Origin of the sequence: Pseudomonas proteolytica (assembly GCF_007858275.1) — a bacterium.
GTDB lineage: Bacteria > Pseudomonadota > Gammaproteobacteria > Pseudomonadales > Pseudomonadaceae > Aquipseudomonas > Aquipseudomonas proteolytica.
The window spans coordinates 1-55,868 of sequence record NZ_VFEV01000031.1; the positions used below are offsets into that span (position 1 = coordinate 1).

General features: G+C 60.5%; 52 protein-coding genes (1 of these 52 running past the window's edge). 23 read left to right on the top strand and 29 right to left on the bottom strand.

The genetic code is table 11. The features are described from left to right. Nucleotides 1–208: 208 nt before the first annotated feature. Both FIV38_RS20640 and FIV38_RS20645 read right to left on the bottom strand, forming a co-directional pair. On the bottom strand, nucleotides 209–1,822 hold the full coding sequence (locus FIV38_RS20640) for an NAD(P)/FAD-dependent oxidoreductase (RefSeq protein ID WP_029297133.1): 1,614 nt from the start codon (nucleotides 1,820–1,822) through the stop codon (nucleotides 209–211). Nucleotides 1,823–1,928: 106 nt separating this feature from the next. Continuing rightward, complete coding sequence (locus FIV38_RS20645; protein ID WP_092234073.1) at nucleotides 1,929–2,600, bottom strand: COG3650 family protein; 672 nt, start codon at nucleotides 2,598–2,600, stop codon at nucleotides 1,929–1,931. Nucleotides 2,601–2,772: 172 nt separating this feature from the next. Here FIV38_RS20645 and FIV38_RS20650 point away from each other — a divergent pair, with 172 nt between their 5' ends. Next, nucleotides 2,773–3,129, top strand: a complete 357-nt coding sequence (locus FIV38_RS20650; protein ID WP_092234076.1) for a hypothetical protein — start codon at nucleotides 2,773–2,775, stop codon at nucleotides 3,127–3,129. A gap of 5 nt (nucleotides 3,130–3,134) precedes the next feature. Here FIV38_RS20650 and FIV38_RS20655 read toward each other — a convergent pair whose 3' ends face one another. Continuing rightward, nucleotides 3,135–3,734, bottom strand: a complete 600-nt coding sequence (locus FIV38_RS20655; RefSeq protein WP_092234079.1) for a short chain dehydrogenase — start codon at nucleotides 3,732–3,734, stop codon at nucleotides 3,135–3,137. A 105-nt stretch (nucleotides 3,735–3,839) separates the two neighbouring features. Here FIV38_RS20655 and FIV38_RS20660 point away from each other — a divergent pair, with 105 nt between their 5' ends. Then, complete coding sequence (locus tag FIV38_RS20660; protein WP_070995768.1) at nucleotides 3,840–4,748, top strand: LysR family transcriptional regulator; 909 nt, start codon at nucleotides 3,840–3,842, stop codon at nucleotides 4,746–4,748. Here the strand turns inward: FIV38_RS20660 and FIV38_RS20665 are convergent. The 9 genes from FIV38_RS20665 to FIV38_RS20705 form a co-directional block, all read right to left on the bottom strand. Then, nucleotides 4,745–5,230 carry a DoxX family protein gene (locus tag FIV38_RS20665; protein WP_092234084.1) on the bottom strand — a complete coding sequence of 162 codons (486 nt, stop codon included), beginning with the start codon at nucleotides 5,228–5,230 and terminating at the stop codon, nucleotides 4,745–4,747. The two genes, FIV38_RS20660 and FIV38_RS20665, sit on opposite strands and share 4 nt — an antisense overlap. After that, nucleotides 5,227–5,991, bottom strand: a complete 765-nt coding sequence (locus tag FIV38_RS20670) for an HvfC/BufC N-terminal domain-containing protein (RefSeq protein ID WP_092234087.1) — start codon at nucleotides 5,989–5,991, stop codon at nucleotides 5,227–5,229. The genes FIV38_RS20665 and FIV38_RS20670 overlap by 4 nt, the downstream gene beginning before the upstream one ends. Further along, complete coding sequence (gene bufB / locus FIV38_RS20675; protein ID WP_092234090.1) at nucleotides 5,988–6,869, bottom strand: MNIO family bufferin maturase; 882 nt, start codon at nucleotides 6,867–6,869, stop codon at nucleotides 5,988–5,990. The genes FIV38_RS20670 and bufB overlap by 4 nt, the downstream gene beginning before the upstream one ends. Nucleotides 6,870–6,891: 22 nt before the next feature. Then, nucleotides 6,892–7,200, bottom strand: a complete 309-nt coding sequence (locus tag FIV38_RS20680) for a BufA1 family periplasmic bufferin-type metallophore (protein ID WP_092234093.1) — start codon at nucleotides 7,198–7,200, stop codon at nucleotides 6,892–6,894. 243 nt (nucleotides 7,201–7,443) lie between these two features. Beyond that, nucleotides 7,444–8,145, bottom strand: a complete 702-nt coding sequence (locus tag FIV38_RS20685; protein WP_029297115.1) for an ABC transporter ATP-binding protein — start codon at nucleotides 8,143–8,145, stop codon at nucleotides 7,444–7,446. Further along, complete coding sequence (gene livG / locus FIV38_RS20690; protein ID WP_038446527.1) at nucleotides 8,146–8,913, bottom strand: high-affinity branched-chain amino acid ABC transporter ATP-binding protein LivG; 768 nt, start codon at nucleotides 8,911–8,913, stop codon at nucleotides 8,146–8,148. After that, a complete protein-coding gene (locus FIV38_RS20695; protein WP_029297111.1) occupies nucleotides 8,910–10,163 on the bottom strand; it encodes a high-affinity branched-chain amino acid ABC transporter permease LivM in 1,254 nt (417 codons plus the stop codon). Before FIV38_RS20695 ends, livG begins: the two co-directional genes overlap by 4 nt. Then, the gene (gene livH, locus FIV38_RS20700) at nucleotides 10,160–11,083 is read right to left on the bottom strand and encodes a high-affinity branched-chain amino acid ABC transporter permease LivH (protein WP_029297109.1); all 924 of its coding nucleotides are present in this window, start codon (nucleotides 11,081–11,083) and stop codon (nucleotides 10,160–10,162) included. Before livH ends, FIV38_RS20695 begins: the two co-directional genes overlap by 4 nt. A 228-nt stretch (nucleotides 11,084–11,311) precedes the next feature. Continuing rightward, complete coding sequence (locus FIV38_RS20705; protein WP_092234096.1) at nucleotides 11,312–12,439, bottom strand: branched-chain amino acid ABC transporter substrate-binding protein; 1,128 nt, start codon at nucleotides 12,437–12,439, stop codon at nucleotides 11,312–11,314. Nucleotides 12,440–12,780: 341 nt separating this feature from the next. On the opposite strand from FIV38_RS20705, the gene FIV38_RS20710 reads away from it, so the two are divergent. Continuing rightward, nucleotides 12,781–13,086, top strand: a complete 306-nt coding sequence (locus FIV38_RS20710) for a DUF2288 domain-containing protein (protein ID WP_029297105.1) — start codon at nucleotides 12,781–12,783, stop codon at nucleotides 13,084–13,086. Nucleotides 13,087–13,388: 302 nt separating this feature from the next. Here FIV38_RS20710 and FIV38_RS20715 read toward each other — a convergent pair whose 3' ends face one another. From FIV38_RS20715 to FIV38_RS20725, 3 genes are all read right to left on the bottom strand, one after another. After that, entirely contained in the window at nucleotides 13,389–15,569 is a 2,181-nt protein-coding gene (locus FIV38_RS20715; RefSeq protein ID WP_092234099.1) for a hypothetical protein, read from the bottom strand. A 209-nt stretch (nucleotides 15,570–15,778) separates the two neighbouring features. After that, on the bottom strand, nucleotides 15,779–18,004 hold the full coding sequence (locus FIV38_RS20720; protein WP_092234102.1) for a putative bifunctional diguanylate cyclase/phosphodiesterase: 2,226 nt from the start codon (nucleotides 18,002–18,004) through the stop codon (nucleotides 15,779–15,781). A 141-nt stretch (nucleotides 18,005–18,145) separates the two neighbouring features. After that, nucleotides 18,146–18,514 carry a YkgJ family cysteine cluster protein gene (locus tag FIV38_RS20725; protein ID WP_029297096.1) on the bottom strand — a complete coding sequence of 123 codons (369 nt, stop codon included), beginning with the start codon at nucleotides 18,512–18,514 and terminating at the stop codon, nucleotides 18,146–18,148. A gap of 247 nt (nucleotides 18,515–18,761) precedes the next feature. On the opposite strand from FIV38_RS20725, the gene FIV38_RS20735 reads away from it, so the two are divergent. Further along, nucleotides 18,762–20,108: a spinster family MFS transporter gene (locus FIV38_RS20735; protein ID WP_029297094.1), complete on the top strand. Its 1,347-nt coding sequence runs from the start codon at nucleotides 18,762–18,764 to the stop codon at nucleotides 20,106–20,108. Nucleotides 20,109–20,276: 168 nt separating this feature from the next. Here FIV38_RS20735 and rapA read toward each other — a convergent pair whose 3' ends face one another. After that, on the bottom strand, nucleotides 20,277–23,123 hold the full coding sequence (gene rapA / locus FIV38_RS20740) for an RNA polymerase-associated protein RapA (protein ID WP_092234105.1): 2,847 nt from the start codon (nucleotides 23,121–23,123) through the stop codon (nucleotides 20,277–20,279). Nucleotides 23,124–23,341: 218 nt separating this feature from the next. Between rapA and FIV38_RS20745 the strand changes: the two genes are divergently transcribed. The 4 genes from FIV38_RS20745 to FIV38_RS30730 all read left to right on the top strand — a co-directional run bounded on the left by FIV38_RS20745 (nucleotide 23,342) and on the right by FIV38_RS30730 (nucleotide 24,403). Beyond that, nucleotides 23,342–23,683, top strand: a complete 342-nt coding sequence (locus tag FIV38_RS20745; protein WP_029297088.1) for a hypothetical protein — start codon at nucleotides 23,342–23,344, stop codon at nucleotides 23,681–23,683. Nucleotides 23,684–23,708: 25 nt separating this feature from the next. Further along, on the top strand, nucleotides 23,709–23,900 hold the full coding sequence (locus FIV38_RS30000) for a hypothetical protein (RefSeq protein WP_170228389.1): 192 nt from the start codon (nucleotides 23,709–23,711) through the stop codon (nucleotides 23,898–23,900). A gap of 143 nt (nucleotides 23,901–24,043) precedes the next feature. Continuing rightward, nucleotides 24,044–24,160 (top strand): cytochrome c oxidase subunit CcoM, encoded by a 117-nt coding sequence (gene ccoM / locus FIV38_RS30725; RefSeq protein ID WP_029297086.1) that lies wholly within the window; start codon nucleotides 24,044–24,046, stop codon nucleotides 24,158–24,160. 15 nt (nucleotides 24,161–24,175) lie between these two features. After that, nucleotides 24,176–24,403, top strand: a complete 228-nt coding sequence (locus tag FIV38_RS30730; protein ID WP_139273558.1) for a hypothetical protein — start codon at nucleotides 24,176–24,178, stop codon at nucleotides 24,401–24,403. Here the strand turns inward: FIV38_RS30730 and FIV38_RS20755 are convergent. Next, complete coding sequence (locus FIV38_RS20755; RefSeq protein ID WP_029297084.1) at nucleotides 24,400–25,875, bottom strand: inorganic phosphate transporter; 1,476 nt, start codon at nucleotides 25,873–25,875, stop codon at nucleotides 24,400–24,402. The two genes, FIV38_RS30730 and FIV38_RS20755, sit on opposite strands and share 4 nt — an antisense overlap. A gap of 330 nt (nucleotides 25,876–26,205) precedes the next feature. Further along, nucleotides 26,206–26,406 (bottom strand): hypothetical protein, encoded by a 201-nt coding sequence (locus FIV38_RS20760; protein WP_029297082.1) that lies wholly within the window; start codon nucleotides 26,404–26,406, stop codon nucleotides 26,206–26,208. 537 nt (nucleotides 26,407–26,943) lie between these two features. Between FIV38_RS20760 and pcaR the strand changes: the two genes are divergently transcribed. From pcaR to pcaC, 11 genes are all read left to right on the top strand, one after another. After that, nucleotides 26,944–27,786: a pca regulon transcriptional regulator PcaR gene (gene pcaR / locus FIV38_RS20765; RefSeq protein WP_092234112.1), complete on the top strand. Its 843-nt coding sequence runs from the start codon at nucleotides 26,944–26,946 to the stop codon at nucleotides 27,784–27,786. Between the two features lie 174 nt (nucleotides 27,787–27,960). Further along, nucleotides 27,961–29,307 (top strand): 4-hydroxybenzoate transporter PcaK, encoded by a 1,347-nt coding sequence (gene pcaK, locus FIV38_RS20770; RefSeq protein ID WP_029297078.1) that lies wholly within the window; start codon nucleotides 27,961–27,963, stop codon nucleotides 29,305–29,307. 296 nt (nucleotides 29,308–29,603) lie between these two features. Further along, the gene (locus FIV38_RS20775) at nucleotides 29,604–30,461 is read left to right on the top strand and encodes a CoA transferase subunit A (protein ID WP_029297076.1); all 858 of its coding nucleotides are present in this window, start codon (nucleotides 29,604–29,606) and stop codon (nucleotides 30,459–30,461) included. Next, entirely contained in the window at nucleotides 30,461–31,240 is a 780-nt protein-coding gene (locus FIV38_RS20780; protein ID WP_029297074.1) for a CoA-transferase subunit beta, read from the top strand. Before FIV38_RS20775 ends, FIV38_RS20780 begins: the two co-directional genes overlap by 1 nt. Continuing rightward, nucleotides 31,237–32,442 (top strand): 3-oxoadipyl-CoA thiolase, encoded by a 1,206-nt coding sequence (pcaF, locus tag FIV38_RS20785; RefSeq protein WP_169852022.1) that lies wholly within the window; start codon nucleotides 31,237–31,239, stop codon nucleotides 32,440–32,442. Before FIV38_RS20780 ends, pcaF begins: the two co-directional genes overlap by 4 nt. A gap of 28 nt (nucleotides 32,443–32,470) precedes the next feature. Continuing rightward, the gene (pcaH, locus tag FIV38_RS20790) at nucleotides 32,471–33,175 is read left to right on the top strand and encodes a protocatechuate 3,4-dioxygenase subunit beta (protein WP_070995774.1); all 705 of its coding nucleotides are present in this window, start codon (nucleotides 32,471–32,473) and stop codon (nucleotides 33,173–33,175) included. 1 nt (nucleotide 33,176) lies between these two features. Next, nucleotides 33,177–33,743: a protocatechuate 3,4-dioxygenase subunit alpha gene (gene pcaG / locus FIV38_RS20795; RefSeq protein ID WP_092234115.1), complete on the top strand. Its 567-nt coding sequence runs from the start codon at nucleotides 33,177–33,179 to the stop codon at nucleotides 33,741–33,743. A 182-nt stretch (nucleotides 33,744–33,925) separates the two neighbouring features. Further along, entirely contained in the window at nucleotides 33,926–35,221 is a 1,296-nt protein-coding gene (locus FIV38_RS20800) for an MFS family transporter (protein WP_029297066.1), read from the top strand. A gap of 10 nt (nucleotides 35,222–35,231) precedes the next feature. Continuing rightward, nucleotides 35,232–36,596, top strand: coding sequence for a 3-carboxy-cis,cis-muconate cycloisomerase (locus FIV38_RS20805; protein WP_092234118.1), 1,365 nt, complete (start codon nucleotides 35,232–35,234; stop codon nucleotides 36,594–36,596). Nucleotides 36,597–36,606: 10 nt separating this feature from the next. Continuing rightward, on the top strand, nucleotides 36,607–37,398 hold the full coding sequence (gene pcaD / locus FIV38_RS20810; RefSeq protein ID WP_092234121.1) for a 3-oxoadipate enol-lactonase: 792 nt from the start codon (nucleotides 36,607–36,609) through the stop codon (nucleotides 37,396–37,398). 227 nt (nucleotides 37,399–37,625) lie between these two features. Beyond that, complete coding sequence (gene pcaC, locus FIV38_RS20815; protein ID WP_029297061.1) at nucleotides 37,626–38,018, top strand: 4-carboxymuconolactone decarboxylase; 393 nt, start codon at nucleotides 37,626–37,628, stop codon at nucleotides 38,016–38,018. Nucleotides 38,019–38,065: 47 nt separating this feature from the next. Here pcaC and FIV38_RS20820 read toward each other — a convergent pair whose 3' ends face one another. The 6 genes from FIV38_RS20820 to FIV38_RS20845 form a co-directional block, all read right to left on the bottom strand. After that, nucleotides 38,066–39,646 (bottom strand): M91 family zinc metallopeptidase, encoded by a 1,581-nt coding sequence (locus FIV38_RS20820; RefSeq protein ID WP_092234123.1) that lies wholly within the window; start codon nucleotides 39,644–39,646, stop codon nucleotides 38,066–38,068. A gap of 167 nt (nucleotides 39,647–39,813) precedes the next feature. Continuing rightward, nucleotides 39,814–40,713 carry a polysaccharide deacetylase family protein gene (locus FIV38_RS20825; RefSeq protein ID WP_092234126.1) on the bottom strand — a complete coding sequence of 300 codons (900 nt, stop codon included), beginning with the start codon at nucleotides 40,711–40,713 and terminating at the stop codon, nucleotides 39,814–39,816. 84 nt (nucleotides 40,714–40,797) lie between these two features. Then, nucleotides 40,798–42,048: an OprD family porin gene (locus FIV38_RS20830; RefSeq protein ID WP_092234129.1), complete on the bottom strand. Its 1,251-nt coding sequence runs from the start codon at nucleotides 42,046–42,048 to the stop codon at nucleotides 40,798–40,800. Nucleotides 42,049–42,214: 166 nt separating this feature from the next. Beyond that, the gene (gene adeC / locus FIV38_RS20835) at nucleotides 42,215–43,672 is read right to left on the bottom strand and encodes an AdeC/AdeK/OprM family multidrug efflux complex outer membrane factor (protein WP_029297052.1); all 1,458 of its coding nucleotides are present in this window, start codon (nucleotides 43,670–43,672) and stop codon (nucleotides 42,215–42,217) included. Beyond that, entirely contained in the window at nucleotides 43,672–46,839 is a 3,168-nt protein-coding gene (locus FIV38_RS20840) for an efflux RND transporter permease subunit (RefSeq protein ID WP_029297050.1), read from the bottom strand. The genes adeC and FIV38_RS20840 overlap by 1 nt, the downstream gene beginning before the upstream one ends. A 3-nt stretch (nucleotides 46,840–46,842) precedes the next feature. Further along, nucleotides 46,843–47,982 carry an efflux RND transporter periplasmic adaptor subunit gene (locus FIV38_RS20845; protein WP_029297047.1) on the bottom strand — a complete coding sequence of 380 codons (1,140 nt, stop codon included), beginning with the start codon at nucleotides 47,980–47,982 and terminating at the stop codon, nucleotides 46,843–46,845. Between the two features lie 265 nt (nucleotides 47,983–48,247). On the opposite strand from FIV38_RS20845, the gene FIV38_RS20850 reads away from it, so the two are divergent. After that, on the top strand, nucleotides 48,248–48,880 hold the full coding sequence (locus tag FIV38_RS20850; RefSeq protein WP_029297045.1) for a TetR family transcriptional regulator: 633 nt from the start codon (nucleotides 48,248–48,250) through the stop codon (nucleotides 48,878–48,880). Between the two features lie 334 nt (nucleotides 48,881–49,214). On the opposite strand, the gene FIV38_RS20860 is transcribed toward FIV38_RS20850, so the two are convergent. Genes FIV38_RS20860 through FIV38_RS20870 form a run of 3 tightly spaced genes read right to left on the bottom strand, consistent with a single transcriptional unit; the run spans nucleotide 49,215 to nucleotide 51,789 of the window. Next, the gene (locus FIV38_RS20860; protein WP_092234132.1) at nucleotides 49,215–50,270 is read right to left on the bottom strand and encodes an alkene reductase; all 1,056 of its coding nucleotides are present in this window, start codon (nucleotides 50,268–50,270) and stop codon (nucleotides 49,215–49,217) included. A gap of 26 nt (nucleotides 50,271–50,296) precedes the next feature. After that, nucleotides 50,297–51,463: an MFS transporter gene (locus FIV38_RS20865; RefSeq protein ID WP_032858023.1), complete on the bottom strand. Its 1,167-nt coding sequence runs from the start codon at nucleotides 51,461–51,463 to the stop codon at nucleotides 50,297–50,299. An 11-nt stretch (nucleotides 51,464–51,474) separates the two neighbouring features. Continuing rightward, entirely contained in the window at nucleotides 51,475–51,789 is a 315-nt protein-coding gene (locus FIV38_RS20870; RefSeq protein ID WP_029297039.1) for an ArsR/SmtB family transcription factor, read from the bottom strand. A 154-nt stretch (nucleotides 51,790–51,943) separates the two neighbouring features. Here FIV38_RS20870 and FIV38_RS20875 point away from each other — a divergent pair, with 154 nt between their 5' ends. Then, on the top strand, nucleotides 51,944–52,528 hold the full coding sequence (locus FIV38_RS20875) for an acyl carrier protein phosphodiesterase (protein ID WP_092234135.1): 585 nt from the start codon (nucleotides 51,944–51,946) through the stop codon (nucleotides 52,526–52,528). Between the two features lie 108 nt (nucleotides 52,529–52,636). On the opposite strand, the gene FIV38_RS20880 is transcribed toward FIV38_RS20875, so the two are convergent. Further along, nucleotides 52,637–53,428 carry a lysophospholipid acyltransferase family protein gene (locus FIV38_RS20880; RefSeq protein ID WP_092234138.1) on the bottom strand — a complete coding sequence of 264 codons (792 nt, stop codon included), beginning with the start codon at nucleotides 53,426–53,428 and terminating at the stop codon, nucleotides 52,637–52,639. Continuing rightward, complete coding sequence (olsB, locus tag FIV38_RS20885) at nucleotides 53,428–54,183, bottom strand: L-ornithine N(alpha)-acyltransferase (RefSeq protein ID WP_029297033.1); 756 nt, start codon at nucleotides 54,181–54,183, stop codon at nucleotides 53,428–53,430. Before olsB ends, FIV38_RS20880 begins: the two co-directional genes overlap by 1 nt. Before the next feature lie 130 nt (nucleotides 54,184–54,313). On the opposite strand from olsB, the gene FIV38_RS20890 reads away from it, so the two are divergent. Together FIV38_RS20890 and FIV38_RS20895 are read left to right on the top strand one after the other, a co-directional pair. Continuing rightward, nucleotides 54,314–55,189: an acyl-CoA dehydrogenase middle domain-containing protein gene (locus FIV38_RS20890; protein WP_092234140.1), complete on the top strand. Its 876-nt coding sequence runs from the start codon at nucleotides 54,314–54,316 to the stop codon at nucleotides 55,187–55,189. Between the two features lie 137 nt (nucleotides 55,190–55,326). Next, on the top strand, nucleotides 55,327–55,868 hold the 5' portion of the coding sequence (locus tag FIV38_RS20895) for a serine hydrolase domain-containing protein (RefSeq protein WP_092234143.1). 541 nt of this gene lie beyond the right edge of the window; only the first 542 of its 1,083 coding nucleotides appear in the window; it begins with the start codon at nucleotides 55,327–55,329; the stop codon falls past the right edge of the window.

Sequence of the window (55,868 nt, forward strand, 5' to 3'; positions counted from 1 at the left end):
GGCTGCGAAGCAGCCCCAAAAAGCCCTCCGCGTTTCTTCAGATAAACCTCTGATGGCCGGGTTTAGGGCTGCTTCGCAGCCCAGCGCGGGGCAAGCCCGCTCGCCACAGGAAAGTTCGTCAGTTTCTGAAAGTTGTGTAGATACCTATGGTGGCCATCTCGGGCAAGTCCGGCTCCCACGATAGAGAGGGGCGTTTGCGGGTGAGCTGTCAGGCCTCGATGCCGAGGATATCCCGGGCCACGGCTTCGGCAATCCGAATCCCGTCAACGCCTGCCGACAAGATCCCACCGGCATAACCGGCGCCTTCGCCGGCCGGGAACAGGCCTTTGACATTCAAGCTCTGCATCGACGCATCGCGAGTGATCCGCAGCGGCGACGAAGTGCGGGTCTCGATCCCGGTCAGTACCGCGTCGTGCAGCGAGTAGCCCTTGATCTGCTTCTCAAAGGCCGGCAACGCTTCGCGGATGGCCTCGATGGCGAAGTCTGGCAAGGCCAGGGCCAAGTCACCGAGGGCTACACCTGGCTTGTAGGACGGTTCCACAGTTCCAATGGCGGTGGACGGCTTGCCGGCGATGAAATCACCGACCAGTTGCGCCGGCGCTTCGTAGTTGCTGCCGCCGAGGATGAACGCGTGGGACTCCAGACGCTCCTGCAATTCGATCCCGGCCAGAGGGCCACCCGGGTAGTCCACTTCCGGGGTGATGCCGACCACGATCCCGGAGTTGGCATTGCGCTCGTTACGCGAGTACTGGCTCATGCCATTGGTCACGACCCGATTTGGCTCGGAAGTGGCCGCAACCACCGTACCGCCCGGGCACATGCAGAAGCTGTATACCGAACGGCCATTCTTGGCGTGGTGCACCAGCTTGTAGTCGGCCGCGCCCAGTTTCGGGTGCCCGGCATACTTGCCCAGGCGTGCGGCGTCGATCAGCGATTGCGGGTGTTCGATGCGAAAGCCCACCGAAAACGGCTTGGCTTCCATGTACACACCACGGCCGTGGAGCATACGGAAGGTGTCGCGGGCGCTGTGGCCGAGGGCAAGAATCACGTGCTTGGAGAGGATCTGTTCGCCCCCAGCGACCACCACGCCATTCAACTGGCCGTCTTCGATCAGCACGTCGGTGACCCGTTGTTCAAAACGCACCTCACCGCCCAGGGCGATGATCTGCTGGCGCATGTTTTCCACCACACCGGTCAGACGAAAGGTGCCGATGTGCGGCTTGCTGACATAGAGGATCTCATCCGGCGCGCCGGCCTTGACGAACTCATGCAAGACCTTGCGCCCGTGGAACTTCGGGTCCTTGATCTGGCTGTAGAGCTTGCCGTCGGAAAAGGTCCCGGCGCCGCCTTCGCCGAACTGCACGTTGGACTCGGGGTTGAGTACGCTTTTGCGCCACAGGCCCCAGGTGTCCTTGGTACGTTGGCGCACTTCGCGGCCGCGTTCGAGGATGATCGGCTTGAAACCCATCTGCGCCAGCAACAACCCGGCAAAGATCCCGCAAGGGCCGAAGCCGACAACGATGGGACGCTCGCTCAGGTCTGCCGGCGCCTGGCCCACGACCTTGTAGCTGACATCGGGCGCGGCATTGATATTGCGGTCGTCGGCGAACTTGAGCAGCAGGGCAGCTTCACCCTTGACCTCAAGGTCGACGGTGTAGATAAAGCACAGCTCCGACGATTTCTTGCGCGCATCGTAGCTGCGTTTGAACAGGGTGAAATCGAGCAGATCATCACTGGCGATGCCCAGGCGCTGCACGATGGCAGGCCGCAGGTCTTCTTCGGGATGGTCGATGGGCAGCTTGAGTTCGGTGATTCGTAGCATGACAGGATCCGATATGCGGCGTTTGGTAGGGCCGGCGGTTTTGCAAACCGGCGATTATAAGCCCCAACGACGCATTCCCGTCATGCTAAAACCGCCCAGGGGCGAATCAGTCGTCTCGCGAGCCGCCAAATGCCGCGCAGCCACGCTGCACTTGACCGTTGATCCGAAGTTCGGCACTCATGTGTTGCAGGCTGCCGCTGACGCTATCGATGCAGTGCTGGGGCGCGACCCACAGTTCAATCTGCTGGCCGTTGGCTTCGGTGGTGAGGTTGAAACGGCCGTCACCCAGTTGCTCTTCCACATAAGGTACCGGCAACGGTGGCTGGCCTTCGCGTTGCAGGACCATGCCCTTGTTGGTCACATTCAGTGCCCAGGCTGGCTTGTGCCCGTTGGCGCGCAGGATCATGCGCTTGAAGTCCGGGTCGTCACAGGCTGAGGTCGAGCGTTCGACGCGGTACAGCTGTTGCAGCTCCACCTGGCCCTGGGTGCCGCTGGCGACCCCGGAAAATTTGCCGCGCAAGTCGGCAAACAACGCCCCTTGCTGGCCGGCCAGGGACGCCGCTTCCTGGAGGATGCTGGTACCGCCGGTATCGTTGACCACGTAGTTACGCTGGTCATGGCAGGGCTGGAACAGCAATTTGTCGCCGATGGCCGTCAATTCGCCTTGCATGCGAGTCAGGCCCGCAGTGGAGGGCGTCGCCGGATCGCGTTCAAACACCTGGCAGGCAGCGAACAAGGGCAGCAGGGCAAACAGAGCAAGGGTACGGGCGGCAAGCATTATCGGGTCTCCTGACAAGTGCCGCCACGTTACGCAGGCTGGCGCTGCATCACAAGCCGAGGATGGCGGGCGATTAGGTTTCAGCATTTTAATGGCGCGCGGATTTAAGCCTTTTCCTCTGTTTGCTGTGCCAACCTTGTGCAACGTTCAAGCTTTTCAAAGGAGCACATGTATGAACCTTCGATGGGCCTTTTTCGCCCTGGTCTGGATGACGCCCCTGGCCTGGGCCCAGGCTCCGGCCAAGCTGTTCTACAGCTCACAGACCGACTTTACCGAGATCACGGTGAGCCTGAAAAAAACCTCGGCGCTCCAGCCTGAGTCTATTCGAGTCGACGTGACGCTGACGCCCGAGGCCAGAGCGCGTTCCAGAGCCCTGAGCCTGCTGGCCATGCACAAACGGATAACGCTGTATCTCAATGGCCGGCAGCTCAGTACCGCGACGGTTCAGAGTATCCTCGACGGTCCAGGCCTGACGTTTTCCATTCCCCGCGACCAGTTGCTGGAGATGATGCCATCGCTGCTCGAGTGATGCTTTCAGCCTACGATGTAAGTCTGCCCGGTCTGTAAGCCTTCAACACTTTTGGCGTATGCCAATGCTACGTCCGCCGCAGGAGCCGGCTTGAAGCCTCTGAAATAGGGCGCATAGCTGCCCATGGCCTCCACCAGCACGGTCGGGCTGACCGAATTGATGCGCAAGCCCCGTGGCAATTCAATCGCCGCCGCTTTGACGAAGGCATCGATGGCGCCATTGACCAGTGCGGCCGAAGCGCCGGTGCGGATCGGGTCGCGATTGAGGATGCCGCTGGTGAAGGTGAACGACGCACCGTCGTTGGCGAATTCACGGCCGATCAGCAGCAGGTTGACCTGGCCCATCAGTTTGTCTTGCAGGCCGAGGTCGAAGTGGCTGGCGTCCATCTCTCCCAAAGGTACGAAGTTCACACTGCCGGCGGCGCATACCAGGGCATCGAACTTGCCGGTTTGCGCAAACAACTGGCGGATTGAAGCGCTGTCGCTGATATCAACGTGAAAGTCGCCGCTCTTGCGACCGATGCTGATCACTTCGTGGCGCTGGGACAGCTCAGCCTTGACTGCCGAGCCCACCGTGCCGCTGGCGCCAATCAACAGGATTTTCATGGTGTGATTCCTCAAAGGGTTCAAGTGAGCCTTCAGTCTAGAGTGGTTTTTTCTGTAGATAAGCGCACTAATAGGCAACCTTTGGTTTTCAAATGGAAACAATCCATGAGCGAGATGGACGACCTGGCGGCGTTTGCGGTGTTGATCGAAGCCGGCAGTTTTACCCTGGCCGCCCAGCAACTGGGCTGCAGCAAGGGGCAGTTGTCCAAGCGTATCAGCCAGTTGGAGGCACAGTTCTCGGTGGTGTTGCTGCACCGCACCACCCGCCGACTGAATCTGACCGCTGCCGGCGCGGCCCTGCTGCCACAAGCCCAGGCGTTGGTTATCCAGGTGGACCGCGCACGTCAGGCCTTGGCCCGGCTGAAAGACGATGTGGCCGGGCCGGTGCGTATGACGGTTCCGGTGTCCCTGGGCGAAACCTTCTTTGATGGCCTGTTATTGGAGTTTTCCCGCCAGTACCCGCAAGTGCAGGTCGAAGTGGATCTGAGCAATAATTATCGCGACTTGGCCAGGGACGGCTTTGATCTGGCGGTACGCTCAGAGGTTGCCAACGATGAGCGCCTGGTCGCCAAGCCGTTGTTGGCCTGGCATGAAATGACCTGTGCCAGCCCGGCCTATCTGCAACAGTACGGTGAGCCGCTGACACCCGCGGATCTGGTTGGGCACCGCTGTTTACTCAACAGCCATTACAGTGGGCGTGAAGAGTGGTTGTATCACCAGCAGCACGAACTGTTGCGAGTGCGGGTGGATGGCACTTTTGCCTCCAACCACTACAACCTGCTGAAAAAGGCCGCGCTGGTGGGGGCCGGTATCGCACGGTTGCCGTCCTATCTGTTGCAAGAGGAATTGGCTGACGGCCGGCTTCGTTGGCTCTTGCGTGATTATCAGACCCGCAGCATGCCGATGTACCTGGTCCACCCATATCAGGGCGGGCTACCGCGTCGCACCCAAGTGCTGGCTGATTACCTGGTGGGCTGGTTCAAGCGCAACGGCGAGGCGCTGGACCGGCTCTAGCGCCAGCGCCGGGCGATCCAGTGATCAATCGATAGCCGTCCTGGCCCCTTGGCCATCAATACCAGGAGCAACGCGATCCAGGTGCCGTGGGTCGGGTAGGCATCCGGATAGACAAACAGCTGAATCACCAGGGTCATGCCCAGTAACGCCAGCGCTGAAAAACGCGTGGCGAGGCCCAGCAGAATCAGGACCGGGAAAAAGTGCTCGGCGAACGTCGCCAGGTAGGCGGCCACTTCTGCTGGCACAAACGGTAGCCGGTATTCACTTCGAAACAACGGCACGGTGGAGCTGGCCAGGTGGGGCATGCCCAGTTCGAAGGTGCCATCTATCAGGTCGACGGCAAACCCCTGGACCTTGGTCTGGCCGGACTTCCAGAACACCGCCGCAATGGAAAAGCGTGCGACAAGGGCGATCAGGCTGTAGGGGATTTTTTCGAGGGTTTGAGTGATGCGTGCACTCAGGCACGGGGCGGCAGTATTCATGGGTGTACCTTGATTTGGGTGATGGCGCGGTGGTTGATCAGCAGTCCCAGGCATTGGTGCAGGTCGAATTCGCTGGCCGCGTCGAGGGCGTATGCCATCGCCATTTCCAGGGGCCAATCGTTGTTCAGGCTGTTGATGAAGGTCACGCAGCCGCTGTCGATGCAAAACACTTCGACCTCCAGGCCGTTGCGCAGGACCAGCGCACTTTGCCCATGCCAGGGGTCGAGTCGGGCGACGGGGTCGGTGGTTTGGTGCGCAGCCCATAGAGCCACCACGGCGTAGTCCGAGCGCAAGGTGGCAACGCAGGGATGCAATTGCAGGCGCACGTTGCCCAGACTTGATAACTGCTGCAGTTGGTTCACCACGGCGTGTGGATTGGCCACGGGGGTGTCGATGGCGTGATATGCACTGATGCGCAAGCGTTCCAGTCGAGCCACGTCGGCCACGTACGGCACATCGGCAGCGGGGGCGAAGCCCTTGATAAAGTCCGCCAGGTCACTGCCGTAGTCGTGGAGCAGCGGGCTGATAGGCGGATACGCCTGGATATACAACCCCGCCATCGCCCGGAAAAAATGCTCGCCCACCAGTTGTTGGGTCACCGGGTAACTGTCGGCCAGGGCGTTGATCAATGAGCCGTGGACGTTATTGCGATACACCGCAAAACGGCTGGCAGGATCGGCGCCATTGCGGCTGAATAATCCATCCGGGCATGGCAGGCCCGGCGTAAGCAGGGCCTGGGCGAACTGTTCGTGCCGGTTCATGGGTGCACCGCCGCAGCCAGCAGATGCTGGTCCGCTTGCCGGGCTTCGGCGTGCAATACGCTAAAGGCCGGTACATCGTTGTCGCGCTCGATCAGCGTAGCCACCGGGCCGGTGCGTTGCAGTGCCTGTTGATACAACTGCCAGACGGCGTTGTCGACCGGCGCTCCGTGGTCATCGATCAGCAGGCGATCACCCAGGCTGTCGGCATCTTCGGCAAAACCCGCCAGATGAATCTCGCCCACGCTGTGCAAAGGCAAGGCATTGAGGTAGGCCAACGGATCCTGCTGATGATTGATGCAGGACACATACACATTGTTCACGTCCAGCAACAAGCCGCAGCCGGTGCGCTGGATGACCTCGCTGATAAAGTCGGTTTCGTCCAGGGAGGAGTGTTGGAACAGCAGGTAGGTCGACGGGTTCTCCAGCAACATGCGCCGCTTGAGCGTGCTTTGTACCTGGTCAATGTGTTCGCACACCCGCTTGAGGGTTGCGTCGTCATAGGCCAGGGGCAGCAGATCATTGAGAAACACCGGGCCGTGGCTGGACCACGCCAGGTGTTCGGAAAAGGAGTGGGGTTGATAGCGTTCCACCAGTGCCGCCAGGCGCGCCAAGTGAGCGTGGTCCAGCGGGCCTTCGCCGCCGATGGACAGGCCGACGCCGTGCAGCGACAGCGCATAGTGCTCGCGGATCAACCCCAGGTAGTGGTGGAGCGGTCCGCCGGCCACCATGTAGTTTTCGGCGTGGACCTCAAAAAAACCAATGTCGGGCAGGGTGGCGAGCACTTGCTGGAAGTGCTCGCTCTTGAGCCCCAGCCCGGCCCGGCGCGGAAGGCCGGGAGCCTGAGCCTGGGCGACATCAGGCAGGGATGAAAGCGTCATCGTCAGTACTCAGGCGGGGGATTCAGGATTTGGCCTTGAAGGCTTCCAGTTGGCCAAAACCGGTTGGCGAGGTTTTGCTTTCCATCTTCATGCAGGTGCCCTCGGGGACCAGGTTCCAGGCGTTGGCCTGGTAGTCGGTATTCGAGGTGCCCGCGCAGGTGGTGCCGGCGCCTGCGGCGCAGTCGTTCTTGCCTTTGAGGGCGACGCCAAAGCATTTTTCCATCTTCGGCTCGTCGGCATGGGCGACAGTGGTCAGGGTGCTCAGGCTCAAGGCAGAACCCAGGGCCAGGACGAGGGTGGCGGCGGACAGCGAACGGGTGGTAGTGGTCATGGTGTTTCTCCAGTAGTGAGGTAGGTAAGAAAGCGTTTGTGCTTGCTTACCCCACTAGAGAAAGGGGGGAGGGGATCGTTACACGGGGATCGAAGAAAACTTGAAAACAACGCAAATTCTACGGTTCACACAAAACAAATGTGGGAGCGGGCTTGCCCGCGATAGAGGTGTGTCAGCCAATACATCCGGCCCTGGCACTCCGCCATCGCGGGCAAGCCCGCTCCCACATTTTTTACGCCGTTTTTAGCCGCCCAGGTACGCCTCGCGCACTTTCGGGTCGGTCAGCAATTGCTCTCCGCTGCCCTGCATCACCACCCGGCCGTTTTCCAGCACATAGGCACGGTCGGCAATTTTCAACGCCTGGTTGGCGTTCTGCTCCACCAAAAACACCGTCACACCGTCCTTGCGCAGTTGCTCGATGATGTCGAAGATCTGCTGGATGATGATCGGCGCCAGGCCCAGGGAAGGTTCGTCCAACAGCAGCAGCTTAGGCTTGCTCATCAGCGCACGGCCGATGGCGAGCATCTGCTGTTCGCCGCCGGACATGGTGCCGCCGCGCTGGCTGAAACGCTCCTTGAGCCGAGGGAACAGGTGCAGCACCTTGTCCATCTGCTCCTGGTAATCGCCCTTGTCGGTAAAGAACCCACCCATGGCGAGGTTTTCTTCCACGGTCAGGCGGGCAAACACCCGACGGCCTTCCGGGACCACGGCAATGCTCTTGCGCATGATCGCTGCCGAGTGCTGGCCCACCAGTTCCTCACCCATGTAGCGGATGCTGCCGCTGTGAGCCTGGGGCGAACCGCACAGGGTCATCAGCAAGGTGGACTTGCCGGCACCGTTGGCACCGATCAGGGTGACGATCTCGCCCTGGCGCACTTCCACGTTGACGTCGTGCAGGGCCTGGATCTTGCCGTAGAAAGTGGAAACGTTTTCGAATTGCAGCATTTACGCTTCCCCCAAATAGGCTTTGATCACTTCCGGGTTGTCGCGGATCTGCTCCGGCGTCCCGTTGGCCAATGGCGTGCCCTGGTTGATCACGACGATATGGTCGGAAATGCTCATGACCAGTTTCATGTCGTGCTCGATCAGCAGCACGGTGGCGTTGTTTTCTTCACGCAGCACACCGATCAACGCCTTGAGGTCTTCGGTTTCCTTGGGGTTGAGGCCTGCCGCCGGTTCGTCGAGCATCAGGATCCGCGGGCGGGTCATCATGCAGCGGGCGATTTCCAGGCGGCGTTGCTGACCATAGGCCAGGGTGCCGGCCGGGCGGTTGGCAAACTCGGTGAGGTTGACCTTGTCCAGCCAATACGCGGCGTACTCCATGGCCTCGCGCTCGCTCTTGCGGAACGCCGGGGTCTTGAACAGGCCTGCGAAGAAGTTGGTGTTCAGGTGACGGTGCTGGGCAATCAGCAGGTTTTCCACTGCGGTCATGTCCTTGAACAACCGCACGTTCTGGAAGGTCCGCACCACGCCCTTGCGGGCGATCTCGTGACCGGCCAGGCCCTGGATCGGCTGGCCGTCCAGCAGGATGCTGCCACCGGCCGGCTTGTAGAAACCGGTCAGGCAGTTGAACACCGTGGTCTTGCCGGCGCCGTTGGGGCCGATCAAGGCGACCACTTGTTTCTCTTTGACGGTCAGGGCCACGCCATTGACCGCCAGCAGGCCGCCGAAGCGCATGCTCAGGTTTTCGACTTTCAGGATCTCGCGGCTCATTTGCGCAGCTCCATATGTGGACGTTGCATGGGCAGCAGGCCTTGAGGGCGCCAGATCATCATCAGCACCATCATGGCGCCGAACATCAACATGCGGTACTCGCTGAACTCACGCATCAGTTCCGGCAGCAGGATCATCACGATGGCCGCAAGAATCACGCCCAGCTGCGAGCCCATGCCACCCAATACCACGATGGCGAGGATGATTGCCGACTCGATGAAGGTAAACGACTCCGGCGTCACCAGGCCTTGGCGAGCAGCAAAGAAGCTACCGGCAAAACCGGCGAACGCAGCACCCAGGGTAAAGGCGGAGAGCTTGATGATGGTCGGGTTCAGGCCCAGCGCGCGGCAAGCGATTTCGTCTTCACGCAGCGCTTCCCACGCGCGCCCGATCGGCATGCGCAGCAGGCGGTTGATCACGAACAGCGCGGCCAGGGCCAGCAGCAGGGCGACCAGGTACAGGAACACCACCTTGCTCACCGGGTTGTAGGCAATCCCGAAGTATTCGTGGAAGGTCTGCATGCCCTCGGCAGCGGAGCGATCAAACGACAAGCCGAAGAACGTTGGCTTGGGAATGCTGCTGATGCCGTTGGGACCCCCGGTGATATCGGTGAGGTTACGCAGGAACAGGCGGATGATTTCACCGAAGCCCAGGGTCACGATGGCCAGGTAGTCACCGCGCAGGCGCAACACCGGGAAGCCCAGCAGGAAGCCGAACGTCGCCGCCGCCATGCCGGCCAATGGCAGGCAGATCCAGAAGCTCCAGCCCAGGTAGTGCGAGAGCAGCGCGTAGGTGTAGGCACCCACTGCGTAGAAGCCCACGTAACCCAGGTCGAGCAACCCGGCCAGGCCCACCACGATGTTCAGGCCCAGGCCCAGCAACACGTAGATCAGGATCAGGGTGGCAATATCCACCGCACCACGGGAGCCGAAGAATGGCCAGATCAACGCGGCCACGATCAGGCCGATGATGATGTAGCGCTGGGTGCGCGGCAGGGTCAGGAACTGGCTGACCTTGGGCGAGACCAGCGGGCCCCGGTTGGACTTGAGCAGCGCACCAACCTGCTGGGTGAACAGTACCCGCAGGAACATCAGCACCGAGCACAGGGCGATGATGGTCAGTGTCACCGGCCCGGTGCCGTGTACTTCAAGGTTGATCCCGACAATGCTCAACTTGAGCCCGAGTACCGGAAAGGCCACGGCCCATACCAGCAAGGCGCTGAAAAACGCCGATTTAAGATATCTGCTCATACTTTCTCAACCTCCGGACGGCCCAGGATGCCGGTCGGCCGGAATAACAGCACCAGAACCAATAGACCGAAGGCCACCACGTCCTTGTACTGGTCGCCGAAGATATCGGCACCAAAGGCTTCGGCCACACCCAGCACCAGCCCCCCGAGCATGGCGCCCGGAATACTGCCGATGCCGCCCAGAACCGCCGCGGTAAAGGCTTTGAGGCCCACCAGGAAGCCGGCGTTGGGGTTGATCACGCCATACTGCATGCTCAGCAGCACCGCCGCGACGGCGGCCAATGCAGCACCGATCACGAAGGTCAGGGCAATGATGTTGTTGGTGTTGATGCCCAACAGGTTGGCCATCTTGATGTCTTCGGCGCAGGCCCGGCAGGCGCGCCCCAGACGGGAGCGGGAGATGAACAGGGTCAGGCCGAGCATCGCCACCAGGGTGACGACGAAGACCAGGATCTGCATGTAGGAAATCAGGACTTCTTCTGCACCGCCCGGCCCGAAGGAAATACTGCCCGGGATCAGGTTGGGAATGGACTTGTCCTTGGAGTCCTGGGACAGCAATACGGTGTTCTGTAGGAAAATCGACATGCCGATGGCGGAAATCAACGGGATCAACCGGTTGCTGCCACGCAAGGGGCGGTACGCAACGCGTTCGATACTGTAGCCGTAGGCACTGGTTACGACGATTGACGCAAGGAACGCGGCAGTCATCAACAGCGGCAGGGAGTGGATACCCATCATGGCCAGCCCGGCAATGGCGATGAAAGCCACATAGGAGCCAATCATGTACACCTCGCCGTGGGCGAAGTTGATCATTCCAATGATGCCGTAAACCATTGTGTAGCCAATGGCTATCAAGGCATAGGTGCTGCCAATGGTCAGGCCATTAACCAGCTGTTGGAAAAAATGATAGATCTCAGGCATTACAGCGCTCCTAAAAACCCGATACGCATTTCACTGGTGGAGTCATCTTCCAGCCTGGTGCTGTGTTCTGTGAGCACATTTGCACAAAGCATTTGCCAGCGAACCGCTGGTGACGGTTTTAAGATTTTCAGGTGAACCAGCGCCCGGATCGCGGGTGCGTGGCCCATAAACCTCGTAAAACAAAACCCACTGCTTGCACAGTGGGCTTGTTGTCCAGTAACGCCTGGCTTACTGAGGGGAAACTTCGGTTTTTGGTTGACCGAAGTGCCATTCGTAGACCACGAACTTGAAGTCTTTCAGGTCGCCCTTGGCGTCGAAGCTCAGGTCGCCGGTCGGGGTCTTGAAGGTACCCGCGTGGATGGCCTCGGCCACTTTGGTGGTGTCTTCGCTTTTGGCAGCAGCGATGCCGCCGGCGATGATTTCCACCGCCGAGTAGGCTGGGAACACGAACGGACCGCTTGGGTCTTTGCCGTCAGCCTTGAGTGCGTCGACGATTGCCTTGTTGGCAGGGTCTGCGTCGAAGGATTTCGGCAGGGTGACCAGCAGGCCTTCGGAGGCTTTCTGGGCGATTTGCGAGATGGAGTCGTTGCCGACGCCTTCCGGACCCATGAACTTGGCTTTCAGGCCTTTTTCCTGGGACTGGCGCAGGATCAGGCCCAGTTCTGGGTGGTAGCCGCCGTAGTAGACGAAGTCGACGTTGGCTTGCTTGAGCTTCTGGATGATCGAGGAGAAGTCTTTGTCACCGGCGTTCAGGCCTTCGAACACGGCAACCTTGGTGCCTTTGCTCTCGAGGGTCTGCTTGACCGCAGTGGCGATGCCTTCACCGTACTGTTGCTTGTCGTGCAGTACTGCAACGACCTTCGGCTTGACGTGGTCGGCGATGTAGTTGCCGGCCGCTGGGCCCTGGGCGCTGTCCAGGCCGATGGTACGGAAGACCAGCTTGTAGCCACGAGCGGTGATATCCGGGCTGGTGGCAGCCGGCGTGATCATGATCACACCTTCGTCTTCGTAGATGTCGGTAGCGGGTTGAGTGGAGCTGGAGCAGAGGTGGCCGACCACGAACTTGACGCCGTCGTTGACCACTTTGTTGGCTACGGCAACGGCTTGTTTAGGGTCGCAAGCGTCATCGTATTCCTTGGCTTCGAGCATCTTGCCGTCGACACCGCCCTTGGCGTTGATGTCTTTGATGGCTTGCTTGGCGCCCATGAACTGCATATCGCCGTATTGGGTCACAGGGCCGGTTTTAGGGCCGGCAATACCGATCTTGATGGTGTCAGCTGCGAACGAATGGCCGGCAACCCCAGCCAGGACCATAGCGGCAAACAGTTTGGAAATCTGCTTAGTAGCCTTATTCATAGTGCTCCACTCTTACTGTTGTATTTTTTATAGTTCTAGCGGCCTTGTGGGCTACAGAACCGGATCAGATATCTCGGATATCCCCCCGGCAGCGGCCTGGCAACTGTACCGGTACAGTGTAGAGCGCCGGTTGATCGCTTGAAAAGCTAGCTACTGGGGGCAAACCCTGGGTATGTCGCTTAAATGAAAGAAAAAGACAGAATTGCGGCGGGTGAATGCCAGAGTCTCGGGCAATCCTTGGCGTTCCTGACGCTTTCAATCGGTGCCTCAATTGCAACTGGGTTTTTCTGAGGAAGTCTCGACGGTATGATTGCGCCGATTTTTTCCTCAGGTGAGTTCCCATGACGCAAGAACCTAGCACCCTCTATGCCAAGCTGCTCGGCGAAACCGCGGAAATTTCCTGGAAGGAGCTTGAGCCGTTCTTCGCCAAGGGTGCCCTATTGTGGGTCGACGCGGGCCTGGATTTGATCGAAGCCGCCGAGGGCATGGCCGAGGATAGCCGGGACAAAGTGGCCGCCTGGCTGGCCTCGGGGAGCCTTGGCGAAGTGTCTGCGACGCGGGCATTGGACCTGCTGGAGCGTGATCCGAGCCTGTGGGCGGTGGTGGTTTCGCCGTGGATTCTGATCCAGGAAAGGGCATCGAATTAAATGCTCGCACTGAAATGGTGCGAGTTTTTCCCGGTGGGAAGTGTGTAGCGGAGTAACCGCTTTCGCCATGATGGCAACTGGCCGTGAAGAAAGGTCACAGGCGAGGGTGACGTAAACGTCATGGGAACAGTTTTGCGGGCCGCGAATGGCTCGGGGAATTGTTTCTTGGTGTGGCAAGGTTATGGATATTGTCGCCTGGCAGACCGCTTTCGCGAGCAAGCCCGCCCACAGTCGACCGCATTCCAAGGGTGGACCTCGGTCAACTGTGGGAGCGGGCTTGCCCGCGAAGGCCGCGCCGCGGTCTAGGCCGTCTTCCCGGTATGGTTATTCAAGGAAATAACCTTGGTCTTGCCAATCCGGTGACGATAAATCTCACGCAGGTACTTGATCGCCTTCTTCACACAGTCCCGCGACAGGCGGATATCGTTGATCGAGACAAATTTCTCTTTGTCATTGATCAGCTCGCGGTACTTCTTCTCATACATCGGCTTGATCGCGTACCAGTTGGTATCGAGGATTTTCGCCGGGTTCTCGAATTCGTTGAGCAACTCGTCAATACGGTCCTCGTCGAAGTCTTCATGGATGATGAAGTCCAGGATCGAGTTGTCCAGCGTCTCGTCGAAGCGGTACGGGTTGCGGGCAAAGCAGCGTTTGATAAAGGCCACGATCAAGGTCAGGAAATCATCCGACAGGCACGGGCTCTTGGCGATCAGCGTGGTCAGCGACAGGTTGGCCGAGGCGCCGATCACCAGTGCGTAACGCTTGAGGGTGGTGTTGGGGAACAGGCTGTTGAGGTGCGTCTTGAGCCGGTTCAGGTCCATATAGGACAGTTTGTAGTCCTTGGGCAGGGAGACGATGGACACCACCGACGAGCAGTTCTTGAAAAAGTGCAGGTCATGCAGGGCCGCCGCGTCGTAGCCGGAATTCTTGTACTGCTCCAGCGACGCCCGATAGCGCTTGGACTCGATCGGCAGCAGGCTGATGCCTTCGATGGCCTGGGTGACCTTGTTGAAGTGGGGCAGGTCGATGGAGCGGAAGAACAGGTCATCGATGTTCAAGCGCTGCGGTTCTTTTTCAAACACCTTGAACTTGTCATTCGACGGCGCCGGGGTTTCCGGGACCACAGACTCGGCATAGGCAATCGCCACCGGCCCGGCCAGGCTCATGAACAGGTCGTTGGCGTCCAGGCGAATGGTTTCACCGATATCAATGCCGGCCCGGCGGAAATAGTTCTGGTCGTAGTCGGTTGTCACCGCCTGGGCCGTCAGAATGTTGAAGATCTGCTGTGAGATGTACTGGTTGGCGTGTTTTTCCATGGCATTGACGTCAATGTTCTGGATGTTGCCATCGTCGCTTTCTTCGGCGTAACGCATGATGTCGTTGGAGATCAGCATCATGGCGTTCCACGGGCGAATACGCCCTTTGACGCTGGCCTCGCTGCTGTCTTCATTGTCGAAGTTGTACGAGAAGTCCCATTCCTCCGACAGGTACTTGCACAGCAGCCGCCCGGCGTTGATGTGCAGCGCCTCGGACATTTCGCTGCGGTGATCGGAGATATTCGGCAGCACGCAAATGCCGCTGGTGAAGATCGGCTCGAACACAAAGGCGTGGCCGCTCTTGCTGTCGTGCTCGTCGGCGGGCTTGGTGTCGAAGGTCTTGTTCATGTACGAGTGCTGCTGGGCCAGGCCAAATTCCGAGGCCATGCCCGAGCCGGTGCCGCCGCCAGCGCTGAAGATCGAGAAGTACAGGCGCGACTGGTTGGCCTTGATCCCGCAGGAATCGATCAGGTACGAATGGATCATCTTCCAGTCGGGGCTGGAAAAACGCTGGGTGTCTTTGTTGAGGATGATCTTGGCCAGGTACTGGCCGAGGATCGGTGCGTTACCGGCGCCACCGGCGTGCACTTCCGACAGGTCCATGATTTTCATCTTGCTGTAGTCGCGCAAAAAGCCGCTTTTTTCGCCCTTGCGGGAAAAACGGATGCGCCCGGCAATGTCTTTGTCCAGGTCGCCGAGCATCACCAACGGTTCAACCAGGAATACCGGCTTGCTGGCCTTGCTGGCGCCCAGGCGCAGGTTGTTGCGGATCCATTGGGCAGGGCTGTAGCCCTTTTCAACGTAGGATTTGTCTTCGGTGCTGAACTCGTTCAAGTAGAACTTGCGCGCGTTGTAGACCAGCTCCGCGACATCCAGGGCAATGTTGGAACCGCAGCGCCCCAAGCCGATCAGGCAGACCGAGGGAAATTCCTGCTCGCTGCGTAACTCGCTGTCGCCCTCAAGGTGCGGCGGGCGTGGGAACACCATATCGCGCAGGCCGTCGAGGTTGTCGAGGATGCGGTCGGTGTTGGTTTCGGTGAAGTACAGGTATTGCTGGGTGCCCAGCGCACGTTGACTGCTCAATGACTTTGAACCTGAGGGTTTTTCCGCAGGAGCTGTCAGCAACACGTCGGATACCGCAGTAACAGGATTATTTTTAGAAGTCATTGTGCGCCATGTGCCTGGACGGATGGCTGGAAAGCATCAAAGAGCCATCACCGAGTGAGAGTTCGCGACTTTTACAGTGCGTTTTAGGCCTCAGCGACCCGTCTTAACCCTATTGTTTCTAGGGAAAAGCGACGCCGGACTCTCATGAATCGGCCGTTCGTCGGCGTTCTTTAATCAAAATGATGGCGATATGCCAAGGCTTTTGCGTGTCAACGGATGGGACGTACCACCGAAGAGGTGTCCTTGCCGCCTGCCTGGCTTAACGGTGTGAGCGGGTTGTGCTGATCCAGCGCGATGATCAACGCGCTGACTTCATTGGCCGGCACTGCTGCACTGAGCAGATAACCCTGCACATAGTCGCAACCATGCTTGATCAGAAGCTCCAGTTGTTGCGCAGTTTCCACCCCTTCGGTGATGACCTGCAGGTGCAGGGTGTGGGCCATGCCGATGATCGCCTGGACAATCTCCATATCAGTGGTGGATTTGGGAATGTCCTGGATAAAGGACCGATCGATTTTCAAGGTATTGAGGGGCAGGCGCTTGAGATAGGAAAGGGAGGAGTAACCGGTGCCGAAGTCATCGATGGACAGCGAAACGCCCAGCGCGCGGATTTGCCGCAGCAGGATCAGGGTGCTGCTGATGTTGCCCATCAAGGCATTTTCGGTCACTTCCAGTTCCAGGCGGCTGGCGGCGATACCGCTGCTGCGCAGGGCATATTCGATCTCGTCCGCCAGTTCGTCACGGGCCAGGTTCAGGGCCGAGCAGTTGACGGCCATGCTCAGGTCGGGGTGGCCCTGTTCTGTCAGCCAGCTCAGGTCGGCACAGGCCTGGCGTAGTACCCAGTTGTCCAGTTCGGCGATCAGCCCGTTGTTTTCGGCAATACCGATAAACCGGTCGGGCGCCAGCAAACCATGGACGGGATGTTGCCAGCGCACCAGGGCTTCAAGCCGGGTGACTTTGCCTTTGCGCAGGTCGAGAATCGGTTGGTAATGCAGGACCAGTTCTTTTTGGTTGCGTAGTGCGTTACGCAGTTCCTCTTCCAGTTGCAGTTCAAGAGAGGCCCGGGTTTTCAGGTTGGAGCTGAAGAAATTCAAGCTGTTGCGCCCGCCATCCTTGGACTGATAGAGCGCCAGGTCGGCGGTTTTCAGCAGTTCCTCGCTGGTGGTCCCATCCTCGGGAAACACGCTGATACCGATGCTGGTGGTCATCACCATGCGCCGGCCGGCCAGCTCGATGGGCTCTTTCATTTTCAGCATGATGCGCTGGGCCATGTGCCGCGCTTCGTCGCGATGATGGATATTGATCAGGATGCAGAACTCATCGCCGCCAAACCGCGCCACTACATCATTGTGGCTGCGTACCGAACTCTTGATATGCCCGGCCAGGACCGTCAGCAGCTCATCGCCGGCGTCATGGCCCAGGCTGTCGTTGATCCGCTTGAAGTGGTCGATGTCGAGGAAAATCACCGCCAGCATGCCCCCGTCGAGGGATTTCTGTGCGAGCTTTTCGGCGAAGATCTGGTTGAAACCCCGGCGATTGAGCAGGCTGGTCAAGGCATCATAGTGGGCGACTTGCTGCAGGGACGCGCGCGCCTGGTCCAGTTCGCTCAGCAGGGTATTGACCCTACGCAGGTCGCGTTCCTTGTGCTGCAGTTTCTTGTCGGCGAGGGCCGCACTGATGCTGCTGCCGATCACCAGCAATGTGATGACGGCCACCGACAGCCCCAGTTGCGTCGGATTATTGTCGATTGGCAGCGGCGGCACAGCCCCTGTGGGCAGCAGCAGTTGCATGGCGGCCATGCCGGTGAAGTGCATGCTGAGAATGCCGGCGCCGAGCACCAGGCTGGCGCCGTACTTGAGCAGTTGGTGGAACATCCCGCTGCCACTGCGCAGGTAATGGGACAACAGCAAGGCTGCCAGGCTGGCGCCGATGGCGATGGCCACCGACAACCCGAACAGCGCGCCGGAAAAGTACACCTGGGCCTCGGAGCGCATGGCGGCCATGCCCACGTAATGCATCAGGGCGATGCCCAAGCCCATCCAGATGGAGGCGACCAGGTATTGATGAAAGTGCAGTTGCGCATGACTGAGGGTTTGCATGGCGAATAGCGACGCGACCATTGCGATCAACAAGGAGGCAACGGTCATGAACACTTCGTAATGGATGGCAATGGGCGCCTGGAACGCCAGCATGCTGATGAAGTGAGTCGACCAGATCCCGCCGGCCAGGCAAGCGGCGCCGATCCAGCGCCAGCGGCGTTTTGCCGTGGGGTTGTCAACGTGGCCGACCCGTTCAGCCATGTCCAAGGTGCCGAAGCCCGCTGCGCAGGCAACCAGGTACGCCAGTAGCACCAGGAAGGGGTTATGGGTGCAATCGAGTAATAAATGCCCGCTCTCGGGAAGGGGGGTAAAAAAATGCAGACCCAGCCATTCCATAGCATGTCCCGTTTGAGTCATCTCGTGTCACGGCGCGCGGCGATGACCTATGGATTCGAGTATAGAAGGCTCAACGGAATCGCAAGCGGTAATGGCATTTTGACTTCTTCGATTTTGGCATGCTGACCATAGCCAATTATTCTAAGCGCTGATCGGCAATTCGTACTCGTAAGGCGGTTGCTCAAGCGGCGCCAGGCCGAACGCGGCGCGGGCGGCGTCGCAATCGACGTTCACTTCGCCCTGGCTCCATGACGCTTCGAACTCCCGGCATACGCTGGAACGCTGGGCGTAGATCGAGCAGCGTGTGCCGCTGCCCACTTCACCTTCCAGGCTGCAGCAGCGCGCCGGCTTTTGGTCGGTGCCGATCATCGCCACTCGGCTGGGGTTGATCTGTACCACCAGTTCATCGGGCACGGTGCCGCCTGATGAAGCGCATTCGCCCCAAAAGAAAGACACGCGAAAGTGTGAACAGCAGGCACCGCAATTCAGACACGGACTGGCATCGGACATGGCACGTCATCAATAAGAGGTAAGGGGGGGAACTGCGGAAGGCTCGCTATTCTATTCCTGCCAAGGCGCTTGGGAAGGGGGGCGCACGCTTATTTTTTTACCGGGGAAAATCGGGCTGCCCTGGATGAAATTACGCCCTATCAGCTTTACGAATCATTACAGACAACCGCGCCGCGCCTGACTAGATTGCAGGTTCCGGGCAGGATGCGTCGGCATCGAGCCTCTATAACAATAAAGAGACGGACCCATGCAGAACTCGACCCAAGCGGCGAATGCCTGGCGCATTCTGTTCCTGCTGTTCCTGGCCAACCTGTTCAACTTCTTTGATCGCACGATTCCGGCGATCATCATCGAGCCAATCCGTATGGAATGGCACCTCAGTGACTTCCAGCTCGGCATCATCGGCACCGCGTTCACCATCGTTTATGCCATTGCCGGCTTGCCTTTGGGGCGCCTGGCTGATACCGGCTCACGCAGCAAACTGATGGGCTGGGGCCTGGCGAGCTGGAGTGCGCTGACGGCGGTCAACGGTATGGTTGGCAGCTTCTGGACCTTCCTGCTGGTGCGCATGGGCATCGGTATCGGCGAAGCCAGTTATGCACCGGCCGCCAACTCGTTGATCGGCGACCTGTTCCCGGCCCACCGCCGCGCCCGGGCCATGGGGATTTTCATGCTGGGCCTGCCCTTGGGCCTGTTGCTGGCGTTCTTCACCATCGGCGCGATGGTCCAGGCGTTCGACAGCTGGCGTGCACCGTTCTTTATTGCCGCGGTCCCGGGGCTGATCCTCGCGGTCTTCATGTTCTACATCAAGGAGCCCAAGCGCGGCGCCGCCGAAACCGTGCAAGTTTCCCAAGAGAAAGTCGACCGGCCGATTCGTCGCGTGCTGGCGGTCCCGACCTTCCTTTGGTTGGTGCTGGCCGGGCTGTGCTTCAACTTTGCCACCTATGCCTGCAACTCGTTCCTGGTGCCGATGCTGCAACGCTACTTCCTGATGCCGCTGCAAGAAGCAGCGGTAGCAACCGGGGTGATTGTCGGTGTGACGGGCTTGTTCGGCCTGACCCTGGGTGGGCTGGTGGCCGACAAGATTCACCAACGTATCCCCAACGGCCGCCTGCTGTTTGCCGCGTTCAGCCTGATTATTTCCACGGTCTGCACGGCCTGGGCCCTGCATGCGGGGCGCATCGAGATTGGGGTGTTTGTCGCGGTGTTCAGTGTGGGCTGGCTGTTTGCCTATAACTTCTATACCTGTGTGTACACGGCGATTCAGGACGTGGTGGAGCCACGCCTGCGGGCTACGGCCATGGCACTGTTCTTTGCCGGCCTGTATCTGCTGGGTGGTGGTATGGGGCCAGTGGTGGTGGGCGCATTGTCTGATCACTTTGCCCATGCGGCGATGTATGCGGCGGGTGCCGAACAAATGACCGAAGCGTTCAAGGCCGTGGGCCTGCATGACGCCATGTACCTGATCCCGGTGGCGTTGTTCCTGACCATGCTGTTTCTGTTCCAGGCTTCGCGGTGTTTTGTGCGCGATGCCAAGCGGATGAAGGATGGGTTGGGGGTGGTGGAGGTGCCTGGTCCGGCGGTTCCTGCTTGAGATCGAGGTGATGCCATCGCAGGCAAGCCAGCTCCCACAGTTAACCGAGTTGCCAACTGGAACACCGGTCAACTGTGGGAGCTGGCTTGCCTGCGATGAGGCCCTCAAGACCCCATAAAAAAGGCCCGCATTGCGCGGGCCTTCTTGTTTGACAGGGCAGGGCGCGGATCAACCCGCTACCAACACCCGAATCGCTTCCAACCGCAATGCTGCCTTGTCGAGCATGGCCAGGCCTTGCTCGCGTTGTTGGCGCAGGGCAACCAGTTCGCTGTCGCGCACGGTTGGGTTGACCGCTTGCAGGGCTGTCAGGCGCGCCAGCTCTTCGTCGGTGTCTGCTGCCAGGCGACGTTGTGCCTCGGCCACACGTTCGGCGTGGCGCGGGGCGATTTTCTCTTCGCCGGCGTTGATCCGTGGCGTCAGCTGGTCACGCTGGGCCTGCACGAACTTGTTGGCGCTGGCCCGTGGCACGCTTTCCAACTGGTCGTTCAGGGTGGTGAATGACACACGGCCCGACAAGTCATTGCCATTGGCATCCAACAGGCAACGCAGTGCCGCTGGCGGCAGGTAGCGACCCAGTTGCAGCGAACGCGGCGCCACCACCTCACTGACGTAGAGCAGTTCCAGTAACACGGTGCCCGGCTTGAGCGCCTTGTTCTTGATCAGCGCCACGGCGGTGTTGCCCATGGAACCGGACAGCACCAGGTCCATGCCGCCCTGGACCATCGGGTGCTCCCAGGTGATGAACTGCATGTCTTCGCGAGACAGCGCCTGGTTGCGGTCGTAAGTGATGGTCACGCCTTCGTCGTCGCCGAGGGGGAAGCTGGCGTCGAGCATTTTTTCGCTGGGTTTGAGGATCAGCGCGTTTTCCGAATGGTCTTCGCTGTCGATGCCAAATGCATCGAACAGGGTTTCCATGTAGATCGGCAGGGTGAACTGATCGTCTTGCTCCAGGATGTCTTCGACCAGCGCATCACCTTCGCCAGCACCGCCGGAGTTGAGCTCCAGCAGGCGGTCGCGGCCGGTGTGCAACTCGGCTTCCAGGCGCTCGCGCTCGGCGCGGGCTTGGTCGATCAGGCCTTGCCATTCGCCGTCGTCGGCGTTTTCCAACAGCGGCAGCAGGCGCGGGCCGAACTGGTGCTGCAAGGCGTTGCCGGTCGGGCAGGTATTAAGGAAGGCATTCAGCGCTTCGTGGTACCACTGGAACAGCCGCTCTTGCGGACTGGTTTCCAGGTACGGCACGTGCAATTCGATCACATGCTTCTGGCCGATCCGGTCCAGGCGCCCAATGCGTTGCTCCAGCAAGTCCGGGTGCGACGGCAGATCGAACAGCACCAGATGGTGGGCGAACTGGAAGTTGCGGCCTTCACTGCCGATTTCCGAACAGATCAGCACCTGGGCGCCGAACTCTTCATCAGCGAAGTAGGCGGCGGCACGGTCCCGTTCGAGGATGTTCATGCCCTCGTGGAATACCGTGGCCGGGATGCCGGAGCGCACGCGCAGGGCGTCTTCCAGGTCCATGGCGGTTTCGGCATGGGCGCAGATCACCAGGACCTTGGTGCGCTTGAGCATCTTCAACTGGTCGATCAGCCACTCGACGCGCGGGTCGAAGCGCCACCAGCGGTTTTCTTCTTCAATATCTGGCTGCGACTGGAAGCTGACTTCGGGATACAACTCGGCATGCTCGCCCAGCGGCAGTTCCAGGTACTCGTCCGGGCACGGCAGCGGGTAGGCGTGCAGCTTGCGCTCGGGGAAGCCTTGCACCGCGGCGCGGGTGTTTCGGAACAGCACGCGGCCGGTGCCGTGGCGGTCCAGCAGTTCACGCACCAGGCGCGCGCTGGCTTCGGTGTCGCCATCGTTGACGGCGGCCAGCAGGGCTTCACCTTCGTTGCCAAGGAAGCCCTGGATAGTCTTGTGCGCAGCCGGTGAAAGACGGCCCTTGTCCATCAATTCCTGGACGGCTTCGGCCACTGGGCGATAGTTCTCGCTCTCGGCGCGGAAGGCTTTGACGTCGTGGAAACGGTTCGGATCCAGCAGGCGCAGACGCGCGAAGTGGCTGTCCTGGCCCAGTTGTTCAGGGGTTGCGGTCAGCAGCAGCACGCCGGGAATGGTCTCGGCCAACTGCTCGACCAGCTGGTATTCGGCGCTGGCTTTCTCTTCATGCCAGACCAGGTGGTGCGCTTCGTCGACCACCATCAAGTCCCAGCCGGCGGCGAACAGCGCGTCCTGGGCTTTCTCGTCATCCACCAGCCATTCCAGGGCCACCAGCGCGAGCTGGGTGTCTTCGAACGGGTTGCTGGCATCGCTTTCGATAAAACGTTCTTCGTCGAACAGCGCAACCTGCAGGTTGAAGCGCCGGCGCATTTCTACCAGCCATTGGTGCTGCAGGTTTTCCGGGACCAGGATCAACACGCGATTGGCGCGGCCGGACAGCAACTGGCGATGGATCACCAGGCCGGCTTCGATGGTCTTGCCCAGGCCTACTTCGTCGGCCAGCAGGACCCGTGGTGCGATACGGTCGGCCACTTCACGGGCAATGTGCAATTGGTGTGCAATCGGCTGCGCACGTACGCCACCCAGGCCCCAGAGCGAGGACTGCAATTGGCGGCTGGTGTGTTCCAGGGTGTGGTAACGCAGGGAGAACCAGGCAAGCGGGTCGATCTGCCCGGCGAACAGACGGTCGCTGGCGAGGCGGAACTGGATGAAGTTCGACAGTTGGGTTTCCGGCAGGGTGACCTGCTCGTTCTGCCCATTGAGACCGTGGTAGACCAGCAGGCCATCGACATCGTCGACCTCGCGCACGGTCATTTTCCAGCCTTCGAAGTGGGTGATGGTGTCACCCGGCGAAAACCTCACGCGAGTGAGGGGCGCATTCCGTAGCGCATACTGGCGGGTGTCGCCAGTGGCCGGATAGAGCACGGTCAACAAGCGGCCGTCCTGTGCCAGAACGGTGCCTAACCCCAGCTCTGCTTCGCTGTCACTAATCCAGCGTTGCCCCGGTTGATACTGCTGCGCCATGCTGCCTGACTCCCGCCGTGAAAAAGCCGACTATTCTAACGGAACAAGGGCCCCAGCCAAAGGACTCTGACAAAAACTACTCCGCTTGCAGGGATGAAAGAGGGCGATTCGACGGGTGGCAGGGCACGGGTGACTGACGACTGGGTCACAAGTTGGCGAGCCTGGGCTCAAGTCGCTGGTGCGCCAGCCGACAGCCTGCTGACAGGAGACTAATAATTATGCTGCCACCGATCTTGCCCTTGAGTGTTGTGCCGGTCACGTCGCAACTCGACCCCGTGCGCCCAAAGCCCGATATTCCACCGGTGGTCCCCGCGCAGCCGAGTTCCAACGAAAGCACCATCGACCTCAAGCACCGCGACGCCGAACAATCGACGCTGATGCTGCGCGAAGAACAGCGGCGCCAGCAGGAACAGCAGAAACGCCGGCGCGAAGCCGACGAGGATCCCGAGCAGCACCTGGCCATTCCTGGTGATGAGCTCAATGCTGATAACACCGTGCCAGTCGCGCCGCTGATCGAAGACGCGCCCCGCCAGGGTTTGTGGGTGGATGTCGAGGTTTGACCCCCGGGCGGGCCAGGACGCATTATTGAGTCACTCCAGCCACCACGTAAGCCATGCCATGAGTGACGACAAGCTGATCGACCTGAATGCCGAACGGGCCAAACGGGTACATGACCTCAACGACAAGCGCCTGAATGACGTGCGCCAGGCATTCGAGCAGGCCATGCCGTTGGGCAAGACGAAGAAAAAGTCGAAAAGCAAACCGAAAAAACGCTGAAATGCTCTGAATCTGTTGATTCAGGTCAGTTATTTCCCTTCTTTACGCCCCGTTGCGGGCGACATTGATCCCCGTCAATTTCTCCTCCCGCCTTCTTGGTTAACTTAGCCCCATCGCAACAGGGCAAGAGCAGGAGGCCGGTCATGTTTTTCGATAATGTGGTTTTCGCCGGGGTGCTGACTGTCGGCCTCATGGTGCTGTTTTTTGTAGGGTTTGGTTTTTTTATCTGGAAAGACGCGAATAAGCGTAAAAAACCATAGGTTTTTCCGGGTTACATGAGCACGCAAGGCATTTTGGGTGACTTCGGTCGCCCTTTTTTTTGCCCGGATTTTGACGCAGTTCTTGTAGGAGCCGGCTTGCCGGCGAAAATCACCAACGATAACGCGGTGGGCCTGGTGCCCCGTGCTGCTCTCCAGTTTTTCGCCGGCAAGCCGGCTCCTGCAAGGACAAAAAAAGGCGTGACCCGCGAGGGTCACGCCTTTTTCAGTTGCGCGGGCTGTTAACTGCCCAGCGCCTTGGATGCCAGCCAGAACAACCCGGCCGACAGGCTCACCGTGGCCGGAAGGGTCAGCACCCAGGCCATCAGGATGGTCTTCACGGTGCCGCCTTGCAGGCCGCTCTTGTTCGCGACCATGGTCCCGGCCACGCCCGAAGACAGCACGTGGGTGGTGGAGACCGGCAGGGCGAAGATGTTGGCAAAGCCAATCATGGTGGCGGTGGTGATCTGCGCCGACATGCCCTGGGCATAGGTCATGCCCTGCTTGCCGATCTTCTCACCGATGGTCAGTACCACACGCTTCCAGCCCACCATGGTGCCCAGGCCAAGGGCCAGGGCCACGGCGAGGATCACCCAGAACGGGGCGTATTCGGTGGTAGCGGTCAGGTCTTTACGCAGTTTTTCCAGGTCCGACTTCTCGCGGGAATCAAGGCCTGGCAGCTTGCCGACTTTCTTCGCGGTATCGTCCAGGCACAGCAAGTAGCGACGGACTTCAATGCGCTGGTCGGAGGTCAACGAGTGGTAGTCAGAGACACCCTTCAATGTGCCGAGGAGGGCGTTGATGGTGGGTTCGGTCTGTTGCGGATTGCAACGGAACTTGCCTGGCAGGTCGTCTCTGACACTTTTGCCCAGGGCAAGGAATTCGCCGAGGGTTTCGTGGTTGCGCTGGTAGAACTGGTTGAGGTGCAGGGTGGCGTCGCGGGTTCGCTCGATCTGGTAAGTGGTGCTGCCCAGATCGAGTACGAACTGCGCGGGCACGATACCAATCAGCACCAGCATGATCAGGCCGATACCTTTCTGACCGTCGTTGGAACCATGCACGAAACTCACGGCCATCGCCGAAATCACCAGTACCAGGCGGTTCCAGAACGGCGGGTGTTTCTTGTCGTCGAGCTTGCGGCGCTGGTCCGGTGTCTTGTGCATCTTGGACAGCGGACGCCACCATTTAAGACCAATCAACACCAGGGCTGCGACCAGGAAGCCGGCCATGGGCGAGAACACCAGGGAGGCGCCGATATCAATAGCCTTCTGCCAGTTGACCCCGTCCGCCAGCGGAATATCGTTGATCAGGGCATTGGCCAGGCCGACACCGAGGATCGAACCGATCAGCGTGTGGGAGCTGGATGCCGGGATCCCGAAATACCAGGTGCCGAGATTCCACGTGATGGCGGCGGCCAACAATGAGAACACCATGGCCAGGCCATGTCCGGTGTTCACATTGATCAGCAACTCCACCGGCAGCAAGTGCACGATGGCATAGGCAACGCCTACCCCGCCGAGCAACACGCCGAGGAAGTTGAACACCCCGGAAAAGAATACGGCCAGGTGCGGCGGCATCGCTTTGGTATAGATGACTGTGGCCACCGCGTTAGCGGTGTCATGAAAGCCATTGATGAACTCGAAGGCGAGGACAAAGGCGAGGGCGAGCAACAGGCTCACAAGAACCCAGGCATCCAGTCCGCTGAATAAATCGATCATGAAGGTTTTATGACCCGGTCGTAAGGGGGCGCGATTATGCCAGAAAACCTCAGTAATCGATGCACTAGCTGCTCGCCGGTAACATTCTTCAACGAATTAGTTGGGAGGAGGGGTGCGGCTACCAGATATTTCGGTGGTTTGGCAACTCATTGATTTGTAAAGAATAGAGGGTGCGGAGCGGGGTGCGACAATTAAGGTAAGGCGGCTGAAACGGCTGTATGAAATTTCGTAATGGCGCCGAAACTGACGATTGGAGGGCATACCCAAGGCGCCCCTGCCAGAAGGTGCTGGCAGGGCGGTGACTGGCCAGGGGGCTCAGTCCAGCAGAGCTTATGGCTCTTCGGCCTTGAGGTCCTTTTCGATCTTTTGGATTTCCTGGGCAAACGCCTGGTCGAGCAGGCTGGCTCGTTTGCGCCATGGTTTGCGTTCCGGCTCCGGTTGGGCGGCGTAGGTGGTGACTTCCCCGCCGTAAACATCCTTGTAACGTTGCTCCTGGCGCTCAAGTTCCGCGCGCAGTTCGTCTTTCGTCACATTGCTACCTAATTGAGTTGAGTTTGATTCCGGTGAAGCGCGATATCACGAAGAGGCATACGACTCACCACTTCTGAATTGCGCGCGGCCACGGCACCGGGGAAGTACAACTGTCGTAGCAACAGTTTTCTTTTTCAGGCTGGGTACATGCGGCCAAGGCCTGGATAAGGCAAGGGCTGGGTTCAGCGGGATCAAAAATCGCGCGGCAGGCCCACTTCACATTGTCGCAGAGTGCATTATAGCGGCGCATTTGAATAAGACTATCGTCAACAAGTTAAAAAGCGTCAACTTGGCCTGGTGAGAGGGTAGTTCAATAGTGTCGAGAAGTTGGCGCCACTTGCTTAATAACCGGCATGTGACAGTTGAAAGTAAAATTGGCATTAATTAAGTCAACACTGCTGCGCCTGATCCAGGTAGCCAACAAATTGCGATTATCGAATGATCGTCCGATAATCGCCCAATCTTGGCGCCCCTGCCTTGTACATCTGCCGCGCGGCGGCTTGTAATGGCGCTTGAAAATAAGAGAAAGGACCTGAAATGAACGATCAATTGCGCAACTCCTTTGCCTCAGTGGCGCCGCCGATCGTTGCGTCACCGGCCAAACGCATCCAGGCGTTTACCGGCGACCCGGATTTCATGACCTCCCTGGCACGCGGGCTGGCCGTGGTGCAGGCGTTCCAGGAGCGCAAGCGCCACCTGACCATCGCGCAGATCAGCCATCGCACAGAAATCCCCCGCGCTGCCGTCAGGCGTTGCCTGCATACCTTGATCAAACTCGGCTACGCCACCACGGACGGGCGCACCTACTCGCTGTTGCCCAAGGTCCTGACCCTGGGGCATGCCTACCTGTCGTCCACACCCCTGGCGGTTTCTGCCCAGCCCTACCTGGACCGCATGAGCGAGCAGCTTCACGAAGCCTGCAACATGGCGACCCTGGAAGGTGACGACATCCTCTATATCGCCCGCTCCGCCACGACTCAGCGCCTGATCTCGGTGGATCTGTCGGTCGGTGGCCGGCTGCCGGCCTATTGCACGTCCATGGGACGGATCTTGCTGGCCGCCCTGGATGATGCGTCGCTGCAGGACTACCTCGATCATGCCGACCTGCAAACCAAGACCAGCCGCACCCTGACCACGCCCGAAGCGTTGCTGGAATGCCTGCAACAAGTGCGGCAACAGGGTTGGTGCATCGTTGACCAGGAACTGGAGCAGGGCCTGCGCTCCATTGCCGTGCCGGTGTATGACGCGTCTGGCCAGGTGCTGGCTGCGCTGAACGTCAGCACCCACGCCGGCCGGGTCAGCCGTAGCGAGCTGGAGCAACGCTTCCTGCCGAGCATGCTTAGCGCCAGCCAGGAGCTGAGTACCCAGTTGTTTGCTTAAGCTGTTCGGTGACCGCACAGATCCCGGTTTGATGAATTGACGGTGTTTCCCCTGGCTTATTAATGTCGCGGCAGCGTGATTGACCGCGACGGCGTACGCCGCAGGTCTGATTTCGCTCCAATAATAATGACGACTCACCGTCGTCCGCCCGCCATCGGTGTGGAAATAAAAACAATGAATCAGCCTTCGCCTTCTGTTGGTACATGTCTGGACGTGCAGTCCTTTATCAACGCGCAACCTTTGTCCCGCTATCAATGGCGGGTGGTGATCCTGTGTTTCCTGATTGTCTTTCTCGATGGCCTGGATACTGCGGCCATGGGCTTCATTGCGCCGGCGCTGTCCCAGGATTGGGGGATCGACCGCGCCAGCCTCGGCCCGGTGATGAGTGCGGCGTTGATCGGCATGGTGTTTGGCGCCTTGGGCTCGGGGCCCTTGGCCGACCGGTTCGGGCGCAAGGTGGTGCTGGTGGGGGCCGTGCTGGTGTTCGGCGCCTTCAGCCTGGCCTCGGCCTACAGCACCAACGTTGATCAGCTACTGGTGTTGCGGTTCCTGACCGGCCTGGGCCTGGGCGCCGGAATGCCGAACGCCACGACATTGCTGTCTGAATACACCCCGGAGCGCCACAAGTCGTTGTTGGTGACCAGCATGTTCTGTGGTTTCAACCTGGGCATGGCCGGTGGCGGGTTTATCTCGGCCAAGCTCATACCGCTGTTCGGCTGGCACAGCTTGCTGCTGATCGGCGGCATCCTGCCCCTGATCCTGGTGGGGGTGCTGCTGCTGTGGCTGCCGGAGTCGGCGCGCTACCTTGTGGTGCGCAATCGCGGCACCGACAAAGTGCGCAAGGCCCTGGCACCCATCGACCCGGCCACCGTCGCCCAGGCCGCCAGCTTCAGTGTCCCGGAACAGAAAACCGTCAAGGCGCGCAATGTGTTCGCGGTGATCTTCTCCGGCACTTACAGCACCGGCACCTTGTTGCTGTGGCTCACGTACTTCATGGGCCTGGTGATTGTGTACCTGCTGACCAGTTGGTTGCCGACCCTGATGCGTGACAGCGGTGCCAGCATGGAACAGGCGGCGTTCATCGGCGCGTTGTTCCAGTTTGGTGGCGTGCTCAGCGCCGTGGGCGTGGGCTGGGCCATGGACCGGTTCAATCCGCACAAGGTCATCGGTACTTTCTACCTGCTGGCTGGGGTGTTTGCCTACGCCGTGGGCCAAAGCCTGGGCAATATCACCCTTTTGGCCACCCTGGTGTTGATCGCCGGGATGTGTGTCAACGGTGCGCAATCGGCCATGCCTTCGCTGGCCGCGCGGTTCTACCCGACCCAGGGGCGCGCCACGGGTGTCTCGTGGATGCTGGGGATTGGGCGTTTTGGCGCGATCCTCGGCGCATGGATGGGCGCCACCTTGCTGGGGCTGGGCTGGAACTTCGAGCAGGTGCTGACGGCGTTGGTGATTCCGGCTGCATTGGCCACCACTGCGGTGTTGATCAAAGGCCTGGTTAGTCATGCGGATGCCACCTGAGACTTAAAGCCGGCACGCTTCAAAAGTGTGGGAGCGGGCTTGCTCGCGAAGGCGGCGTGTCAGTCAATACATTTTGTCCTGAGCCACCGCCTTCGCGAGCAAGCCCGCTCCCACATGGACGGTGCTCACATTGAATTCAGGGGTGTTTGGCGGAATGTTAGCCAAGCAACAATCTGTTCGATTATCGAACGGATAGTCGATTATCGGATTGTTTGGCTCCAGACCCCGGCTTACTCTTCAAGCACTTCGGCGCTGCCTCCAGCGCCTTTTTCGACCTACATCGGGAGCCCAACCCCATGGCTGAAATCCTTTCGCTGGCTGATGCGGTAAAGCAGTTCGTCAATGACGGTGATACCGTCGCGCTCGAAGGCTTTACCCACCTGATCCCTACAGCGGCAGGTCATGAAATCATTCGTCAGGGCAAGAAAGACCTGACGCTGGTACGCATGACGCCCGACCTGATCTACGACCAACTGATCGGTGCCGGCTGTGCGCGCAAGTTGATTTTCTCGTGGGGCGGCAACCCTGGCGTGGGTTCCCTGCATCGCTTGCGGGACGCGGTCGAGAAGCAATGGCCGCAACCGTTGGAGATCGAAGAACACAGCCATGCGGACCTGGCCAACGCCTACGTGGCCGGCGCTTCCGGCTTGCCGTTCGCAGTGTTGCGGGCGTATGCCGGTTCCGACCTGCCCAAGGTCAACCCATTGATCAAGACCGTGACCTGCCCCTTCACTGGCGAAGTGCTGGCGGCGGTGCCGTCGGTGCGCCCGGACATCACCGTGATCCATGCGCAAAAGGCCGATCGCAAGGGCAACGTGTTGTTGTGGGGGATCCTTGGGGTGCAGAAAGAGGCGGCATTGGCGGCCAAGCGTTGCATCGTCACTGTCGAAGAGATCGTCGATGACCTCAACGCGCCGATGAACGCCTGCGTGCTGCCGACCTGGGCCCTGACCGCCGTGTGCCATGTGCCGGGTGGCGCGCATCCGTCCTACGCCCACGGTTACACCGAGCGCGACAATCGCTTCTATCAAGCCTGGGACCCGATCGCTCGGGATCGTGGGACGTTTACCGCCTGGATCGATGAATACATCCATGGCACCGCCGACTTCAGTCAATTCCAGGCCAAGCTGGCTGCCGCCCAGGAGGCCAAGTAATGACTTACTCGACCAATGAAATGATGACCGTCGCCGCTGCGCGTCGCCTTAAAAACGGCTCGGTATGCTTCGTCGGTATTGGCCTGCCGTCCAAGGCCGCCAACCTGGCGCGCCTGACGTCTTCGCCTGATGTGGTGTTGATCTACGAGTCCGGCCCGATTGGCGCCAAACCCTCGGTACTGCCGCTGTCCATTGGTGACGGCGAACTGGCGGAAACCGCCGATACCGTAGTCCCCACCGGTGAGATTTTTCGCTACTGGCTGCAGGGCGGGCGCATTGACGTCGGCTTTCTAGGCGCGGCCCAGGTCGACCGTTTCGGCAATATCAACACCACCGTGGTCGGTGACTATCATCAGCCCAAGGTGCGCCTGCCGGGCGCCGGTGGCGCGCCGGAAATCGCCGGTTCCGCCAAGAGCGTGCTGATCATCCTCAAGCAGTCGTCCCGTTCGTTTGTCGACAAACTGGACTTCATTACCTCGGTCGGCCATGGCGAAGGCGGCGATTCGCGCAAGCGCCTCGGCCTGCCAGGCGCAGGCCCGGTAGGGATTATTACCGACCTGTGCATCATGGAACCGGAAGAGGGCACCCACGAATTTGTGGTCACGGCTTTGCACCCAGGCGTGACCCGCGAGCAAGTGATCGCCGCCACCGGCTGGGCGGTGCGCTTTGCCGATCAACTCGGCACCAGCGCCGAGCCCACCGACATCGAACTGAACGCCTTGCGCGACCTTGAAGCCCGTACCGCCGCCGCCCATGGCCAAACCCCAGGAGAAGCCTGATGCGCGACGTGTTTATCTGTGATGCGATCCGCACCCCCATCGGCCGCTTCGGCGGTGGCCTGTCCACGGTGCGCGCCGATGACCTGGCGGCCTTGCCGATCAAGGCACTGATGGCGCGCAACCCGTCGGTGGACTGGACCGCGGTCGACGAAGTGTTCCTCGGCTGCGCCAACCAGGCTGGCGAAGACAACCGCAACGTGGCCCGCATGGCTTCGCTGCTGGCCGGCTTGCCATCGAGCATCCCTGGCGTGACCCTCAACCGTTTGTGTGCCTCGGGCATGGACGCCATCGGCACCGCGTTCCGCGCCATCGCCAGTGGCGAAATGGAGCTGGCGATTGCCGGTGGCGTCGAGTCGATGTCCCGTGCGCCGTTCGTGATGGGCAAGGCCGATGCCGCGTTCTCGCGCAACATGAAGCTGGAAGACACCACCATCGGCTGGCGTTTTATCAACCCGTTGATGAAGGCCCAGTACGGCGTCGATGCCATGCCGCAGACCGCTGACAACGTGGCGGACGACTATAAAGTCTCGCGCGCCGACCAGGACGCCTTCGCCTTGCGCAGCCAGCAACGCACGGCCGCTGCCCAGGCTGCCGGGTTCTTCGCTGAAGAAATCGTGCCGGTGCGGGTCGCCCACAAAAAAGGCGAGACCCTGGTGGAGCACGACGAGCATCCACGCGCCGACTCCAGCCTCGAGGCCCTGGCCAAGCTCAAGCCCGTCAATGGTCCGGACAAGACCGTCACCGCCGGCAACGCCTCCGGCGTCAACGATGGCGCTGCCGCCTTGATCCTGGCCAGCGCCGAAGCCGTGAAAAAGCACGGCCTGACTGCCCGCGCCCGCGTGCTGGGCATGGCCAGCGCCGGGGTCGAGCCTCGTGTGATGGGCATCGGCCCGGTGCCTGCGGTGCGCAAACTGGTTGAGCGCCTGGGCCTGGCCGTCAGCGACTTTGATGTGATCGAACTCAACGAAGCCTTTGCCAGCCAAGGCCTGGCGGTGCTGCGCGAGTTGGGCCTGGCGGACGACGCAACCCAGGTCAATCCCAACGGTGGCGCAATTGCCTTGGGCCATCCGCTGGGCATGAGCGGTGCGCGCCTGGTGTTGACCGCGCTGCATCAACTGGAAAAAACCGGCGGCAGCAAAGGCCTGGCGACCATGTGTGTTGGCGTCGGCCAAGGCCTGGCCCTGGCGATTGAACGCGTTTGAGACTGACAAGAATAAAGAGGATGACTCCATGAGTGACAAGCCCGGATACCGGCGCCCGCAAGCGGGTACTCAGCCTGATTACCTGCACCCGGCGTACCAATCGACGAACCTGCGTTCGCCGTCCAAGCCGTTGGTGTTTCTGCCCCATTCGCTATCGGAAATCACCGGCCCGACCATCGGCGCCGAACGCATTGCCGAGCACGACAATGACCTGACTGCCCAGCACGATGGCGAACCCCAAGGCGAGCGCATCATCATTCACGGTCGGGTCCTGGATGAAAACGGCCTGCCTGTGCCGGGCATCCTGGTCGAGATCTGGCAGGCCAACGCTGCCGGTCGCTACAACCACAAGCGCGACTTGCACGATGCGCCCCTGGATCCGAACTTCACCGGCACCGGTCGCACCGTTACCGATGCCGATGGCTGGTACCAGTTCCAGACCATCAAGCCTGGGGCCTATCCGTGGGGCAACCATCACAACGCCTGGCGTCCGGCGCACATTCACTTTTCGCTGTTCGGCCCCAGCGTGCTGACGCGCTTGGTGACCCAAATGTACTTCCCTGGCGACCCGCTGCTGGCCTATGACCCGATCTACAACTGCGTGCCCGACACTTCGGCCAAGGAACGCCTGATCGCCAGTTTCGACCTGGAAAAGACCGTGCCGCACTACGCCCTCGGCTACCGCTGGGACATCGTCCTGCGCGGCCGTGACGCCACGCCGATGGAGAAATGACATGACCCTTAACGCAACCACGTCCCACACCGTCGGGCCGTACTATCACATCGGCCTGACCTGGCTGAACCGCGAAGACCTGGCCAACGCCGGTACCCTCGGCGAGCGCGTGGCGATCACCGGGCAAGTGGTGGATGGCAATGGCGATGTGGTCAACGACGCCATGCTGGAAGTCTGGCAGGCCAACGCCGCCGGCAAATATGACCACCCCGAGGATGACCAGGACAAAGCCCTGGACCCCAACTTCGAAGGGTTTGGCCGGGTCCCGGTGGATGGTGAAGGGCGTTTCCGTTTCAGCACCATCAAGCCCGGCAGCGTGCCGGGCCTCAAGGGCACGACCCAGGCGCCGCATCTGGTGGTGCTGGTGTTTGCCCGTGGGTTGGTGAAGCACTTGCTGACGCGGATTTATTTCGATGGCGAGGCGGCCAATGGCGATGACCCGCTGCTGGCGTGTGTGCCGGCAGAGCGGCGGCGGACTTTGGTGGCCAAGGCGGATGCGGCGGGGGTTTATCAGTGGAATGTGGTGCTGCAGGGGACAGATGAAGAAACGGTGTTTTTCGATTACTGAGTAGTCGGAAGGGCCCCATCGCGGGCAAGCCCGCTCCCACATTGGAATGCGATCACCTGTGGGAGCTGGCTTGCCTGCGATGAGGTCGGTACAGGCGCCCACAATCCAAAGGTCTGCTTGCGGAACGAGGTTGTTGCAAAGTATGTCTAGACTCTAACCCGTTCCCCTCGAGTGAAAACAACATGACAACGAATACCAGTCACTACACCGGAGAAGAACGCAGCAAAAGGATTTTTGCGATTGTCGGGGCCTCTTCCGGCAACCTGGTCGAATGGTTCGACTTCTACGTGTACGCCTTCTGCGCCATCTATTTTGCCCCGGCGTTTTTCCCCTCCGACGACCCCACGGTGCAACTGCTCAACACCGCGGGCGTGTTCGCCGCAGGCTTTCTGATGCGCCCCATCGGTGGCTGGCTGTTTGGCCGGGTCGCCGACAAGCACGGGCGCAAGAACTCCATGATGATCTCGGTGCTGATGATGTGTGCCGGCTCGCTGGTCATCGCTTTTCTGCCCACCTATAAAGACATCGGCGCCTGGGCGCCGGCGCTGCTGTTGATGGCGCGCTTGTTCCAGGGCCTGTCGGTGGGCGGCGAGTACGGCACCACGGCAACCTACATGAGTGAAGTTGCACTCAAGGGCCAGCGCGGCTTCTTCGCGTCGTTCCAATACGTGACATTGATCGGCGGGCAACTGCTGGCGGTGTCGGTGGTGGTGATCCTGCAACAACTGCTCACCGAAGACGAACTGCGGGCCTGGGGCTGGCGCATTCCGTTTGTGATCGGTGCGGTGGCGGCGGTGATTTCGCTGTTGCTGCGCCGCTCCCTGAAAGAAACCACCAGCAAGGAAATGCGTGACAACAAGGACGCCGGCAGCATTGCCGCGCTGTTCCGTGATCACAAGGCCGCGTTTATCACCGTGCTGGGCTACACCGCTGGCGGCTCGCTGATTTTCTACACCTTCACCACCTACATGCAGAAGTACCTGGTGAACACCGCCGGCATGCACGCCAAGACCGCCAGCTACATCATGACCGGCGCGCTGTTCCTCTACATGTGCATGCAGCCGCTGTTCGGCATGCTCTCGGACAAGATCGGCCGCCGTAACTCGATGCTCTGGTTCGGCGCCCTCGGCACCCTGTGCACGGTGCCGATCCTGCTGACCCTGAAAACCGTGACCAGCCCGTTCCTGGCCTTTGTACTGATTACTCTGGCGCTGGCGATTGTGAGTTTCTACACCTCCATCAGCGGCCTGGTAAAAGCGGAAATGTTCCCGCCACAAGTACGCGCCCTTGGTGTAGGCCTGGCCTATGCGGTGGCCAATGCGATCTTCGGTGGTTCGGCCGAATACGTGGCCCTGGGCCTGAAGTCCATCGGCCTGGAAAACACCTTCTACTGGTACGTGACCGGCATGATGGCCATTGCGTTCCTGTTCAGCCTGCGCCTGCCGAAACAGGCTGAGTACTTGCACCACGATCTGTAAGGGATGAGTTATGACACTGCGCACGAGCAACCAATTGTTCGACGCTTACTTCACCGCCGATAGCATGGCCGAGGTGTTCTGTGACCAGGGACGCTTGCAGGGCATGCTGGATTTTGAAGCCGGATTGGCCCGGGCGCAGGCCCGGGTCGGGTTGATCCCGCCGGCCGCCGTGGCACCGATTGCCCAGGCCTGCCTGGCCTCGTTGTACGACGTGGATGCCCTCGGCGTAGCGATTGCCACGGCGGGCAATTCGGCGATTCCGTTGGTCAAGGCCCTGGGCAAGTTGATTGCCAGTGAAGACGCCGGCGCCGAGCGTTATGTGCATCTGGGCGCCACCAGCCAGGATGTGATGGACACCGGCCTGGTACTGCAACTGCGCCAGGCGCTGGTGCTGATCGAGGCAGACCTGGCCCGGCTGGGCGCGGTGCTCGCCGCCCAGGCGCAGCGCTATGCCGACGTGCCATTGGCCGGGCGTACCTGGTTACAGCACGCCACGCCGGTCACCCTGGGGATGAAAATCGCCGGTTGGCTGGGGGCGGTGACGCGCAGTCGCCAACGGCTGCTGGAGTTGAAGCCACGCCTGCTGGTCCTGCAATTCGGCGGGGCGTCCGGTACCTTGGCGGCGTTGGGCGAACAGGCGATGCCGGTGGCGCAAGCCCTGGCGGCGGAGTTGCAACTGACGCTGCCGGAACAACCCTGGCACACCCAGCGTGATCGGTTGGTGGAGTTTGCCAGCGTCCTTGGCCTGATCGCCGGCAGCCTCGGCAAGCTCGGTCGGGATATCAGCCTGTTGATGCAGACCGAAGCGGCGGAAGTGTTCGAGCCGTCGGCACCGGGCAAGGGCGGTTCCTCGACCATGCCGCACAAACGCAACCCGGTGGGCGCCGCTGTACTGATCAGTGCGGCCACCCGTGTGCCTGGCCTGGTATCGACGATGTTCAGCGCCATGCCCCAGGAACACGAACGCAGCCTGGGCCTGTGGCATGCCGAGTGGGAGACCTTGCCCGAAATCTGCCGCTTGGTGTCCGGCGCCTTGCACCAAGCGCTGCTGGTGAGCGAAGGCCTGGAAGTCGACGCGCAACGCATGGGCAAAAATCTCGACCTGACCCAGGGGTTGGTGCTGGCCGAAGCCGTCAGTATCGTGCTCGCCCAGCGCCTGGGACGTGAAACCGCCCATCACTTACTGGAGCAGTGCTGCAAACGCGCCGTCGCCGAGCAGCGCCATTTGCGCGCGGTGTTGGCCGATGAGCCGCAAGTCACCGCAGAGCTGTCGGCGCTGGAGTTGGATCGCCTGCTGGACCCGGCGCATTACCTGGGCCAGGCACAGACCTGGGTCAGCCGCGCCGTGGCCGAACACTTTGCATTTTCTGCCTGAGGAGGCTGCTGTGGGATCTGTACAACTCGCCGATGGCGAACTGAATTACCAACTGGAAGGCCCCGAAGGTGCGCCGGTATTGGTGCTGTCCAACTCACTGGGCACTGACCTACGGATGTGGGACACGCAAATGCCGGCGTTCACCGAGCACTTTCGGGTGCTGCGCCTGGACACTCGTGGCCATGGCAAATCCCTGGTCACCGCAGGCCCCTACAGCATCGAACAGCTAGGGCGGGATGTGCTGGCGCTGCTGGATGCGCTGAACATCGAACGCGCGCATTTCTGCGGCTTGTCCATGGGCGGCCTGATTGGCCAGTGGCTGGGCATCAATGCTGGCGAGCGCTTGCTCAAACTGGTGGTGTGCAACACCGCAGCGAAAATCGGTACTGCGGATATCTGGAACCCTCGAATAGAAATGGTCTTGCGCGATGGCCCGGCGGCCATGGTAGCGCTGCGCGATGCGTCGATTGCGCGCTGGTTTACCGCAGACTTTGCCCAGGCCCATCCCGAGCAGGCCCAGCGGATTACCGACATGCTGGCCGCCACCGATCCCGCCGGTTACGCCGCCAACTGTGGCGCGGTGCGCGATGCCGATTTGCGCGAGCAAGTGTCGTTGATCAGCGTGCCGACCCTGGTGATCGCCGGTACCGAAGATGCGGTGACACCGCCGTCTGGCAGCCGCTTTATCCAGGAGCAGGTACGGGGGGCTGAGTACGCGGAGTTCTACGCGGCACACCTGTCCAACGTACAGGCCGGGGCTGCGTTCAGCGATCGGGTGCTGGCCTTTTTGTTAGCTGATTGATGGGGTTTGGGTTTGGGTTTGGTTGTGGTTGTGGTTGTGGTTGTGGTTGTGGCGAGCGGGCTTGTCCCGCGTTGGGCTGCGCAGCAGCCCCCAAATCAGTCACCTCGAACGATCTGATAAACATCGTGATCTTGTTGGGGCTGCTGCGCAGCCCAGCGCGGGACAAGCCCGCTCGCCACAACAAGCCCGCTCGCCACAGCAGCCCGCAGTCAATATAGGAGAATTTTGTGGACGAGAAACAACGTTATGCCGATGGCCTCAAGGTCCGTCGTGAAGTGCTGGGCGATGCCCATGTCGATCGCAGCCTCAATGCCCTGACCGAGTTCAACAGCGAGTTCCAGGAAATGATCACCCGCCACGCCTGGGGTGACATCTGGACCCGCCCGGGTTTGCCCCGGCACACTCGCAGCCTGATCACCATCGCGATGCTGATCGGCATGAACCGCAACGAAGAGCTCAAGCTGCACCTGCGGGCCGCCGCCAGCAATGGCGTGACCCGCGCCGAGATCAAGGAAGTGCTGATGCAGAGCGCGATCTACTGTGGGATCCCGGCGGCCAATGCGACCTTCCACCTGGCGGAGTCGGTATGGGATGAGTTGGGGGTTGAGTCGCGCGGTTAAGGGCGGCTCCTCCCCCTCATGCATCGCTCAGGGCGGCTGATTATTGCTCAGTCAACGTGAGAGTAAGACTTGCGCAGGGGAAAGCCCATTTCTTCACGCAGCGCATTTTCGGTAAAGGTCTTGGGGTTGGTTGTCGTGGGGGGAGTGGCGCGGTCGTTGTCAAAATCAAAGGCCGGTGCATCGGTCTCCACGCCAACGGCTTGTCGCTCTGAGTTGGGCTCTGGAACCTCCAGATCAGGTCGGGTGGTTGTACCCGGTAAGAAAGTGCCATTGGCGCCGTTATAGGCATGTGCCATTTCATGGTAGAGGTCGACTATCGGCGGTACGAGGGTGGGAGTGAATATGATGCGCGGGTTGATGTGTATCGTTGCGCTGGTCGCCACGGAACCCTTGGTATTGTCGTGGATGAAACCTAACTGTGCGGACTCGCTGATATCGTCATAGTCCTTGAGTTGTTTGTCGGTTTCTCTTGTGAACGCGTTGGCGAACGAATAGTTAGAGCGGGTCAAGGTTTCTTTGATCGTGACGGGAGCACCATTGCGCTCGGCGGCCTGGTCTAACTCGGAGAGCATCTTTTGCGCAGTCGGCGAGTTTCTAAAAAACTCAAGATCATCTTCTGTACGCTGTCGGAACTTATCTGTGCCTTCGATATTCAAGCCCTTATTGCCGGCATCGCTTATTGTGACTTGTCTTAATGTAGAACCGGGAACCCGGCACACACGATCCCCGGCATCGGCATAGACTTTGTCGCGGGCATCGTTTGCAAAGACGGTGTCCCGGCCCCGCCCGGTATAAAAGGTGGTAGGGCCTCTTCCGTACATAAAGTCCTGGCCGGGGCCACCGTGCATCACGTTAAAGGGGCTTTCGCTGATCATGAAGTCGTCGCCTGCGCCCCCATCCATGTAGCTGAATGTACCTTTGCTCCCCGCGCCAGAAAACATCTGGTCTCTGCCGGCATTTCCATACATCACGGATTTACCGGTCCCGCCTTTCATTTTGTCATCGCCACTGTTGCCTTCGGCATAACCGGCCCCGCTGCCCAAGGTGATGTCATCATTTCCAGCCCCGCCATAGACTGCAGTCAAACCACTGCCAAGGGCCTCAATCTGGTCATTACCTCTGCCACCTTCAATGGTAATGGGTACGGTGACGCTGGGATCAACCTTGATTTTGTCATTGCCACCTTTGGATTTTATGTGCAGTTCTTCAGGGTAGTTTTCATGGTTGTTGAGCTTTAAAGTGTAATGAGCGCCATTGACTTGCAAGTTGATTTCGTTGGCTGAAGGTTGGCTGACTTTTATAGTGTCTGCTTTGTCTCCGGTTTCGATTTGAAGTACGTTGTTGATATTTCTATAGTTATCCTCTTTTTCAATTGTCCAGGAGGACTTATGGATGACTTTTATGTTGTTATCGCTAAAGAGTGGCGCCGAGTTTGTGTAGTTTGGGTATTTCTCGACGTAATTCTGCTCGGGTAGGAGTTTTGACTTTGATGTAAAGCGGGTGGTCGCTTCTTGTATGTGGGGGCTTTGAATTACGGTAACGGCGGGAGTGGTTCTTTGGCCGGAAGTTTCGGAGGGTGGGGTAGAAAGGGCGACGTTGGGATATGTTGCAGCAGGTAAGTTAACCATTACAGACTCTCGCTAGGACGTATGCACTTTGAGAGTCGGTGGTGGGTTGTTGGGTAAACGTTCCTGAAGAAAGTAATACCGGTTTTTTTAATGACTTAAAGTATCTGGCTCACGATAGTCGACAGATACTCATGGAGAAGGTGTGTTTTATTCCGGGTTCACGCGCCTCATCGGGCGTCCGCGTCCCACACCCAATTCCACATACCGGGCAACTGCACCACCTCGTGGAGGTCTTTTACCGTGCGGGCCAGGGCGCCACGTTCCAGCGCCGAGCGGTCGCTGTAGAACGGTTCAGCGGCAGTTTTCAAGCCATTGGCCTGGGCGCTGTCCATCAGGATCTGCAGGTATTCCTGCAGGTGCCGGGCGGTATAGCGGTTGATGTCGTGAAAGGTGACGACCACGGGAATCACCCCGTCGACGGTCGGCAACTGGCCCAGGGCAATGCGTTCGCGCACCAGCGACAGCTGCCGCAACAGGTTGGCGCGGCGCTGGGGGCTGGCATTGAAGCCCCAGATCTTGCCGTCATTGGCACTCAAATCGGTCAACAGAATGTGCATGCCGTGGCGCTGGTACGCGGCGAAGGTCCGTCGGTCGTAGTTCCAGAACGGTGGGCGTACCAGCCTCGGTGCGGCGCCGGTGATCGAGGCGATGCTCGCGGCGCCCTGGCGCAGGGTCTGTTCCAGGTCGTTGTCATTGAGCAGACGGTGATTGCTGTGCCAGCGCGTGGCAGTGTGAAACGCCAGGATGTGGCCGGCAGCGTGCTCACGCGCCATGGTCTTGCGCCCGCGCGGGCTGCCACCGGCGCGCCAGGCGTCGGTCTGTAAAAAGAAGATCGCCTTGATCCCCGGTTGCACCGGGTTGTCGGCCAGGTCCTGAATCACCGAACGGCTGGGGTTGGCGTAGCCCGAAGCACTGGGGCCATCATCGAAGGTCAGCAAAAAGCGGATCGGCGCCTGGGTTTGCAGGCGTTGTGCGGTCAGTGGCGTCAACGCTACGGGCGCGCCGATGCAGCCACTGAGGCAAAGTGCCAGGGCGAACAGGGCGGTAGCGAGGACGGCGGGCTTCATGGTGTGCGCGGGCTCAGGTATAGGCCGCTACTGAGTGGGATCAGCAGCGGCAGGCGCGCACCATACAGCAAGATTGTCGCCGGTTTACAGCAGACTTATCGGATAGCTGACGATCAACCGGTTTTCATCAAATTCGTTGTTGCTGTAGTCCCGACGCATGCTGGAATTGCGCCAGCGCAGGGTAAGGTTTTTCAGGCTGCCGCTTTGCACGGTGTAGCCGACTTCGCTTTCCCGGCCCCATTCCTTGCCGTCGCTGACGGTGGCGGTATGCACGTTGCTGCCGCTGATGTAGCGGTTCATCAGGGTCAGCCCGGGCACGCCGAGCGCGGCGAAGTTGTAGTCATGGCGCAGCTGCCAGGATTTTTCCTCGGCGTTGTCATAGCTGGCATTGAAGCTGTCGTTGGCCAGGGTGCCGCCGCTGGTGCCATTGACCCGCATCCACGCGCTGTCGCCACTGAGTTTTTGCAGGCCGACGTAGAAGGTGTTGCCGCCGTACTTGGCCGAGAACAGGCCGGACCAGGTCTTGTTGTCCAGGTTGCCGGCACGGGCGCTGCCGTCCTCCTTGCCGTAGAAGAAGCCCAGGTTGGCGCCCAGGGTCCAGTCGCCCACGGGCTGGCTGTGGGTCAGGTTGAGGTATTGCTGGCGGTAGATGTCCTTGAGCTGGGCATTCCACACGCCGACCTGGGTGCGCTTGTCGTTGAATGCATATTCGGCGCCCTGGAAGTTGAAGCGATCGGAGGTGAAGGCAGTTTTACCGAACATCGACATGTCGGTCATGCTGCTGTCATCGCGCGGGCTGTTGGCGCGGAACTGGCCGCCATACAGGCTCAGGCCGTCGATCTCTCTGGAGGTGATCTGCCCGCCGCGCAGGGTTTGCGGCAGGGAGCGACCGTCGTCCGAACGCAGGATCGGCAACACCGGCATCCACTCGCCGACTTTCAGCTCGGTCTTGGAAAACCGCGCCTTGAACGCCACCCCCAGGCGACCGAAGTTGTCCGCTGGTTTGCCGTCGTGATCCAGGGGCAGCAGTTGAGTGCCGCCAGAGCCGCCGCCGCCGTCGAGCTTTTGCGAGTACATACCCAGCACGTCCACGCCAAAACCCACGGTGCCCTGGGTGAAGCCGGACTTGGCGTCGAGGATGAAACTCTGCGTCCACTCCTGCGCACCGCCCTGGGTCTTGGTCGGGTTGGTGAAATTGCGGTTGAAGAAGAAGTTGCGCAGGTTGAGGTTGGCGCTGGCATCTTCGAGAAATCCGTGCTCTTCGGCGACAGCGGGAAGGGCAAGGCTGGCGACAGCGGTAGCCAGCAATAGCCGGCGAGGGTGCAAAGTGCTCATGGCGTGGGACCTGTTGTTATTGGTGGTTTTCAGGTGCGGGCCATGGTGCGTGGCGTTGCCGGGGCGATTCAATTGGGGGAGGGCGGGTTTTGGGCGGTGATCGCACAAAACTGTGCGGCCATGAAAAAGCCCACCAAAAGGTGGGCTTCGTGTGTCGCTACGCCGCTCAGAACAACTTGAGTTTCGGCGCTTCTTCTTTCACTGGCTCATTCTTCGCCGTCTGTTCGTTCCAACCACCACCGAGGGCCTTGTACAAGGTCACTTCGCTGGTCAGTTGGGCCAGGCGGTCGGTGATCAGCGTTTGCTGGGCAGCGAACAGCTGGCGTTGGGCGTCGAGGAAGGTCAGGTTGCTGTCGACACCAATGCGGTAGCGACGCTCTGCCAGACGGTAGTAGTCCTGGTTGGCCGAGACGAAATCACGCTGGGCCTGCAACTGTTGGTTGTAGGTCGCACGTGCCGCCAGGCCGTCGGAGACTTCCTGGAATGCGGTCTGGATCGACTTCTCGTAGGTCGCGACGTTGATCTCTTTCTGGATCTTCGAGTAGTCCAGGCTTGCGCGCAGGCTACCGGCGTTGAAGATCGGGATGTTGATCTGTGGCGCGAACGACCAGGTACCCGAGCCGCCCTTGAACAGGCCGCCGAGGTCCGGGCTCAACGTACCGGCATTGGCGGTCAGGCTGATGCTCGGGAAGAACGCAGCCCGTGCCGCGCCGATATTGGCGTTGGCAGCCTTGAGGTTGTGCTCGGCCTGCAGGATGTCGGGACGACGTTGCAGCAGGTCTGAAGGCAGGCCAGCCGGTACTTCGCTCAACAGGTCGTCGGACAGCGGCTGAGTAACGAGATTCGCCGGCAGGCCGGTGCCCAGCAGCAGGGTCAGGTTGTTTTCGTCCTGGGCCACCTGGCGGGTGTAGCGGGCCAGTTGCACACGGGCGCTTTCAACCGAGGTGCGCGCCTGGCTCAAGTCCAGGGCCGAGGCTACGCCGACTTCGTTGCTGCGCGAGGTGAGCTTGAAGCTCTGCTCGTAGGCGGCCAGGGTGTCCTGGGTCAGCTTGAGCAGTTCCTTGTCCGCTTGCCAGGTCAGGTAGGCATTGGCCACGCTGGCCACCAGGCTGATCTGCGTGCTGCGGCGCGCTTCTTCAGTGGCGAAGTATTTCTGCAACGCTTCTTCGCTCAGGCTGCGTACCCGGCCGAACAGGTCCAGCTCGTAGGCGTTGATCCCGAGGGTCGCCGAGTAGGAGCTGGTGATGTTCGATTCGCCGGTTTGCGAGGCCCGTGCCGGAACGCGCTGGCGGCTGCCGCTGCCATTGGCGCCGACGGCCGGGAACAGGTCCGCACGCTGGATGCGGTACTGCGCGGCAAAGGCGTCGATGTTCAGCGCGGCGACGCGCAGGTCACGGTTGTTGACCAGTGCAACCTGGATCAACTGTTGCAGGGCAGGGTCGTGGAAAAACTGCTTCCAGCCCTGTTCGGCCGCGGCCTGGCTCGGCGCCTGGGCCGACGAATACGCCGGCCCCTGCGGGAATTGGGCGGCAACCGGCGCTTCAGGCTGCTGATAGTCAGGGATCAGCGAGCAGCCACTGAGCACAAATGCCGTGACTGCCAGGGAAAGTAGCGACTTGCGCATTAGCCAGCCTCTTTAGGAGTTTGCGGTGTATCGGACTTGTCAGTTTTTTTCCGGCTGCCAATGGCGGACACGGTCACGAAGAACAGTGGCACCCAGAAGATCGCCAGGACGGTAGCGGTGATCATACCGCCAATTACCCCGGTACCGATTGCGTGTTGGCTGCCCGAACCTGCGCCCGAGGAGATCGCCAGCGGCAGTACACCGAGGACGAACGCCATGGACGTCATGATGATCGGACGCAGACGCATGCGGGACGCTTCGATGGCCGCCTCGACGATGCCCTTGCCCTGTTCATGCAGCTCCTTGGCGAACTCCACGATCAGGATGGCGTTCTTCGAGGCCAGGCCCACGGTCACCAACAACCCCACCTGGAAGAACACGTCGTTGGACAGTCCCCGCAGGCTGGTAGCCATCAGTGCACCGATTACACCCAGCGGCACAACCAGCACCACCGCAATCGGAATCGACCAGCTTTCGTACAGCGCTGCCAGGCAGAGGAACACGACCAGCAACGACAGGGCGTACAGCGCAGGCGCCTGGGAGCCGGACAAGCGTTCTTCATAGGACAGGCCGGTCCAGGCATAGCCCACACCCGCTGGCAGTTGCTTGGCGATACGCTCGACTTCTGCCATCGCATCACCGGTGCTGTAGCCCGGCGCCGGGGTCCCGAGGACTTCCATTGCCGCTACGCCGTTGTACCGCGACAGTTTCGGCGAACCGAAGATCCAGTTGCCAGAGGCAATGGCTGATAACGGCACCATTTTCCCGTCGTCGGCGCGTACGTACCATTTGTTCAGGTCTTCCGGGGACATCCGGCCAGCGGCATCGCCCTGGATATAGACCTTCTTCACCCGACCACGGTCGATGAAGTCGTTGATGTAGCTGCCACCCAGGGCAATCGCCAGGGTCTGGTTGATGCTCGACAGGCTGATGCCCTGGGCGCTGGCCTTCTCGTCGTCGATGGTCAACTCATACTGCGGCTCATCGTTCACACCGTTTGGACGCACGCCAGCAAGAATCTTGCTTTGGGCCGCCATGCCGAGGAACTGGTTACGGGCGTTCATCAAGGCATCGTGACCAACACCGCCCTGATCCTGCAGGAACACGTCGAAACCCGTTGCGTTACCCAACTCCAGTACCGAAGGCGGCACGATGGCGAACACCATGGCGTCCTTGAAGGTCTGGGAGAAGTAACCTTGGGCCCGCTTGGCCACCTCGAATACCGACATCGAGGCATCCCGCTCGTCCCATGGCTTGAGCATCACAAACGCCAGGCCCGAGCTTTGGCCACGACCGGCAAAGTTGAAGCCGTTGACGGTAAACACCGACTTCACGGCCGAACCTTCACCCGGTTCGCCTTCCTTGTCGTTGAGCAGGTAGGCACGCATGTCGTCGATCACGGTTTGCGTACGCTCGGCGGAAGAACCGACCGGCGTCTGCACCTGGGCGAAGATCACACCCTGGTCTTCCTCGGGCAGGAACGCGCTCGGAATACGGGTGAACAGCCAGATCATGCCGGCGAAGATGATCAGGTACACCAGGAACGAAGGCGCCTTGTGCTTGATCATGTTGCCCACGCCACGCTCGTAGCTCAGTACGCCACGGTCGAAGGTGCGGTTGAACCAGCCGAAGAAACCACGCTTGGGTTGCCCGTGTTTCTCAGGGTCGATCGGCTTGAGCATGGTGGCGCACAAGGCCGGGGTGAAGATCAGTGCAACCAGCACCGACAGGGCCATCGCCGACACAATGGTGATGGAGAACTGTTTATAGATCACACCCGTGGAGCCGCCAAAGAATGCCATCGGCAGCAGTACCGCCGACAGTACCAGGGCAATACCCACCAGGGCGCCCTGGATCTGGCTCATGGACTTGACCGTCGCCTCCTTGGGCGACAGGTGTTCCTCGGCCATCACCCGCTCGACGTTTTCCACCACCACGATCGCATCGTCCACCAGCAAGCCGATGGCCAGGATCATGCCGAACATGGTCAAGGTGTTGATGGTGAAGCCGAAGGCCGCGAGGATGCCGAATGTACCCAGCAATACCACCGGTACCGTCATGGTGGTGATGATGGTGGCGCGAAAGTTCTGCAGGAACAGGTACATCACCAGGAACACCAGGATGATCGCCTCGACCAGGGTATCGACTACCCCGGAAATCGATTCGGTCACCACGGGGGTGGTGTCATAGGGAACCACGGCTTTCATGCCAGGCGGGAAGAACGGCTCCAGGGACGCGACCGTGGCGCGGATGGCCTTGGCGGTGTCCAGGGCGTTGGCGCCCGAGGCCAGTTTGATCGCCATGCCGGAAGCCGGCTTGCCGTTGAACTGGGCGCTGATGCTGTAGTTCTGACCACCCAGCTCGACCCGGGCGACATCGCCCAGACGCACTTGGGAGCCATCGCTGTTCACGCGCAGCAGGATCTTTTCAAACTGCTCGGCGCTTTGCAGACGGGTCTTGCCGATGATGGTGGCGTTCAACTGAGTGCCGGGCAGAGCAGGCAGGCCGCCCAGTTGGCCGGTGGCCACCTGTACGTTCTGGGCCTGCACGGCGGCGCTGACATCCACCGGGGTCATCTGGAAGTTGTTCAACTTGGCCGGGTCCAGCCAGATACGCATGGCGTACTGGGAACCGAAGACCTGGAAGTCACCGACGCCAGACGTCCGCGAAATCGGGTCCTGGATGTTGGAAACGATGTAGTTGGACAGGTCATCCTTGGTCATGGTGCCGTCTTCGGACACCAGGCCGATCACCATCAGGAAGTTCTTCACCGACTTGGTTACGCGGATCCCTTGCTGCTGCACTTCTTGCGGCAGCAATGGGGTCGCCAGGTTCAGCTTGTTCTGCACCTGGACCTGGGCGATGTCGGGGTTGGTCCCCTGGTTGAACGTCGCGGTGATGGTCATGCTGCCGTCGGAGTTACTGTCCGAGGCCACATAACGCAGGTTGTCGATACCGTTGAGCTGTTGCTCGATCACCTGCACCACGGTGTCCTGCACGGTTTGTGCGGACGCGCCTGGGTAGGTCACCTGGATATCAATGGCGGTTGGCGCGATGGCCGGGTATTGGTTGATGGGCAACTTCAGGATCGACAGTGCCCCGACCAGCATGATTACCAGGGCTATTACCCAGGCAAAAATGGGACGGTCGATAAAAAATTTCGACATGTATTACTCCCCTTTGCCAGCGGCGGCAGGAGCAGTACCGGCAGGCTTGGCGTTGGTGGCTTCCTTCGCTTCAACCGTGATGCCCGGCTTGATGAACTGCAAGCCTTCGGTGATCACACGGTCACCGGCATTCAGGCCCTTTTCCACCAGCCAGTAGGCACCGGCGGTACGGTTGGCCACCAGCACGCGCTGTTCAACCTTGTTGTCGGCAGTCACCACCAGCGCCGTCGGGATACCCTTGATGTCGCGGGTCACGCCCTGTTGAGGGGCGAGGATTGCCTTGCTGTTCACACCGGCCTGCAATTGCGCGTGGACAAACATGCCCGGCAGCAGGGTGTGGTCAGGGTTGGGGAACACGGCGCGCAGGGTTACCGAACCGGTGGTCTGGTCGACCGACACTTCGGAGAACTCCAGGCGGCCTTGCTGGCTGTATTCGCTGCCGTCTTCCAGGGTCAGCTTGACCATGGCCGCGTTTTCACCGGCTTTTTGCAGTTGGCCGCTTTCCAGGTCGCGACGCAGCTTCAGCATCTCGGTGGACGATTGCGTGACGTCGACGTAGATCGGGTCCAACTGCTGGATCACGGCCATGGCATCGGCCTGGCCATTGCTGACCAGTGCGCCCTCAGTGACCGAGGAGCGGCCGATACGCCCGGAAATCGGGGCGAATACCTTGGTGTAGCGCACGTTGATCTGGGCGCTCTGCAGGTTGGCTTCCGAGGTCATGCGGTTGGACACGGCGGTGTCGTATTCCTGGCGGCTGACGGCCTGCTCGTTGACCAGTTGCTTGTAGCGGTCGGCAATCGACTTGGTCTGCTGCAGGTTGGCCTGGGCGCTTTTCAGGGTGGCCTCATAGACCGACGGATCGATCTGATAGAGCTGCTGGCCTTCCTTGACGTCGCCGCCTTCCTTGAACAGACGCTTGAGAATGATGCCGTTGACCTGCGGGCGCACTTCCGCGATGCGGAACGCAGTGGTGCGCCCCGGCAATTCGGAGGTCAGGGTATAGGCTTGAGGTTGAATGGTGACCACGCCGACCTGAGGGGTTTGAGCGGGCGGCGCCGCTTCTTCCTTTTTACATCCGCTGAGCAGCGATGCCAGGGCGACGGCAGTGACCAGAGCGGTAACAGCTGGCTTAAGTTGCATGAAGATCCTCGGGTCAGGCGCGCTTGATGCGCACAAGAAGTGTGGAAGGGTAAAAAACAGGCATTGAGTAGATAAGTAGCTTGCTAGGCAATATACTTACGTTCATGGTTGTTTGTAAACTCTTGACAGGCTTCGCGGATTCCTTACAAGGCAGCGCTGAAAGCCTCGATTCTATTACGTTCGGCGCCCATGAAGGTGTCGTCCCATAATTATTCAGAAGGTGGTCATCAACCACCGATCGTGTCCTGATTGAGGTGTTACTGCCATGGTTCGTCGTACCAAAGAGGAAGCTCAGGAAACGCGTAGCCAAATACTTGAAGCCGCCGAGCAAGCCTTTTATGAGCGCGGCGTTGCGCGCACTACGTTGGCAGATATCGCGGCCAGGGCAGGGGTGACGCGGGGCGCGATCTATTGGCACTTCAGCAACAAGTCGGACCTGTTGCAGGCACTGCTCGACACGCTGCACGAACCGCTGGACGAATTGGCCAGGGCCAGTGAAAGCGAGGATGAGGTAGATCCGCTGGGCTGCATGCGCAAGCTGCTGATCCATCTTTTTCATCAGGTGGCCCTGGACCCGAAGACTCGGCGCATAAATGAGATCCTGTTCCATAAGTGCGAATTTACCGATGAAATGTGCGACATGCGCCGTCAGCGCCAGACCCACAGCCTTGAGTGCAACCTGCGCATCGGCCTGACGCTGCGCAATGCAGTCCACCGCGGGCAACTCCCGGAAAACCTCGACACCGCTCGCGGGGCGGTGTGTATTCACGCTTATATCAATGGGCTTATTGGCCAGTGGCTACTGGTGCCTGACAGCTTCGAGCTGTATCAGCAGGCCGAGCGTCTGGTGGATATAGGGCTGGACATGCTGCGCCTGAGCCCCGGCCTGCGCAATTGATACAAAATGCGTAATTACGTTCGTTTGTGTCAACAGTAAAGCCCAAGGACGGTCAATCGTCCTTCCGACTTATTTGTGGGGTGACTTTATATACGCGCTGGCGCCGGGTTGAAAGGTAGCCGGCTAAGTATTTTGTAGCGATATTGTTGCATTGCTGTGAAGGAGTGTTTCCTACAACGGATGGCTCACATAAAAAGCCCCGGCTCTCACGAACCGGGGCTTTTGCGTTTCTGCTTTTGTGTAGGAGCGAGCGTGCTCGCGAAGAACGTTAACGATAACGCAGTGCATCTGGTTTATTGCGGCGTTCTCAGGTTTTTCGCGAGCACGCTCGCTCCTACAGTGGCAGGGTCGGGTAGTCGATGTAACCGACCGGGCCCTTGGCGTAGAAGGTCTGTGGGTTCGCTTCATTCAGCGGTGCATCGGCCTGGAGGCGCGCCGGCAGGTCCGGGTTGGCGATAAACGGTACGCCAAAGGCCACCGCATCCGCCTTGCCCGAAGCCAGCCAAGTGTTGGCGCTGTCCTTGGTGAAGCGCTCGTTGACGATGTACGGGCCACCGAACGCGGCCTTCAGTTGTGGGCCCAGGCTGTCGCCGGCTTCCTTTTCCCGGGCGCAGATAAAGGCGATGCCACGCTTGCCCAGTTCACGGGCGACGTAGGTGAAGGTTTCTGCCAGGTTGTCATCGCCCATGTCGTGGAGATCGCCCCGCGGCGACAAATGCATGCCCACGCGGCCGGCGCCCCAGACTTCGATCACTGCATCGGTCACTTCCAGCAACAATCGTGCACGGTTTTCCAGGGACCCGCCGTACTCGTCAGTGCGCTGGTTGGTACTGCTTTGCAGGAACTGGTCGAGCAGGTAACCGTTGGCGCCGTGCACTTCCACCCCATCAAAACCGGCAGCCTTGGCGTTTTCGGCACCCGCGCGGTAGGCGTCGACGATATCCGCGATTTCTGCGGTTTCCAGGGCCCGCGGGGTCGGGTAGTCCGCCAGCGGGCGTACCAGGCTGACATGGCCTGCCGGCTGGATGGCGCTCGGTGCCACCGGGGCTTCGCCGTCCAGGTAGGACGGGTGCGAGATACGCCCTACATGCCACAGCTGCAGGAAAATCTTGCCGCCTGCGCCATGCACGGCCTTGGTGATGTTGGTCCAGCCGCGCACCTGGTCGTTGGACCAGATGCCCGGGGTGTCCGGATAACCCACGCCCATCGGCGTCACCGAGGTGGCTTCGCTGAGGATCAGCCCGGCGGAGGCCCGCTGCACATAGTATTCAGCCATCAGCGCATTGGGTACGCGGCCGGCATCGGCACGGCAGCGGGTCAGTGGCGCCATGATGATGCGGTTGGACAGTTGCACATCGCCCAGTTTGATCGGATCGAAAATAGTCGTCATCGCAAACGCTCGTCTGTTCCAAGTGATTAATTAGTGGCCGGCGCCAGGTCGGCATCGCCGCTCTGGCGGAACGTGATCAGCGTGACCACCAGCGCCAGGATCGCCAGGGCCGCAGCTGCCAATGGCACGCTGGTCAGGCCGAAACCGTGGGCAATCACGCTGCCGCCAACCCAGGCGCCCAGCGCGTTGCCGATGTTGAAAGCGCCGATATTGAGGGTCGAGACCAGGTTGGGCGCGGCCTTGCCGAACGTCACCACGTTGATCTGCAGCGCCGGCACGGCGGCAAACGACGCGGTGGCCCAGAGGAACAGGGTGATTTCGGTGGGAATAATGGCGACGCTGGTCCAGGTCAAGGCGGTGGACACCACGGCCATGCTGATAAACACGCCGATCAGGGTGGCTGCCAGGCGCTTGTCCGCCAGCTTGCCGCCAATGATATTGCCCACGGTCAGGCCCAGGCCGATCAGCAGCAGGGTCCAGGTCACGCCTTTGGGCGAGATACCGGTTACATCCCCCAGCAGCGGCGCGACGTAAGTGAAGAGGGTGAACATCGAAGCGGCAAACAGCGCAGTCATGCTCAACGACAACCAGATGCCGGCACCCTTGAGGGCCGCCAGTTCGGCGCGCATGTCGAGTTTTTCTTCATCACGCTTGGCCGGCAGGAAGCGGATCAGGCCGATCAGCGCAATTACGCCAATCACCGTCACGGCCCAGAAGGTCGAGCGCCAGCCAGCTTCCTGGCCCAGCGCGGTGCCCAGGGGCACGCCGAGTACGTTGGCCAGGGTCAGGCCGGTAAACATCAGGGCCACCGCCGACGCGCGCTTGTTGGCCGGTACCAGGTTGGCGGCCACTACCGAGCCGATCCCGAAGAACGCGCCGTGGCACAGCGCGGTCACCACACGGGCAAACATCAGCACGTTGTAGTCACTGGCCAGGGCACAGAGCAGGTTGCCGATGATGAAAATGCCCATCAGCGCTACCAGGGCTGCCTTGCGCGGCAGCTTGGCGGTGGCCAGTGCCATGAACGGGGCACCGATGGCCACGCCCAGGGCGTAGCCGGTCACCAGCCAGCCGGCGCCTGGAATCGACACACCGAGGTCGGCCGCCACATCGGGCAACAGGCCCATGATGACGAATTCGGTGGTGCCGATGGCGAAGGCGCTTAGGGCCAGTATGAGTAGCGAGAGAGGCATCGAGGGGTCCTTTACAGCGGGGGGCTGAGTTCTTCGGTGATGGCTTGGATAAACGCTTGGATCACGTCTTCATTGCGGCGGAAAAAGTGCCATTGCCCGGCTTTCTGGCTGCTGATCAAGCCTGCGCGTTGCAGGGTGGCCAGGTGTGCCGACACGGTGGATTGCGACAGGCCGCAGCGCTGGTCGATCTGGCCGGCGCAGATGCCGTACTCGTGGTTGTGCACTTGCTCGGGGAACTGCACTTTCGGGTCTTTCAGCCAGTTGAGAATGTCTCGCCGTACTGGGTGTGCCAGGGCTTTTATTATTTCGTCGAGGTCAATGGACATGGCAGGGCTCGGTGTTGGTAAAACGTTATATCGCGATGAGGCGAACTTTAAATCGCTATATCCCGATATACCAATACGATTTTGATCTTGTTACCAGATAAATCGGTATATCGGGTTATAACGATACGTTGATGGCAGTGCTAAACTGCGCGCCATGAATTATCTCGCACATCTGCACCTTGGCGGCCAACTTCCTGCACAACTGCTGGGCAGCCTCTATGGCGATTTCGTCAAAGGCCGCCTACAGGGCCAGTACAGCCCGCAAATCGAGGCAGCCATCCAACTGCATCGCTCGATCGACCGCTTTACCGACAGCCATCCACTGGTCGGGCAGGCATTGTCACGCTTCACCCTGACCCGGCGGCGCTATGCGGGGATCGTCCTCGACGTGTTCTTCGACCATTGCCTGGCGCGGGATTGGGCCCAGTATGCCGACCAGCCGCTGGAGCGCTTTACCTCGCAGGTGTACCAGGTGCTGGCGGCAGAGCCGCAGTTACCGGGGCGCCTGGCGCAGATTGCGCCGTATATGGCGGCCGATGACTGGCTGGGCTCCTACCGCGAGTTCGCGGTGATGGAGCAAGTGCTGCGGGGGATTTCCCGGCGCTTGAGCCAACCCCAGGAACTGGGGCAGGCGATGCAGGAACTGCGGCTGTTGTATGAGCCGTTGAGCGAGGACTTCCGGGTGTTCTACCCCCAGTTGCAGGCGTTCTCGAACAATCACTTGGCAATACAGCTCTAAATGTGGGAGCGGGCTTGCTCGCGAAGGCGGTGTATCAGTCAACCTATCCATCACTGACCCACCGCCTTCGCGAGCAAGCCCGCTCCCACACTTGGAACGCTGTTCGCTTCAGGCCGCGTACGCGGGGCGAACCGGCAGTTGCTCGCTTTGCGGCACCGGCCCGAACAACGCCTTGTGCACCGCCTGCTGCGCCTGATACGCCAGCGCTGCACGCTCCTGTCCGGCGCAGGCAATCGGCTTGAGCAGATGAATCTCAACGTCGCCCTGATCATTGGCAAACAGGCGCATCAGGTGCGAGAGCAAATCATCATCACCAATAAACGGTGCGAGCGGATCGATCTGCCCATCGCGCAAATACCGGATAGCCACCGGTTGCAGCGCTACATCGGCATCAATCGCACTGGCCAGTAGCCGGCCATGGAAGGTGCGCAGGCTGCGGCCATCGGTGGTGGTGCCTTCAGGGAACATCAGCAGCGGGTGTTTTTGCTGCAGATGACGGGTCATCTGCTTGCGGATCAATTGGCTGTCACCCGAGCCACGGCGGATAAACAGACTGCCGGCCTTGGCCGCCAGCCAACCGGCCACCGGCCAGGTACGCACCTCGGCCTTGGACAGAAACGACAGCGGCGTCACCATGCCCAGCAGCGGGATGTCGGTCCAGGACACATGGTTGCTGACCCACAGCATCGGCTGTTGCGGCATTTCGCCATGCACGCTCACGCGAAAGGGCAGGGCATTGCTCAAGCGCGCCATGAAAAACCGCGACCAGCGCTGGCGCCGCACCATGGAGTTGGCAACCCCCAGGCGCTCGAACAGACCAAACACCCCGGCCATGCTCAAGCCCAGGCTTACCACCAGCAGCACGCGGGCGATCCGCCCGTAGACCCGCAGGCGCCCCATCACATGGCCGCCTTGAAGTGGCGGGCATAACGCGGGCACAACTCGTCGCGCTTGAGCAGGATGAACACGTCAGCCACCTGGAAATCCTCGTCCCAGCATGGCTCACCGCAGATCTTCGCGCCCAGGCGCATGTAGGCCTTGAGCAGCGGCGGCATTTCGGCGATGACGTTGGACGGCAGGTCCAGGCTCGGCAGCGGTTTTTTCGGCTCGGCGCGCAGGTGTTCGTTGCACAGGTAGCGTTCGCGCAAGCGTTGCATGATTGCGTGGGCCTGGATGCCACCGTCGTGCATCGGGATGCTGGCGCAGCCCATCAGGTAGCTGTAGCCGCCCTGGTTGAGCACTTCGGCCAGTTCGCCCCACAGCACCGCGATGGTGCCGCCGTTGCGGTAGGCCGGGTCGACGCAGGTACGACCGATCTCCAGGATCGGCCCTTGCAGATGCAACAGGCCGTGGAGGCTGAATTCTTCTTCGCTGTAGAACCGGCCCAAGGTGCTGGCCGCCTGGTGATCCAGCAGCCGGGTAGTGGCAACCAGTCGCCCGGTGTTCAAGTCCCGTACGCCAATGTGGCTGCAGTGAACATCATAGTCATCCATGTCCAGGCCCAGCTCCGCGCCTTTCAGCTTGGCATTGAACTCGCCGCTGAAAACGGTGAAACGCAGGGCCTGGGCTTCCTGCAAAGCCTGGGCGCCGATCAGGCGTTCGGCTTGCAGACGGCGTTCATTGCCGGTGTCACTGATGCGGGCGATCTGAGTCATGGCGAGTCTCCAGGTGCCGGCCAGGGTTGCGGCCAGTCGACTTTGTTGTGCAAAGTCAGGCTATGTACCCCCGGTGTCATCTCCATGAATCTACGGTGACGCTTAGATGACAGCCCCCAAGGAGCCCTCCATGCCCTGGCACGCTTTGCTCGATCGACCCGACCGACTGCCCGTCCACGCCAACCTGGCCGAGGGCTACAGCGTTTTATTGCAACGCCTGGGGCAGGTGACGCCCTTCGAATTGGCAACCCAGGGTGCGCGCCTGATGGCCACGCCCGGCCTGGCGTTTCTGGTGGGTTATCAAGCAGCTTTGCGCGCGTTATGGCCCAGCGCGCCCCACAGCCTGGGCGCCTTGTGTGCGACCGAACAGCGCAGCCTGCGCCCAGTGGACATGCAAACGCGCCTGGACGACTTGCGCCTGAGCGGGCGCAAGGACTTCGTCACCGCCGGCGATGCCGCCGACTGGCTATTGATCGCCGCGCGTTGCGAGGCCGCCGATGAAAAACCGCGCCTGAGCCTGGCAGTGGTGCTGGCCGGCGAACCCGGCGTACGCGTCGAGCCCTTGCCCGCGATCCCGTTGATGCCCGATATCAGCCACGGGCGCGTCCACCTCGACCATGCCGCCTGCGAGCGTTTGCCAGGGGATGGTTGGGACGACTACGTCAAACCCTTCCGCACGCTGGAAGACACCTATGTCTTGAGCGCGATGACCGCCTGGCTGCATGGCATCGGCCAGGAGTGTGATTGGCCCCAGGCCCTGCGTTTGCAGTTATTGGCGTTGCTGGCCGGCTGCGCTGAAGTCATTCGCCAGCCCACGGCCTCGGCGGCAGGGCATGTGTTGTTGGGGGGATTGTTTGCGCAGTTCGAGGCGCTGAAGCCGCAGGTCAATCAAGCGATGAGTGAAGGGGCGTGGGCCGCCATGTGGCAGCGCGACCAAGCCGTGCTGGACCTTGCCGCCAGCGCCCGGGCCAAGCGCCTGGAAAAAGCCCTGAACCCATCCCCTTGAGCTTATGTGGCGAGCCCGCTCGCCACGACAGCTTTAGCTGCTTGGGTTTATGCGGCGCGGCAAACCGATGGCCTGTCGCCAAACCGTCATTTATCTGCATTAGGCTCGCGGGTTTGAATGCCCCCGAGTGCTTGTCCATGGTCAAAGGCCTGCTGTGCGTCGCCATGCTGCTGTTCACCGCTACCGCACACGCCCAGGCCTGGCCGGCGAAGGATTGGGCCCAGGGCGTGCAATTGACCGGCCCCGCCGTGAAGGCCCTGGAGGACTATGCCTTCCCGGCCCGCAATGACCTCACCCGCCAAGGCATCCGCACCGACGCGTTGCTGGTGATCCGTGACGGCGAAATCATTTATGAGCGCTACGCTGCGCCCACTACCGCCAGCACGCCGCACCTGACCTGGTCCATCAGCAAAAGCCTGATGGCCACGGTATTGGGCGTTGCCTACGGCGAAAACCGCTTCAAGCTCAGCGACCCGGTCGCGCGTTTCTATCCGCCGATGAAGCAACACCCGAGCATCACCCTGGCGCACCTACTGAACTGGACCTCGGGCCTGGACTGGCAGGAAGACTACGAATACGCGCCGCTGAAATCCTCGGTGGTGGCCATGCTCTACACCCGTGGCCATACCGATATGGCGGAGTTTGCCGCCGACACTCCTACCTTCGCTGCAGCGGGCCA

What these genes read in the sequence shown, in the direction of transcription:
- FIV38_RS20645 (WP_092234073.1), bottom strand. Translation starts at nt 2,600, where the DNA reads ATGCTTGCCGCCCGTACCCTTGCTCTGTTTGCCCTGCTGCCCTTGTTC.
- FIV38_RS20670 (WP_092234087.1), bottom strand. Translation starts at nt 5,991, where the DNA reads ATGAACCGGCACGAACAGTTCGCCCAGGCCCTGCTTACGCCGGGCCTG.
- FIV38_RS20655 (WP_092234079.1), bottom strand. Translation starts at nt 3,734, where the DNA reads ATGAAAATCCTGTTGATTGGCGCCAGCGGCACGGTGGGCTCGGCAGTC.
- FIV38_RS20715 (WP_092234099.1), bottom strand. Translation starts at nt 15,569, where the DNA reads ATGACTTCTAAAAATAATCCTGTTACTGCGGTATCCGACGTGTTGCTG.
- FIV38_RS20680 (WP_092234093.1), bottom strand. Translation starts at nt 7,200, where the DNA reads ATGACCACTACCACCCGTTCGCTGTCCGCCGCCACCCTCGTCCTGGCC.
- FIV38_RS20865 (WP_032858023.1), bottom strand. Translation starts at nt 51,463, where the DNA reads ATGCCTCTCTCGCTACTCATACTGGCCCTAAGCGCCTTCGCCATCGGC.
- pcaH (WP_070995774.1), top strand. Translation starts at nt 32,471, where the DNA reads ATGAGTGACAAGCCCGGATACCGGCGCCCGCAAGCGGGTACTCAGCCT.
- pcaG (WP_092234115.1), top strand. Translation starts at nt 33,177, where the DNA reads ATGACCCTTAACGCAACCACGTCCCACACCGTCGGGCCGTACTATCAC.
- FIV38_RS20890 (WP_092234140.1), top strand. Translation starts at nt 54,314, where the DNA reads ATGCCCTGGCACGCTTTGCTCGATCGACCCGACCGACTGCCCGTCCAC.
- FIV38_RS20745 (WP_029297088.1), top strand. Translation starts at nt 23,342, where the DNA reads ATGCTGCCACCGATCTTGCCCTTGAGTGTTGTGCCGGTCACGTCGCAA.
- FIV38_RS20650 (WP_092234076.1), top strand. Translation starts at nt 2,773, where the DNA reads ATGAACCTTCGATGGGCCTTTTTCGCCCTGGTCTGGATGACGCCCCTG.
- FIV38_RS30730 (WP_139273558.1), top strand. Translation starts at nt 24,176, where the DNA reads ATGAGCACGCAAGGCATTTTGGGTGACTTCGGTCGCCCTTTTTTTTGC.
- FIV38_RS20755 (WP_029297084.1), bottom strand. Translation starts at nt 25,875, where the DNA reads ATGATCGATTTATTCAGCGGACTGGATGCCTGGGTTCTTGTGAGCCTG.
- FIV38_RS20685 (WP_029297115.1), bottom strand. Translation starts at nt 8,145, where the DNA reads ATGCTGCAATTCGAAAACGTTTCCACTTTCTACGGCAAGATCCAGGCC.
- FIV38_RS20870 (WP_029297039.1), bottom strand. Translation starts at nt 51,789, where the DNA reads ATGTCCATTGACCTCGACGAAATAATAAAAGCCCTGGCACACCCAGTA.
- FIV38_RS20640 (WP_029297133.1), bottom strand. Translation starts at nt 1,822, where the DNA reads ATGCTACGAATCACCGAACTCAAGCTGCCCATCGACCATCCCGAAGAA.
- FIV38_RS20705 (WP_092234096.1), bottom strand. Translation starts at nt 12,439, where the DNA reads ATGAATAAGGCTACTAAGCAGATTTCCAAACTGTTTGCCGCTATGGTC.
- FIV38_RS20695 (WP_029297111.1), bottom strand. Translation starts at nt 10,163, where the DNA reads ATGAGCAGATATCTTAAATCGGCGTTTTTCAGCGCCTTGCTGGTATGG.
- FIV38_RS20780 (WP_029297074.1), top strand. Translation starts at nt 30,461, where the DNA reads ATGACTTACTCGACCAATGAAATGATGACCGTCGCCGCTGCGCGTCGC.
- FIV38_RS20725 (WP_029297096.1), bottom strand. Translation starts at nt 18,514, where the DNA reads ATGTCCGATGCCAGTCCGTGTCTGAATTGCGGTGCCTGCTGTTCACAC.
- FIV38_RS20845 (WP_029297047.1), bottom strand. Translation starts at nt 47,982, where the DNA reads ATGCAACTTAAGCCAGCTGTTACCGCTCTGGTCACTGCCGTCGCCCTG.
- FIV38_RS20825 (WP_092234126.1), bottom strand. Translation starts at nt 40,713, where the DNA reads ATGAAGCCCGCCGTCCTCGCTACCGCCCTGTTCGCCCTGGCACTTTGC.
- olsB (WP_029297033.1), bottom strand. Translation starts at nt 54,183, where the DNA reads ATGACTCAGATCGCCCGCATCAGTGACACCGGCAATGAACGCCGTCTG.
- FIV38_RS20875 (WP_092234135.1), top strand. Translation starts at nt 51,944, where the DNA reads ATGAATTATCTCGCACATCTGCACCTTGGCGGCCAACTTCCTGCACAA.
- FIV38_RS20660 (WP_070995768.1), top strand. Translation starts at nt 3,840, where the DNA reads ATGAGCGAGATGGACGACCTGGCGGCGTTTGCGGTGTTGATCGAAGCC.
- ccoM (WP_029297086.1), top strand. Translation starts at nt 24,044, where the DNA reads ATGTTTTTCGATAATGTGGTTTTCGCCGGGGTGCTGACTGTCGGCCTC.
- adeC (WP_029297052.1), bottom strand. Translation starts at nt 43,672, where the DNA reads ATGCGCAAGTCGCTACTTTCCCTGGCAGTCACGGCATTTGTGCTCAGT.
- FIV38_RS20850 (WP_029297045.1), top strand. Translation starts at nt 48,248, where the DNA reads ATGGTTCGTCGTACCAAAGAGGAAGCTCAGGAAACGCGTAGCCAAATA.
- pcaR (WP_092234112.1), top strand. Translation starts at nt 26,944, where the DNA reads ATGAACGATCAATTGCGCAACTCCTTTGCCTCAGTGGCGCCGCCGATC.
- FIV38_RS20805 (WP_092234118.1), top strand. Translation starts at nt 35,232, where the DNA reads ATGACACTGCGCACGAGCAACCAATTGTTCGACGCTTACTTCACCGCC.
- FIV38_RS20800 (WP_029297066.1), top strand. Translation starts at nt 33,926, where the DNA reads ATGACAACGAATACCAGTCACTACACCGGAGAAGAACGCAGCAAAAGG.
- FIV38_RS20735 (WP_029297094.1), top strand. Translation starts at nt 18,762, where the DNA reads ATGCAGAACTCGACCCAAGCGGCGAATGCCTGGCGCATTCTGTTCCTG.
- bufB (WP_092234090.1), bottom strand. Translation starts at nt 6,869, where the DNA reads ATGACGCTTTCATCCCTGCCTGATGTCGCCCAGGCTCAGGCTCCCGGC.
- FIV38_RS20665 (WP_092234084.1), bottom strand. Translation starts at nt 5,230, where the DNA reads ATGAATACTGCCGCCCCGTGCCTGAGTGCACGCATCACTCAAACCCTC.
- FIV38_RS20860 (WP_092234132.1), bottom strand. Translation starts at nt 50,270, where the DNA reads ATGACGACTATTTTCGATCCGATCAAACTGGGCGATGTGCAACTGTCC.
- pcaK (WP_029297078.1), top strand. Translation starts at nt 27,961, where the DNA reads ATGAATCAGCCTTCGCCTTCTGTTGGTACATGTCTGGACGTGCAGTCC.
- FIV38_RS20775 (WP_029297076.1), top strand. Translation starts at nt 29,604, where the DNA reads ATGGCTGAAATCCTTTCGCTGGCTGATGCGGTAAAGCAGTTCGTCAAT.
- livG (WP_038446527.1), bottom strand. Translation starts at nt 8,913, where the DNA reads ATGAGCCGCGAGATCCTGAAAGTCGAAAACCTGAGCATGCGCTTCGGC.
- FIV38_RS20710 (WP_029297105.1), top strand. Translation starts at nt 12,781, where the DNA reads ATGACGCAAGAACCTAGCACCCTCTATGCCAAGCTGCTCGGCGAAACC.
- FIV38_RS20880 (WP_092234138.1), bottom strand. Translation starts at nt 53,428, where the DNA reads ATGGGGCGCCTGCGGGTCTACGGGCGGATCGCCCGCGTGCTGCTGGTG.
- FIV38_RS20830 (WP_092234129.1), bottom strand. Translation starts at nt 42,048, where the DNA reads ATGAGCACTTTGCACCCTCGCCGGCTATTGCTGGCTACCGCTGTCGCC.
- livH (WP_029297109.1), bottom strand. Translation starts at nt 11,083, where the DNA reads ATGCCTGAGATCTATCATTTTTTCCAACAGCTGGTTAATGGCCTGACC.
- rapA (WP_092234105.1), bottom strand. Translation starts at nt 23,123, where the DNA reads ATGGCGCAGCAGTATCAACCGGGGCAACGCTGGATTAGTGACAGCGAA.
- FIV38_RS20720 (WP_092234102.1), bottom strand. Translation starts at nt 18,004, where the DNA reads ATGGAATGGCTGGGTCTGCATTTTTTTACCCCCCTTCCCGAGAGCGGG.
- FIV38_RS20840 (WP_029297050.1), bottom strand. Translation starts at nt 46,839, where the DNA reads ATGTCGAAATTTTTTATCGACCGTCCCATTTTTGCCTGGGTAATAGCC.
- FIV38_RS20820 (WP_092234123.1), bottom strand. Translation starts at nt 39,646, where the DNA reads ATGGTTAACTTACCTGCTGCAACATATCCCAACGTCGCCCTTTCTACC.